This window comes from Micromonospora sp. C31 (assembly GCF_018070575.1).
Taxonomy (GTDB): domain Bacteria; phylum Actinomycetota; class Actinomycetes; order Mycobacteriales; family Micromonosporaceae; genus Micromonospora.
In genome coordinates, this window is sequence record NZ_JAGPXN010000011.1 from 1 (window position 1) to 57,671 (window position 57,671).

General features: G+C 74.7%; 47 protein-coding genes (1 of these 47 running past the window's edge). 23 read left to right on the top strand and 24 right to left on the bottom strand.

Features of this window, described 5'->3' with window-relative positions; all coding sequences use genetic code 11:
• Positions 1 to 132: 132 nt before the first annotated feature.
• The 3 genes from KBX06_RS16270 to KBX06_RS16280 all read right to left on the bottom strand — a co-directional run bounded on the left by KBX06_RS16270 (position 133) and on the right by KBX06_RS16280 (position 2,935).
• The gene (locus tag KBX06_RS16270; protein WP_210835648.1) at positions 133 to 1,308 is read right to left on the bottom strand and encodes a cysteine desulfurase family protein; all 1,176 of its coding nucleotides are present in this window, start codon (positions 1,306 to 1,308) and stop codon (positions 133 to 135) included.
• 143 nt (positions 1,309 to 1,451) lie between these two features.
• Positions 1,452 to 2,108 (bottom strand): class F sortase, encoded by a 657-nt coding sequence (locus KBX06_RS16275; protein ID WP_210835649.1) that lies wholly within the window; start codon positions 2,106 to 2,108, stop codon positions 1,452 to 1,454.
• The gene (locus KBX06_RS16280; RefSeq protein WP_210835650.1) at positions 2,105 to 2,935 is read right to left on the bottom strand and encodes a DUF4397 domain-containing protein; all 831 of its coding nucleotides are present in this window, start codon (positions 2,933 to 2,935) and stop codon (positions 2,105 to 2,107) included. Before KBX06_RS16280 ends, KBX06_RS16275 begins: the two co-directional genes overlap by 4 nt.
• A 230-nt stretch (positions 2,936 to 3,165) precedes the next feature.
• Here KBX06_RS16280 and KBX06_RS16285 point away from each other — a divergent pair, with 230 nt between their 5' ends.
• Positions 3,166 to 3,768, top strand: coding sequence for an RNA polymerase sigma factor (locus KBX06_RS16285; RefSeq protein ID WP_210835652.1), 603 nt, complete (start codon positions 3,166 to 3,168; stop codon positions 3,766 to 3,768).
• Positions 3,722 to 4,525: an anti-sigma factor gene (locus KBX06_RS16290; RefSeq protein ID WP_210835655.1), complete on the top strand. Its 804-nt coding sequence runs from the start codon at positions 3,722 to 3,724 to the stop codon at positions 4,523 to 4,525. The genes KBX06_RS16285 and KBX06_RS16290 overlap by 47 nt, the downstream gene beginning before the upstream one ends.
• A 70-nt stretch (positions 4,526 to 4,595) precedes the next feature.
• Here the strand turns inward: KBX06_RS16290 and KBX06_RS16295 are convergent, their stop codons facing one another.
• From KBX06_RS16295 to KBX06_RS16315, 5 genes are all read right to left on the bottom strand, one after another.
• Complete coding sequence (locus KBX06_RS16295; RefSeq protein ID WP_210835657.1) at positions 4,596 to 7,304, bottom strand: HAD-IC family P-type ATPase; 2,709 nt, start codon at positions 7,302 to 7,304, stop codon at positions 4,596 to 4,598.
• Between the two features lie 196 nt (positions 7,305 to 7,500).
• Positions 7,501 to 8,460: an electron transfer flavoprotein subunit alpha/FixB family protein gene (locus tag KBX06_RS16300; RefSeq protein WP_210835659.1), complete on the bottom strand. Its 960-nt coding sequence runs from the start codon at positions 8,458 to 8,460 to the stop codon at positions 7,501 to 7,503.
• An 11-nt stretch (positions 8,461 to 8,471) separates the two neighbouring features.
• Positions 8,472 to 9,251: an electron transfer flavoprotein subunit beta/FixA family protein gene (locus KBX06_RS16305; RefSeq protein WP_210835661.1), complete on the bottom strand. Its 780-nt coding sequence runs from the start codon at positions 9,249 to 9,251 to the stop codon at positions 8,472 to 8,474.
• Positions 9,252 to 9,492: 241 nt separating this feature from the next.
• The gene (locus KBX06_RS16310) at positions 9,493 to 9,900 is read right to left on the bottom strand and encodes a hypothetical protein (RefSeq protein ID WP_247686068.1); all 408 of its coding nucleotides are present in this window, start codon (positions 9,898 to 9,900) and stop codon (positions 9,493 to 9,495) included.
• Positions 9,901 to 9,902: 2 nt separating this feature from the next.
• Positions 9,903 to 10,700, bottom strand: a complete 798-nt coding sequence (locus KBX06_RS16315) for a GNAT family N-acetyltransferase (RefSeq protein WP_210835664.1) — start codon at positions 10,698 to 10,700, stop codon at positions 9,903 to 9,905.
• Positions 10,701 to 10,741: 41 nt separating this feature from the next.
• On the opposite strand from KBX06_RS16315, the gene KBX06_RS16320 reads away from it, so the two are divergent.
• From KBX06_RS16320 to KBX06_RS16330, 3 genes are read left to right on the top strand one after another with little or no spacing between them, the layout of a single operon-like run.
• Entirely contained in the window at positions 10,742 to 11,134 is a 393-nt protein-coding gene (locus KBX06_RS16320; RefSeq protein ID WP_210835665.1) for a YidH family protein, read from the top strand.
• Positions 11,135 to 11,169: 35 nt separating this feature from the next.
• Positions 11,170 to 11,490: a DUF202 domain-containing protein gene (locus tag KBX06_RS16325; RefSeq protein ID WP_210835666.1), complete on the top strand. Its 321-nt coding sequence runs from the start codon at positions 11,170 to 11,172 to the stop codon at positions 11,488 to 11,490.
• A gap of 27 nt (positions 11,491 to 11,517) precedes the next feature.
• Complete coding sequence (locus KBX06_RS16330) at positions 11,518 to 11,952, top strand: PLD nuclease N-terminal domain-containing protein (protein ID WP_210835667.1); 435 nt, start codon at positions 11,518 to 11,520, stop codon at positions 11,950 to 11,952.
• A gap of 46 nt (positions 11,953 to 11,998) precedes the next feature.
• Here the strand turns inward: KBX06_RS16330 and KBX06_RS16335 are convergent, their stop codons facing one another.
• Both KBX06_RS16335 and KBX06_RS16340 read right to left on the bottom strand, forming a co-directional pair.
• Positions 11,999 to 13,621, bottom strand: coding sequence for an acetolactate synthase (locus KBX06_RS16335; RefSeq protein ID WP_210835668.1), 1,623 nt, complete (start codon positions 13,619 to 13,621; stop codon positions 11,999 to 12,001).
• 117 nt (positions 13,622 to 13,738) lie between these two features.
• A complete protein-coding gene (locus tag KBX06_RS16340) occupies positions 13,739 to 14,512 on the bottom strand; it encodes an enoyl-CoA hydratase-related protein (protein WP_210835669.1) in 774 nt (257 codons plus the stop codon).
• Between the two features lie 99 nt (positions 14,513 to 14,611).
• Here KBX06_RS16340 and KBX06_RS16345 point away from each other — a divergent pair, with 99 nt between their 5' ends.
• On the top strand, positions 14,612 to 15,088 hold the full coding sequence (locus tag KBX06_RS16345) for a DUF6232 family protein (protein WP_210835671.1): 477 nt from the start codon (positions 14,612 to 14,614) through the stop codon (positions 15,086 to 15,088).
• Here KBX06_RS16345 and KBX06_RS16350 read toward each other — a convergent pair.
• The gene (locus tag KBX06_RS16350) at positions 15,085 to 15,486 is read right to left on the bottom strand and encodes a nuclear transport factor 2 family protein (RefSeq protein ID WP_210835673.1); all 402 of its coding nucleotides are present in this window, start codon (positions 15,484 to 15,486) and stop codon (positions 15,085 to 15,087) included. The genes KBX06_RS16345 and KBX06_RS16350 overlap by 4 nt on opposite strands.
• Before the next feature lie 415 nt (positions 15,487 to 15,901).
• Between KBX06_RS16350 and KBX06_RS16355 the strand changes: the two genes are divergently transcribed.
• On the top strand, positions 15,902 to 16,381 hold the full coding sequence (locus KBX06_RS16355; protein ID WP_132240829.1) for a DUF6232 family protein: 480 nt from the start codon (positions 15,902 to 15,904) through the stop codon (positions 16,379 to 16,381).
• Positions 16,382 to 16,462: 81 nt separating this feature from the next.
• Positions 16,463 to 17,209 carry a hypothetical protein gene (locus tag KBX06_RS16360; RefSeq protein ID WP_210835680.1) on the top strand — a complete coding sequence of 249 codons (747 nt, stop codon included), beginning with the start codon at positions 16,463 to 16,465 and terminating at the stop codon, positions 17,207 to 17,209.
• Positions 17,210 to 17,280: 71 nt separating this feature from the next.
• Here KBX06_RS16360 and KBX06_RS16365 read toward each other — a convergent pair whose 3' ends face one another.
• The 3 genes from KBX06_RS16365 to KBX06_RS16375 all read right to left on the bottom strand — a co-directional run bounded on the left by KBX06_RS16365 (position 17,281) and on the right by KBX06_RS16375 (position 20,414).
• On the bottom strand, positions 17,281 to 18,177 hold the full coding sequence (locus KBX06_RS16365) for a ribokinase (RefSeq protein WP_210835682.1): 897 nt from the start codon (positions 18,175 to 18,177) through the stop codon (positions 17,281 to 17,283).
• 80 nt (positions 18,178 to 18,257) lie between these two features.
• On the bottom strand, positions 18,258 to 19,097 hold the full coding sequence (locus KBX06_RS16370) for an ABC transporter ATP-binding protein (RefSeq protein WP_210835683.1): 840 nt from the start codon (positions 19,095 to 19,097) through the stop codon (positions 18,258 to 18,260).
• 141 nt (positions 19,098 to 19,238) lie between these two features.
• Complete coding sequence (locus tag KBX06_RS16375; RefSeq protein WP_210835687.1) at positions 19,239 to 20,414, bottom strand: ROK family transcriptional regulator; 1,176 nt, start codon at positions 20,412 to 20,414, stop codon at positions 19,239 to 19,241.
• Positions 20,415 to 20,582: 168 nt separating this feature from the next.
• On the opposite strand from KBX06_RS16375, the gene KBX06_RS16380 reads away from it, so the two are divergent.
• Both KBX06_RS16380 and KBX06_RS16385 read left to right on the top strand, forming a co-directional pair.
• Positions 20,583 to 22,034, top strand: a complete 1,452-nt coding sequence (locus tag KBX06_RS16380; protein WP_210835689.1) for a glycoside hydrolase family 3 protein — start codon at positions 20,583 to 20,585, stop codon at positions 22,032 to 22,034.
• Positions 22,035 to 22,229: 195 nt separating this feature from the next.
• Complete coding sequence (locus KBX06_RS16385) at positions 22,230 to 23,432, top strand: PP2C family protein-serine/threonine phosphatase (RefSeq protein ID WP_210835703.1); 1,203 nt, start codon at positions 22,230 to 22,232, stop codon at positions 23,430 to 23,432.
• 5 nt (positions 23,433 to 23,437) lie between these two features.
• Here the strand turns inward: KBX06_RS16385 and KBX06_RS16390 are convergent, their stop codons facing one another.
• Positions 23,438 to 23,794, bottom strand: a complete 357-nt coding sequence (locus KBX06_RS16390; RefSeq protein WP_210835705.1) for an STAS domain-containing protein — start codon at positions 23,792 to 23,794, stop codon at positions 23,438 to 23,440.
• 167 nt (positions 23,795 to 23,961) lie between these two features.
• On the opposite strand from KBX06_RS16390, the gene KBX06_RS16395 reads away from it, so the two are divergent.
• The 3 genes from KBX06_RS16395 to KBX06_RS16405 are packed head-to-tail and all read left to right on the top strand — an operon-like array spanning position 23,962 to position 25,611.
• Positions 23,962 to 24,459, top strand: a complete 498-nt coding sequence (locus KBX06_RS16395; protein ID WP_210835707.1) for a hypothetical protein — start codon at positions 23,962 to 23,964, stop codon at positions 24,457 to 24,459.
• Entirely contained in the window at positions 24,456 to 24,950 is a 495-nt protein-coding gene (locus tag KBX06_RS16400) for a thiol-disulfide oxidoreductase DCC family protein (protein ID WP_210835708.1), read from the top strand. The genes KBX06_RS16395 and KBX06_RS16400 overlap by 4 nt, the downstream gene beginning before the upstream one ends.
• Positions 24,913 to 25,611 (top strand): TetR family transcriptional regulator, encoded by a 699-nt coding sequence (locus tag KBX06_RS16405; protein ID WP_210835710.1) that lies wholly within the window; start codon positions 24,913 to 24,915, stop codon positions 25,609 to 25,611. Before KBX06_RS16400 ends, KBX06_RS16405 begins: the two co-directional genes overlap by 38 nt.
• Positions 25,612 to 25,813: 202 nt before the next feature.
• Here the strand turns inward: KBX06_RS16405 and KBX06_RS16410 are convergent, their stop codons facing one another.
• Positions 25,814 to 26,476: a GNAT family N-acetyltransferase gene (locus KBX06_RS16410; RefSeq protein ID WP_210835711.1), complete on the bottom strand. Its 663-nt coding sequence runs from the start codon at positions 26,474 to 26,476 to the stop codon at positions 25,814 to 25,816.
• Between the two features lie 333 nt (positions 26,477 to 26,809).
• Here KBX06_RS16410 and KBX06_RS16415 point away from each other — a divergent pair, with 333 nt between their 5' ends.
• Positions 26,810 to 27,001, top strand: a complete 192-nt coding sequence (locus tag KBX06_RS16415; protein ID WP_210835712.1) for a DNA repair protein — start codon at positions 26,810 to 26,812, stop codon at positions 26,999 to 27,001.
• A gap of 124 nt (positions 27,002 to 27,125) precedes the next feature.
• Positions 27,126 to 27,644 carry a hypothetical protein gene (locus KBX06_RS16420; protein ID WP_210835713.1) on the top strand — a complete coding sequence of 173 codons (519 nt, stop codon included), beginning with the start codon at positions 27,126 to 27,128 and terminating at the stop codon, positions 27,642 to 27,644.
• A 6-nt stretch (positions 27,645 to 27,650) separates the two neighbouring features.
• On the opposite strand, the gene KBX06_RS16425 is transcribed toward KBX06_RS16420, so the two are convergent.
• From KBX06_RS16425 to KBX06_RS16455, 7 genes are all read right to left on the bottom strand, one after another.
• A complete protein-coding gene (locus KBX06_RS16425; protein WP_210835714.1) occupies positions 27,651 to 28,376 on the bottom strand; it encodes a Clp protease N-terminal domain-containing protein in 726 nt (241 codons plus the stop codon).
• Positions 28,377 to 28,545: 169 nt separating this feature from the next.
• Complete coding sequence (locus KBX06_RS16430) at positions 28,546 to 29,151, bottom strand: response regulator transcription factor (protein WP_101414466.1); 606 nt, start codon at positions 29,149 to 29,151, stop codon at positions 28,546 to 28,548.
• Complete coding sequence (locus KBX06_RS16435) at positions 29,148 to 30,341, bottom strand: sensor histidine kinase (protein WP_247686069.1); 1,194 nt, start codon at positions 30,339 to 30,341, stop codon at positions 29,148 to 29,150. Before KBX06_RS16435 ends, KBX06_RS16430 begins: the two co-directional genes overlap by 4 nt.
• Positions 30,338 to 31,174, bottom strand: a complete 837-nt coding sequence (locus tag KBX06_RS16440; RefSeq protein WP_210835715.1) for an ABC transporter permease — start codon at positions 31,172 to 31,174, stop codon at positions 30,338 to 30,340. Before KBX06_RS16440 ends, KBX06_RS16435 begins: the two co-directional genes overlap by 4 nt.
• Positions 31,171 to 32,154 (bottom strand): ABC transporter ATP-binding protein, encoded by a 984-nt coding sequence (locus tag KBX06_RS16445; protein ID WP_247686070.1) that lies wholly within the window; start codon positions 32,152 to 32,154, stop codon positions 31,171 to 31,173. Before KBX06_RS16445 ends, KBX06_RS16440 begins: the two co-directional genes overlap by 4 nt.
• Positions 32,155 to 32,290: 136 nt before the next feature.
• Positions 32,291 to 33,766 (bottom strand): amidase, encoded by a 1,476-nt coding sequence (locus tag KBX06_RS16450; RefSeq protein WP_210835717.1) that lies wholly within the window; start codon positions 33,764 to 33,766, stop codon positions 32,291 to 32,293.
• Between the two features lies 1 nt (position 33,767).
• Positions 33,768 to 33,986, bottom strand: a complete 219-nt coding sequence (locus tag KBX06_RS16455) for a hypothetical protein (protein WP_210835719.1) — start codon at positions 33,984 to 33,986, stop codon at positions 33,768 to 33,770.
• Positions 33,987 to 34,216: 230 nt separating this feature from the next.
• On the opposite strand from KBX06_RS16455, the gene KBX06_RS16460 reads away from it, so the two are divergent.
• The 8 genes from KBX06_RS16460 to KBX06_RS16495 all read left to right on the top strand — a co-directional run bounded on the left by KBX06_RS16460 (position 34,217) and on the right by KBX06_RS16495 (position 57,129).
• Positions 34,217 to 35,161 (top strand): ABC transporter ATP-binding protein, encoded by a 945-nt coding sequence (locus KBX06_RS16460; protein WP_210835721.1) that lies wholly within the window; start codon positions 34,217 to 34,219, stop codon positions 35,159 to 35,161.
• A complete protein-coding gene (locus tag KBX06_RS16465) occupies positions 35,161 to 35,898 on the top strand; it encodes an ABC transporter permease (protein WP_210835723.1) in 738 nt (245 codons plus the stop codon). Before KBX06_RS16460 ends, KBX06_RS16465 begins: the two co-directional genes overlap by 1 nt.
• 70 nt (positions 35,899 to 35,968) lie before the next feature.
• Positions 35,969 to 36,790, top strand: a complete 822-nt coding sequence (locus KBX06_RS16470) for a hypothetical protein (RefSeq protein ID WP_210835725.1) — start codon at positions 35,969 to 35,971, stop codon at positions 36,788 to 36,790.
• A 4-nt stretch (positions 36,791 to 36,794) separates the two neighbouring features.
• Positions 36,795 to 38,585 (top strand): non-ribosomal peptide synthetase, encoded by a 1,791-nt coding sequence (locus KBX06_RS16475; RefSeq protein WP_210835729.1) that lies wholly within the window; start codon positions 36,795 to 36,797, stop codon positions 38,583 to 38,585.
• Positions 38,586 to 38,620: 35 nt separating this feature from the next.
• Positions 38,621 to 41,590, top strand: coding sequence for a condensation domain-containing protein (locus tag KBX06_RS16480; protein WP_210835731.1), 2,970 nt, complete (start codon positions 38,621 to 38,623; stop codon positions 41,588 to 41,590).
• 51 nt (positions 41,591 to 41,641) lie between these two features.
• The gene (locus KBX06_RS16485) at positions 41,642 to 42,637 is read left to right on the top strand and encodes a TauD/TfdA family dioxygenase (RefSeq protein ID WP_307854653.1); all 996 of its coding nucleotides are present in this window, start codon (positions 41,642 to 41,644) and stop codon (positions 42,635 to 42,637) included.
• Between the two features lie 244 nt (positions 42,638 to 42,881).
• On the top strand, positions 42,882 to 44,093 hold the full coding sequence (locus KBX06_RS16490) for a cytochrome P450 (protein WP_210835733.1): 1,212 nt from the start codon (positions 42,882 to 42,884) through the stop codon (positions 44,091 to 44,093).
• Positions 44,094 to 44,151: 58 nt separating this feature from the next.
• Entirely contained in the window at positions 44,152 to 57,129 is a 12,978-nt protein-coding gene (locus KBX06_RS16495) for a type I polyketide synthase (RefSeq protein WP_210835735.1), read from the top strand.
• Between the two features lie 342 nt (positions 57,130 to 57,471).
• Here KBX06_RS16495 and KBX06_RS16500 read toward each other — a convergent pair whose 3' ends face one another.
• Positions 57,472 to 57,671: the 3' portion of a ferredoxin gene (locus KBX06_RS16500; RefSeq protein ID WP_210835738.1), read on the bottom strand. The gene runs 43 nt beyond the window's last position; only the last 200 of its 243 coding nucleotides appear in the window; its start codon lies off the right edge, out of view — the gene reads right to left on this strand; its stop codon occupies positions 57,472 to 57,474.

Here is a 57,671-nt window from a genome sequence, read left to right on the forward strand (position 1 = left end):
CCCCGCCCCCGCCCCACGCCCGCCCCCTCTTCCGGCGATCATGCAGTCGCGGTGGGGCGCGAATGCCGCAGACCGTCATGCTCCGGGCACCACAACTGCCTGATCCACACCCCCGCGGGCGGGGGCGGTGGGTCAGCGGGGAGTGCGGAGGGCGGCGGCGCGGCGGGCGCGGTCGACGGCGGCCGGCAGGGCGTCGATGAGGGCGTCGATGTCGGCCGGGGTGCTGGTGTGGCCGAGGGTGAAGCGCAGCGAGGAGCGGGCGCGGTCGTCGTCGGCGCCCATGGCGATCAGCACGTGCGACGGCTGGGCCACCCCGGCGGAGCAGGCGGAACCCGTCGAACAGGCGATGCCCCGGGCGTCCAGCAGGAGCAGCAGGGCGTCGCCCTCGCAGCCGGGGAAGGAGAAGTGCGCGTTGCCCGGCAGCCGGTCGGTCGGGTCGCCGTTGAAGACCACCTCGGGCACGGCGTGCCGGACCCGCTCGACCAGGTCGTCGCGGAGCGCGGCGACGCGGGCCGCGTACTCCTGCTGGCCCTTGACCGCCGCCTCGACGGCGACCGCGAAGGCCACGATGCCGGCGGTGTCGAGGGTGCCGGAGCGTACGTCGCGTTCCTGGCCGCCGCCGTGCAGCAGCGGGGTGGCCGACACGTCGCGGGCGAGCAGCAGGGCGCCCACCCCGGTGGGCCCGCCGAGCTTGTGCCCGGTGACGGTCAGCGCGGCGACCCCGCCGACGGAGAAGTCGACCGGTACCTGCCCGACCGCCTGGATCGCGTCGGTGTGGAACGGCACCCCGTGCTCGGCGGCGACGGCGGCCAGCTCGGCGACCGGCTGCACGGTGCCGACCTCGTTGTTGGCCCACATCGCGGTCACCACCGCGACCCGGTCGCCGTGCGCGGCCAGCTCGGCGCGCAGCTCGTCGGGGCTGAGCCGGCCGGTGGCGTCGACGGAGAGCCAGCCCACGCCGGCGCCCTCGTGGTCGACCAGCCAGTCCACCGCGTCGAGCACCGCGTGGTGCTCCACGGCGCTGGAGACCACCCGGTTCCGCCGGGCGTCGGCGGACCGGCGGGACCAGAAGATGCCCTTCACCGCGAGGTTGTCGCTCTCGGTCCCGCCGCCCGTGAAGACGACCTCGGACGGGCGGGCGCCCAGCGCGGCGGCCACCCGTTCCCGCGACTCCTCCACCCGCCGCCGGGCACGACGACCCGCCGCGTGCAGTGCGGACGCGTTGCCGACCTCGCGGGCGGTGGCGACGTACGCCTCCAGTGCCTCGTCGAGCATCGGAGTGGTCGCCGCGTGATCCAGGTAAGCCATCACGGCTCAGCCTACGACCGGCACCGGACCCGCCGGAGGCCGGAGTACGCCGCGGGCGGCCGGACGGGAGGCGGTGCGCGCCCGTCCGGCCGCGCGCCCGCGCCCGCCCCGGGCCACGCGCCCGCGCGGAACAGGGGATCCGGTCAGGCCGGCACGGCCGTGACCACGATGTTGTCGCGGTACCGGCGTGCCTCGGCGTCGAACGGCCCGCCGCAGGTGATCAGGGTCAGCCGGGGTTTGCCGTCCCGGGCGAAGTAGCGGTCCAGGGGGATCTTCGTCTTGCGGTACTCCTCGCGGGCGATCACCCGGTACTGCTTCGCGACGCCGTCGCCGCCGGTGGCGGTGAGCGTGTCGCCCCGGTCCAGCTCGCGGAGCCGGAAGAAGGCCCCCTCGCCCTGGGTGGCGCTGTCCACGTGGCCGGCGACGACCACCGACCCGGCCTGCGCCTCCAGCCCCGGGCCGTGCCGGTACCAGCCGATCCGGTCCACGCTGGGCGGCACCTCGAACTCCCCGGTGGCGTCGTTGATGCCCACCGCGTCGACCGTGGCCCGCACGCCGATCGCCGGGATGACCAGCCGTACGGGCGGGACGGCCCGCGTACCGGCGGGCAGGTCGCCCCGGGCCACCGGCACCGACGGGCCGGCGGCCGGCGCGCTCGGGGCGGCGCCGGCCAGGTCGGCGGCCTCGGTCCCGCCGACGTTGCCGGCCGGCCGGGAGCCGCAGGCGACCACGGTGGCGACGGTGAGCGCGGCGACGCCGGCGGCCACGGCCGCCAGCGCCCCGCGATGACGCACCGTCACCTGCGACCGGTCCGGGCGGTGGCCACCCGCGCCCCGCCGCCGACGAGGAGCAGCACGCCTGCGCCCGTCAGCACGTACCACCAGGTGTCCACGCCGGTGCCGGCCCGGCCGCCGTCGCCGCTGGGCACCCCGGCCGGGGCCGAGTGCAGGCCGGTGACGGTCTGCGCCACGACACCGAGGTTCTTCGCCTCGGCGGAGCCGATGGCGTACACGATCGTCGCGGTGCCCTCCTTGAGGTCGAGGTCCGCCGGGCCGATCGCCACGGTGTCGGTGCCGGCGAGCACCACGTCGGCCTCGACGGCGCCGGCGTCGACGTCGCCCTTGGCCTCGTTCGGGTTGGTGAGGTCCTCGAAGACCGGGGTGCCGCCGGCGCGCACGTCCACCGCCGGGGCGGCCGCGGTGTGCCGGACGATCAGCCGCGCCTTGCCGGCGGCGACCTTGCCGGTGTCGTTGACGAACGGGGTGATCTTCGGCGTGCCGGCCGCGTCGAGGTGGGCGGCGAGGCTGATGTTCGCCCCGCCCGGCACCGCGGCGTCGTCGACGCTGAGGATGGCCTGGGCGATCGGCTCGCCGGGCTTGGTGAGGGCGATGTCGTACGCGCCCTCCTCCAGGTCCAGCGGGCCGGCCACGTCGCCGGGCTTGAAGTTGTCCAGCGTCTTCTCGCCGTTGACGTACACGTCGACCGGGGTGTCCGGGATGCCGTGCACGACGGAGACCTTCGACGAGGCGGCGTACGCGGGGGTGGCGGTGAGGGCGCCGGCCCCGGCGAACGTCAGCGCGGCGACCGCGCCGCCCGCGGCGACCCGACGGAAGTACGAGAGCTGCATGTCTGCCTCCTGGTAGTTGGTGCTGATTCGTCAGGCCTGGTGTGCAAAACGGGTTACGCCCGGTCCACCGCCGCCGGATGCGGCCGGGAGCAACTTCTTTTCGTCCGTCGGATCCGCATCCACCGGGCGTCCCCGCAGCGAAGAGCTACCGAGACCGGACCGACCGGAAAGGTGGGGCGATGGCTGTGGGAGCTACAGTCGGGCATGCCCCCTGGAAGGCGAGCTGCCCTGTGACAGCGGCACGGCGCGAGCCGGACCCACCCGAGGACGACCTGGTCGCCCGCTTCCGCGCGGGCGAAGAGCTGGCGCTGCGGCAGGCGTACGACCGGTACGGCCGGGCGGTCCTGCACCTGGCCACCAGCACGCTGGCCAACCGCAGCGACGCGGAGGACGTGACCCAGACCACCTTCGTCGCCGCCTGGCTGGGGCGGGACACCTTCGACCCCGACAAGGGTTCGCTGGTCGGCTGGCTGCTCGGCATCGCCCGGCGCAAGGTGATCGACCGGCTGCGGGCCTCCGCCCGGGAGACCCGGGTGGTCGAGACGGTCCGGCAGCTGCCGGAGCCGGCACGGACGGGCCCGGATCCGGACACCGTGGTCGACCGGCTGGTGGTCGCCGACGAGCTGGCCCGGCTGCCCGACGACCAGCGGCGCATGCTGGAGTTGGCATTCTTCGACGACCTGACCCACCAGCAGATAGCGGCGACGACGGGGGTGCCGCTCGGCACGGTCAAGAGCCACATCCGCCGCGGCATGGCGAGCTTGAAACGCAGATGGGAGGTGGACGGTGCCGCACCTGGACCACGACCGGCTGGTCTTCCTGGCGCTCGGTGAGACCGAGGCGGACGCCGCGGACAGCACCCACCTCGGCACCTGCGCGCATTGCCGCGCCGAGGTGGAGAGCCTCCAGCACGTGGCCGGCCTCGGCGCCGACGCCCAGGGCCTGCACGACCTGCCCGATCCGCCGGAGCACGTCTGGCAGGGCATCGTCGCGGAGATCCGCGCGGCGGAGGCCCTCCCGACGCTGCCCGGTCCCCGCCCCGAACGCTCCCCCGGCGGGCACGCCTCCGACGAACGGCGGGTCGACCGGTCGGGTGACGCCGACGGCGCGGGCGGGGTGGTCCTCGCACCGCGGCGCGGGCGCTGGTCGCGCTGGGCCGTGACCGCCGCGACCGCGGTGGCCGCCGCCGTGGTCGGCGTCGTCGGCACCCTCGTCGTACTCGACGGGACCGGGTCGGCACCGGAGCCCGCCCCGCGCCAGGTGGTGCTGGCCAGCGCGGCACTGAAGGCGTACGGCGAGACGCCGCCGGACGCCAACGGTGAGGCGCGGGTGTTCGACAACGGGCGGTTGCACCTGCACCTGGCGAATCTCCCGGACGTCCCGGGGTACTACGAGGTGTGGCTCATCAACCCGCGGAACATGGAGATGTTCTCGGTCGGCGTGCTCGGCGACGCGACGGACGAGCTGCTGCCGTTGCCACCGAACGCGGACCTGGAGGCATACTCGGTTGTCGACGTCTCCGCCGAGGCGTACGACAACAACACCGCCCACTCCGGCAGGAGCCTGCTGAGGGGCACCCTGACGGGCTGATCGGCGGGCCGGCTCAGCTCCCCGGCCCGCCGATCAGCTCCCAGCGCGGCGATCGCCGCCGGCCCGGTCGTCAACCGAGCCGGCGGCCGAACCAGCCGAACCGTTTGTCGAGCGCCACGACCGCGCTGACGAGCAGGGCGATGCCGAGGATGCGCAGCCACGTCTCGGCGCCGATCGGCGCGGTGCGGAACAGCGTGTTCATCACCGGCAGATAGGTGAGCGCCGCCTGGCCGAGGGCCTGGAGCAGCACCCCTGCGATCAGCCACCTGTTGCTGAACAGCCCGAGCCGCCACGCCGACCGGGTCAGCGACCGGCAGCTGAACAGGTAGAACGCCTGCACCGTGACGAAGACGTTCACCGCCGCCGTGCGGGCCTCGGCCAGCTCCGCGCCCGCGTCCAGCTCCCACTGGAACAGCCACCCGGCGCCCGCCACCAGCAGTGCGGAGACCAGCAGGATCCGTACCACCAGCGCCCCGGTGAGCAACGGCTGCGCGGGGTCGCGGGGCGGCCGGTCCATGATCCCTTCCTCCTTCGGCTCGAAGGCGAGCGTCAGGCCGAGCAGCACGGCGGTCGTCATGTTGATCCAGAGGATCTGGCTGGGCAGGATCGGCAGTGCGGCGCCGAGCAGGATGGCGACGAGGATGACCGCGCCTTCCCCGGCGTTCGTGGGCAGGGTCCAGGTGATGAACTTGGTCAGGTTGGCGAAGACACCGCGGCCCTCCTCAACGGCCGACTCGATGGTGGCGAAGTCGTCGTCGGTGAGCACCATGTCGGCGGCCTCCTTCGCCACCTCCGTGCCGCTGCGCCCCATGGCCACCCCGATGTTGGCCTGGCGCAGCGCCGGGGCGTCGTTGACCCCGTCGCCGGTCATCGCCACCACCTGCCCCTCGGCCTGCAACGCCTCCACCAGCCGGAGCTTCTGTTCGGGCGACACCCGGGCGAACACCGACGCCCGGAGCACCGCCGCCGGCCGGTCCGCGTCCGAGAGTTCCGCGAGATCGGCGCCGTCGAGCACCTCGCCCGGCCCGGGCTCACCCGCCAGCAACCCCAGGCGTACGGCGATGGCGCTCGCGGTGACCCGGTGGTCGCCGGTGATCATCTTCACGGCGATCCCGGCCCGTCGGCAGGACGCGACCGCCGCGGCCGCGGCGTCCCGCGGCGGATCGAGCATCGCGTGGAGGCCGGTGAAGACGAGGCCCCCGGGCAGCTCCTCCTCCACCAGTTCGTCGTCGGCGTCGACCCGGCGCATCGCGGTGGCGAGCACCCGCAGGCCCTCGCCGGCCAGCTCGCCGGCGGCGGCCAGCACGGCGGAGCGGTCGAGGGCGGTGGTCCCTCCGTCGGGGCCCAGCGCCGCCGTGGACCACTCGACCACCCGCTCCACCGCGCCCTTGACCAGCACCACCCGCCCACCGGGCTGCTGGTGCAGGGTCGCCATGAACTGGCGCTCGGAGGTGAACGGGATCGCCGCCACGCGGGGCAGCTCCCCGGCCACCTCCTCCGCGCGGAGCCCGACCTTGGCGCCGACGACGAGCATCGCGCCCTCGGTGGGGTCGCCGAGCACCGTGCACCGCCCGTCGCGCTCGTCGAGCCGGGCGTCGTTGCAGGCGACACCGCTGAGCAGCGACCAACGCAGCGGGCCGGGCTCCCCGGTCGGCGCCGGTGCCCCGTCCGCGTCCCGGATCTCGCCGGTCGGCGAGTAGCCGAGGCCCGTCACCTCGTAACGCCCGACGGTGGTCCACAACGCCTGCACCGTCATCTGGTTCTCGGTCAGCGTGCCGGTCTTGTCGGTGCAGACCACCGTGGTGCTGCCGAGCGTCTCCACCGCCGGCAACCGCCGGATCACCGCCTGCCGGCGGGCCATCCGGGCCACCCCGATCGCCAGGGTGATGGTCACCGCCGCCGGCAGGCCCTCGGGGATGGCCCCCACGGCCAGCGCCACGGCGGCCGTGAACGTCTCGCCGGCCCGTTCCCCCCGTACGATGCCGACGGCGAAGGTCACCGCCGCGAGCACCACGATCGCCACGGTGAGGACCTGGCTGAAGCGGGCCAGCTTCGCGGTCAGCGGCGTGTCGAGGACCTGCGCGCCGCCGACCAGGCGGTGGATGCGGCCCAGCTCCGTCTCCGCCCCGGTCGCCACCGCGATCCCGGCCGCCGATCCACCCGTGACCAAGGTGCCGGAGTAGAGCACGTTCCGGCGGTCGGCGACGGGCGCCTCGTCGGGCACGGCGACCTCGTCCTTGCGGACGGGCAGGGACTCGCCGGTCAGCGCCGACTCGTCCGCGCGCAGCTCGTCGGCGCGCGCCAGCCGCAGGTCGGCGGGGACCTTGTCGCCCGCCTCGACGAGCACCAGGTCACCGGGGACGATCCGTTCCGAGGGGATCGTCCCGGGTCGGCCGCCGCGCACCACCCGGGCCTCGGTACTCACCATCGCGCGCAGCGCGTCCAGCGCCGCCTCGGCCTTGGACTCCTGCAGGAAGCCGATGGCGGCGTTGACCAGCACCACGCCGAAGATCACCACGGAGTCGACGTACTCGGCGAGCAGCAGGGTGACCGCGCTGGCGACGATCAGGATGTACACCAGCGGGTTCTGGAACTGCCGCAGCAGCCGGCGGAACACGCCGACGCGAGCGGTGGTCGGCAACACGTTGGCGCCGAACCGGTCGAGGCGCAGGGCGGCCTCGTCGTCGCTCAGCCCGCGCGCGGGGTCGGTCTCCAGCAGCAGTACGACCTCGTGCACCGCCAACGAGTGGTGACCGCTCCCGGGCTTCCTGACCGTCATGCTGCGCTCCTCGGTGCCGAGCTCGGGGGTGCGCGGGGGGACTCCGCCATCGTCGCAGTTCTCGGCGCGCGGCGGGCCGTTCCTCGCCGTGGTCGCCCGGGCGACGGGCCGTTGCTCGCCGTGGTCGCCCGGCACGTACGACGAGGGCCGGGAACCGACTCGACGGTTCCCGGCCCTCGTGGTGCGTGAGGTCAGCTCACTTGCGCTTGCGGACCTCGTCCGCGGCCTGCGGGACGATCTTGAACAGGTCGCCCACCACGCCGAAGTCGGCCAGCTCGAAGATCGGCGCCTCGCCGTCCTTGTTGACCGCGACGATGGTCTTCGAGGTCTGCATGCCGGCCCGGTGCTGGATGGCGCCGGAGATGCCGAGGGCGACGTAGAGCTGCGGGGAGACCGTCTTGCCGGTCTGCCCCACCTGGAACTGGTGCGGGTAGTAGCCGGAGTCGACGGCCGCGCGGGACGCGCCGACGGCGCCGCCGAGCAGGTCGGCCAGCTCCTCGACCAGCTTGAAGTTGTCGGCGTTGCCGACGCCGCGACCGCCGGAGACGACCACGCCGGCCTCGGTGAGCTCGGGGCGGGAGCCCTTCTGCTCGGCGACCCGCTCGACGACCCTGGCCAGCTTGTCGGTGTCGGTGACCGCGACGGTGAGCTGCTCCACCGAAGGGGTGGCCGCCGCCGGGGTCGGGTTGACCGAGTTCGGCCGGACGGTGACCAGCGGCAGGCCGCGGGTGACCTTGGACTTGACGATCGCGGAGCCGGCGAAGGCCACCTGGGTGGCGGTGCCGTCGGCGGCCAGGCCGACCACGTCGGTCAGGATGCCGTTGTCGAGCTTGACGGCCAGCCGGGCGGCGATCTCCTTGCCCTCCTGGGACGAGGCCAGCAGCACGGCGGCCGGCTGCACCCGCGAGACCAGCTCGGCCACGACGGTCGCCTTGGGGGCGACCAGGTAGCCGTCGATCTCCTCGCTCTCGGCCGCGTAGATCTTCTCCGCGCCGTACTCGCCCAGCTTGGCGCTCAGCGCCTCGGCGGCGCCGGGGCCACCGAGCACGACCGCGCTCGGGGTGCCCAGCTCGCGGGCGAGGGTGAGCATCTCCAGGGTGACCTTCTTGACGCCGAATTCCCGGGTGGCTTCGACGACGACCAGAACCTCAGACATGTCCAGACCTCTCACACGAACTTCTCGGTGGCGAGGAACTCGACCAGCTTGACGCCGCCGTCGCCCTCGTCGGTGATCTTCGCGCCGCCGGAGCGCGGCGGACGCTTGGTGTGCTCCAGCACGGCGCTGGTCGCGCCCTCGAAGCCCACCTCGGCCGGGGCGACGCCGAGGTCGCCCAGGGAGAGCGTCTGCACCGGCTTCTTCTTGGCGGCCATGATGCCCTTGAAGGACGGGTAGCGCGGCTCGTTGATGGTGTCCCAGACGGAGACGACGGCGGGGGTCGTGGCGGTGACCACCTCGTAGCCCTCCTCGGTCTGCCGCTCCACGGTCAGGGTCGAGCCGTCGACGGTGAGCTTGCGGGCGCCGGTCAACGCCGCCATGCCCAGCCGCTCGGCGATCATGTGCGGCATGACCTGCACCCGGCCGTCGGTCGACTCGCTGCCGCAGAGCACCAGGTCGGCGTTCAGTTGGCCGAGCGCGGCGGCCAGCACCTTCGAGGTGGCCACGGCGCAGGAACCGTGCAGGGCGTCGTCGACGACGTGCACGGCCTTGTCGGGGCCCATGGAGAGCGCCTTGCGGATCGACTCGGTCGCCCGGTCCGGACCCATGGTCAGGACGGTCACCTCGCCCCCGTGCGCCTCCTTGATCTTCAACGCCTCCTCGATGGCGTACTCGTCCATCTCGTTGATGACGTTGTTCGCCGAGCCGCGGTCGACGGTGTTGTCGTCAGTGCGCAGGTTGCGGTCCGCGCCCGAATCGGGCACCTGCTTGACGAGTACGACGATGTTCATCGCGCTTCGACGACCCTCCTGTTGGTGTTGCGATCGCTCGCCCGGTCTGGGGCGCAGCCTCGCGCGTCCGTTGACGCCGGTCAACCGCGCGGTGCTGTGCGGTTGCCCACGACGCAATGTTACCTGCCAGTAGCATCCGCCTCCGGCGACCTCAGGGTGACACAGGTCACCGACGGCCCGGCAGGCAGGTAATCTGGCGAATCGGGCACCTCGGCCATCGGTGCCGGGCCGCTGGCGCGGCTCACGCCGGGTGATCCAACGCGCCCCTGATCCGCTCGATGACCGCCGCCTCGGCCGGGACCACCCCCCGGTGCGCGTCGGCCACCCGCTCGGCCGCGGACAGCACCACCTCGCGGTAGCCGGCCACGTCCCCGGGCGACTTCTCGCGCAGGATCCGCACCGACCGGCCGAGCGCCGGCAGCACCACGGACTCGATCTCCACGGCCGAGTCCCGGGGCAGCTTCGGCAGCGGACCGCTGGTCAGCGCCTCCTTGACCAGCCCGCTGCTGTCGGCCATCGCACCGGAGGCGGCGAAGCTCTCCCGGAACAGGGCGAGCATCCCCGGGTCGGCGTTGGCCACCAGGAACACCGCCCCGAACGCGCCCGTCTTGAGGGTCAGCCGCTCCTCGGCCGTCAACCGCTGCTCCATGATCACGGAGTGTAGACGTACGGAGTGGTGGTCGTGACCGGGACGAGACCGAGCCGCCGAAGGATCGGCCGGCTCTCCGGCGAGCAGTCCACCTGCAGCAGCGTCCTGCCGCGCTGCTCGGCCAGGCGTGCCCGGTACGCGACCAGCGCCCGGTAGATGCCCCGCCGCCGCCACCGGGGCAGGGTCGAGCCGCCCCAGAGGGTGGCGAAGCCGGTGTTCGCCTGGTAGCGGACCCACCCGGCGCTGACCACCGTGTCGCCCGCCTCGGCCACGACGACCGTGATCGACTGCGGGTCGGCCTCGATCTCCTTCGCCAGGCCGGTCACCAGGTGGCTGCGGTCGTCGTGCCAGACCGCCTCCTCCATCGCGGCGATCCGCTCCAGGTCCTCGCGGGCACCGACCTCGCGCAGGCGTACCCCCTCGGGCAGGACGGGGACGGCGCCGGCCAGCGCCGCGACCGGACCGACCACGACGGTCTCCTCCTCCTCCGCGACGAACCCGGCGGCGCGCAGCCGGTCGGGCAGGTCGGCCGGCTGGTCGTGACCGTTGAGCTTCCACTCCACCGCCTCGCGGCGCCGGCGGAAGAACTCCACCTGCCGGGCGATCAACGCATCCAGTTCGGCGCCGGCGAGCCCGTCCAACGTGCGGTACGTGAGGAAACCGCGCTGGTCGAGGCCGAGGACGCGGACCAGCGGGCCGTCCCGTTCCACGGTGACCCCGGCCGGCAACGGGTCCGGGATCTCCGGGCGGATCTGGGCGTCGTAGGCGTCCCGCAGGGTGCGGGCGTCAAGATCGGTCATCACTTGAGGCTACGGTCGGGCGGAAGCGGATAATCGCCGGCATGTGGCAGGTGATCAGGCGGTGGTTCGACCCGCGCGAGCTGCGTTCGGTGGGCACCACCCCCGACTACCGCTTCTCGCTGGCCAACGAGCGGACCTTCCTGGCCTGGCTGCGTACCGGGCTCGCGCTGGTCGCGGGTGGGCTGGCCACCGCGCAGTTCCTGCCGCCGCTGCCGCTGGCGCACCTACGCGAGGTGATCGCCGTCGCGCTGCTGCTGCTCGGTGGCGCGGTCGCGGTGCGGGCGGTCGACCACTGGGCGCGTACGGAGCGCGCCATCCGCCTCGGCGAAGAACTGCCCGCCTCCCGCTTCCCGGCGGTGCTCGCCCTCGCCGTCGGCCTCGGCGCGCTGCTGCTGGTGGCGGCGGTGCTGGTCCGGGCGGTCGGCGGCCCGTGAGCCACGGGGCGGAGCCGTCAGGGCGGGACCGACCGGTGCGCGACCCCGGGCTGCAACCCGAGCGGACCCGGCTGGCCTGGCGGCGTACGGCGTTGGCGCTCACCGTGATCATGGTGCTGACCGTGCGGCTCGCGCTCACCGGCCCGCCCGCCGGGGCGGGGGCCGGCGAGACGCTCGGCGCGCTGGTCGCCGGGGCCGCCGTGCTGGGCTGGGGCGCGGCGCTGACGGTCTGCTGGCGGCGGGCCACCGGCGCCGGCCCGGCACCCGGCTACGGCCGGTCGCTGCCCCTGGTCGCCCTGGCCACGGTCGGCTTCGCGCTGCTCGGCACCCTGCTGGCGGCGCGCGGACTGGGTTGACGGGAGCCGGTGCGCCATGATTGACCCATGGCCCGGCTCTACGTCCTCCTCTTCGTCGTGCAGATCGTCCTCGCCGTCTGCGCGCTGATCAGCTGCCTCTCCGCCGAGGAGGGCGAGATCAAAGCCCTGCCCCGGATCGCCTGGGTGCTGATCATCCTGTTCTTCCCGCTGCTCGGCTCCCTCGCCTGGTTCGCCGCGGGGCGCGAGCGCGTCGCCGGGCGACCCGCCGGCGGAGCGCCGAAGGGTCGGCTCCTGCCGCCCCGGGAGCGGCCCCGCCCGGTCGCCCCCGACGACGACCCCGAGTTCCTCCGCTCCCTCGGCGAGCGCTCCCGGCAGGAGGACGGGGAGCTGTTCCGCCGCTGGGAGGAGGACCTGCGCCGCCGCGAGGACGAGATGCGCCGGCGCGACGGCGAGCCGCCGCGCGAGGAGGACCGCCCCGAGGGTTCCACCCCGAGCACCTGAGACCGGCCGCCGTCGCCGGCCTCCCGGCGACGGCGGCGGGCCCGACTCAGGCCAGGTTCGACGAGCGGGGGTACGCGTCCGCCGGATCGGTGAGCACGTTGACGAGGTACGGCACGCCAGCGTCGAACGCCCGCCGCAGCGCCGGCCCGAGGTCGCCGGCCTTCGCCACCGTCTCGCCCGCCCCGCCCAGGGCGCTGACGACGTGGTCGTAGCGCAGCTCCGGCTGGAGGTCGGCGGCGACGTCGTAGCCGTACATGGCGCGCATCGGGTGCTTCTCCAGGCCCCAGATGCCGTTGTTGCCGACCACGATCACCACGGGCAGCTTCTGCCGGGCCAGGGACTCCACGTCCATCAGCGAGAAGCCGGCCGCGCCGTCGCCCATGAGGACGCAGATCTGCCGGTCGGGGTGGCTGACCCGGGCGCCCATCGCGTAGCCCATGCCCGTGCCGAGGCAGCCGTACGGGCCGGGGTCGAGCCAGGTGCCGGGCTGCGCGGGCTCCAGGTAGCGGCCGGCGTACGAGACGAAGTCACCGCCGTCGCCGATGGTGATGGCGTCGCGGGCGAGGACCTTGCGCAGCTCGCCGTAGACCCGGGCGGGCCGGATCGGGTCGGACTCGGCGGCCATCTCCTCGGCGTCGCGGGCCTTCGCGGCGTCCTCGGCCGTACGCAGCTCGGCGATCCAGTCGGCGTGGTCCGCCCGGTCGCCCGGGTGGTCGGCCAGCGCGGTGAGGATCAGCCGGAGGTCGCCGGCGGGGGCGGCAGCCGGCTGCACGTGCCCGGCGCGCTGGCTGGGCGCGTCGACGACGTGCACCACCTTCGCGTCGCCGAAGTCGCCGAAGCTGAGCCGGAAGTCGAGCGGGGTGCCGATCACGACGACCACGTCGGCGCCCTTGAGCGCCACGCGACGGGCCTTGGCGAAGGCGAGCGGGTGCTCCGGCGGCAGCGCGCCCCGGCCCATCCCGTTGGTGAACACCGGCACCCGCAGCGCCTCGGCCGCCGCGCGCAGGGCGTCGACAGCGTCCCCGGCGTAGACGTCGGAGCCGGCGATGATCACCGGGCGGTGGGCGGCGGCGATCAGGCCGGCCGCCTTCGTCACCTCGTCGGGGTCGGGCTCGACCGGCGTGATGCCCGGCAGCGCGGGCAGTTCGGCGTCGGAGACCGAGAAGACCGCCTCCAGCGGGAAGTCGAGGAAGACCGGGCCCCGGTGCGGGGTGAGCGCGGTGGTCAGGGCCGCCGTGATCGCGCGCGGGATGTCGTCGGGGCTGAACACCGTCTCGGCGTGCTTGGTGACCGGGGCGACCAGCGGCAGGTGGTCCATCTCCTGGAGGCTGCCCGAGCCCCAGCGGAACTGCGGGGCCCGGCCGCCCAGCACCAGCACCGGGGAGGCGTTGAAGAATGCGCTGGTCAGTCCGGAGACGCCGTTGGTGACGCCGGGGCCGGCGGTGAGCACGGCGAGGCCGGGGCGGCGCTGGAGCTTCGCCACCGCCTCGGCGGCGAAGACCGCCGACTGCTCGTGCCGTACGTCGTAGATGGGGAAGCCGGTCTTGTGCGCGGCGTCGTAGAGCGGAAAGACGTGCCCGCCGGAGAGGGTGAACATCTCCCGCACCCCGTACGCGCGCAGCGCCGCGAGCGCGAGCTCCCCACCGTGACCTTCGATCCGTTCCGTCATCCCGCTCTTCCCTTCGTCCGCATGGCCGGAGTCACACGCTACTCACCGGTAGGCAGAATGTGAACTGTTCTCGCTCGACGCCGGGGCCGGCGGGTCGCCCCGCCGGCCCCGGGCCGGTCAACGGCCGGTGAAGTCCGGCTTGCGCTTCGCCACGAACGCCGCCATGCCCTCGCGCCGGTCGTCGGTGGCGAACAGCGCCGCGAAGAGCTGGCTCTCCCAGGCCAGACCGGAGTTGAGGTCCATGTCCAGGCCGCCGTCGACGGCGAGCTTGGCGGCGCGCAGGGCCTGCACCGGACCGGTGAGGTACGGGCGGACCAGCTCGACGGCGGTGTCGTAGACCTCGCCCGCCGGGGCGACCCGGTCGGCCAGGCCGATCCGCAGGGCCTCCTGGGCGTCGACCATCCGGCCGGACATGATCAGATCCTTGGCCCGGGCCGGGCCGACCAGGCGGGCCAGCCGCTGGGTGCCGCCCGCGCCGGGGATGATGCCGAGCTTGATCTCCGGCTGCCCGAGCTTGGCGTCCTCGGCCACCACCCGCCAGTCGCACGCCAGCGCCAGCTCGCAGCCGCCGCCGAGGGCGTAGCCGGTGATCGCGGCGACGACCGGCTTGGGGATCCGGGCGATCGCGCCGAGCGCGCTGGACAGGTCGGCCGCGCGGTCCGCCATGTCCACGTAGGACATGTCGGCCATCTCCTTGATGTCCGCGCCGGCCGCGAAGACCTTCTCCCCGCCGTACACGATGACGGCGCGGACGCCCGGGTCGGCGGTGGCCGCCGCCGCGGCGGCGCGCAACTCCTCCTGCACCTGGGTGTTCAGGGCGTTCATCGGCGGCCGCTCCAGCCGGATGGTGCCGATGCCGTCCCTGGTCTCCAACCGCACGAACTCGCCCACGCTGGCCCTCACTTCCTCGTCGAAGTCGCGTGCCAACCTTACGGCCCGGATCGTTGGGGTAAGTACTGTGGTCTCAGGCCCGGCACCGGGAGTACCGCCATGATCACGTACTACGACGACAGGTCCGTGCAGGTCACCTCGACCGCCGTCCGGGTGGACGGGCGGACGTTCCGGCTGGCCGACATCAGCATGGTCTGGCACCGGCGCGGCAGCCGGTCCTGGCGGGTGCTCGCCGGGCGCGGCGCGATCGGCGCGGCGCTCGCCGGCCCCCTGGTCGCCGCCGCCCTCGGCATCGCGCTCGCGCTCTGGCTGGACCGCTCCCTCACCGTCACCGTCGCCATCGTCGGCGTCTCGGTGCTGATCGGGCTCGCGGTCGGCCCGGTCGCCGACTTCCTCTTCGAACACCTCGACCGCTCGTACGCCCGGGGCAGCCGGCAGTTGGAGATCTGGGTCCGCTGGCGCGGCCAGCCGGTGCGGCTGCTGTGCACCCGCGACGCGCTGCGCTTCGGCCAGATCTACCGGGCGGTGCAGCGGGCCGTCGAGGCGGGGCAGCCGGTGTCGCCCCGCCGCCGCTAGAACACGATCGGCCCGTCCGGCAGCATGCCCAGGCCGCGCAGCAGTCCGAACAGGTCCTGCTCGCCCCAGAACTGCACGATCCGGCCACCGGCCAACCGGTACATCTTGCACGCGCTCTGCACGGCCGTCGCGCCGGTGGCGTCCCGCCGGTAGGTCTGCGCCAGCGACACCACCACGCGGTCGCCGGCGGCGAAGATCTCGACGATCTCCTGGTCGAGCACGGTCAGTCCCGGCGAGGCGACGGCTCCCTCGACATGGTGCCGCCCCCGGACCTCCGCACCGGAGCCGTAGATCAGCACGTCCTCGTCGACCACCGCGCGCAACTGCGCCAGATCCTTGGTGACGAAGGTCCGCAGATAGCGGCGGACCACCTCGACGTTGCGCTCCTGCTCCGTCATGACCGGTCACGGTACTGCCACGGGCCGGCCCGGCCGCTGCTGGCCGGCCGAGCGACGCGCTGGGGACGCGGGCCTCGATGCCCCCGTCAGGCAGGGTGGCTTGCCGCCCGCGCTGTCGAGCTGCCCCGTCCGACGGGGCAGGCGTGCCGGTCGCCCCCGGCTCGCACGTCGCGAGCGAGCGGTCCTACGCACGGGGCAGCTCGACAGCCGCCGCGCGGGCTCCCGGAGGCCGCTCCGGGATTGCTCGGAAAGCGTCGCGACGCCGTTGCGGCACCACCGAGCCCGGCACCACACCGCCCGGCACCACACCGCCCGGCACCACACCGCCCGGCACCACACCGCCGAGCCGGCACCGCCCCCGCCGGAGCGGGCGGCGCGAGCGGCGCGATCCGCCCGGCAGTGGTTAGGCTTAGTGATGACCATCTATTACCGGGACGACGCGGTGCAGGTGACGTCGGAGTCGATCCGGGCCGGGGGCCACGCCGTGGCGATCGCCGACGTGACGTACGTCTGGCACGCGCAGGGGCCGAAGACGCTGGCGGTACGGGGACGGGTGCTGGGTCGCGGCGTCCTGGTCCTGCTCCTCTCGCTGCCTCCGCTGGTCGCGGTGGTCTGCGTGCTCTCGCTGGCCTGGTCGGCGCAGGACCGGGGCGAGTGGCAGCTGGCGCTGATCATCCTCGCCGCGTGCGTCGTCGGCGCGCTGGCCCTGGCCCCCTTCCTGGAGATCCCGCTCGGCTGGCTCGACCGCTCCTACGAGCGGGGCAGCAAGGTGCACGAGCTCTGGGTCCAGCACCACGGCCGGGAGGTGCTGCTGCTACGCACCCCGGACGCGCTGCGGTTCGGGCAGATCTACCGGGCGGTGCAGCGCGCGGTGGAGCAGTACACCGACTCCTGACCCCGGGGCAGGCCGCCTGCTGACCCCGGGGGCCGGCCGCCTGTCCGGCGGTCCTGGCGCGGACGACGCACACTTGGTGCCATGGTGATTCCCCTCCCCCGGCCCGCCGCCGTCGTCGGCCTGACCCGCGCCGCCCTCGACCAGGCCCTCGGCTCGGCGGCCTCGTTCACCGCCGTGCCGGCCCGCGCGTTCGCCGTGCTGGACTCGGTGGAGGCCCTGCTCAGCCGGGTCGGCGGCGTGGTGGACCGGATCGACGGCGTGGTGGACCGGATCGAGCAGACCCTCGACCGCACCGACCGGGTGCTCACCGACGCCGAGGGCGCGGTGCGGGAGGTGGCGGTCATCAGCACCGCCGCGACCGCCGCGATCGACACGGCAACCGAGGTGGCCGCCGCCGCGGCCGTCGTGATCGGCGAGGCGGAGAAGGTGTCCCGCGCGGCCGGCACGGTGGTCGCCCAGGCCGACGCCGTGGCCGGCCGGGCCGCCGGCACCGTGGGCACCGCGGCCGAGGCGGCGGCCACCGCCGCCGAACTGCTGACGGCGTACGAGCCGGCGCTGCGCCGGGGCGCCCCGATGGCGAACCGCTTCGTCGAGCAGCTCAGCCACGAGGAGGTGACCGCCGCGATCCGGCTCGTCGACGAACTGCCGAAGCTCAAGCAGCACCTGACGGCGGACATCCTGCCGATCCTGGCCACCCTGGACCGGGTCGGTCCCGACCTGCACGACCTGCTCGACGTCACCCGCGACCTGAAGCTCGCCGTCGCCGGCATCCCCGGGCTCGGCATGCTGCGCCGGCGCGGCGAGAAGCTCACCGACGACGAGACCTGACCGCGGGGGGACTCCCACCACGTCGGCACCCGTCGTGGGTGGTGCCGCGCACCAGCCACGGATCGACCGGCTCAGGCGGGGACGTACAGCTCGTCGATCTCGGCCCGGGTGGGCAGCGCCACGGAGGCGCCGAGCCGGCGGGCGCAGGCCGCCCCGGCCGCCGCCGCCCAGCGCACCGCGTCGACCACGTCCCGGCCCTCGCCCCAGGCCACCGCGAGCGCGGCGGTGAAGGCGTCCCCGGCGGCCGTGGAGTCCACCGTGTCGACCTTGACCGCCGGCACGTGCACGGCGGTGCCGTCACGGTCGCCGTACCAGGCGCCCTCCGCGCCGAGGGTGAGCACCGCCCGGGGCACCAGGTCGAGCAGGGCCGACGGCTCGTCCCGGCCGCGTCCGGTGAGCGCCTGCGCCTCGGTCTCGTTGACCACCAGCAGATCCGTGGCCGCCAGCAGCTCCGGCGGCACCGGCACGGCCGGGGCGGCGTTGAGCACGACCCGGGTGCCGGCCGCCCGGGCCTCGACGGCCGCCCCGGTCACCGTCGCGACCGGGACCTCCAGCTGCGCGAGCAGCACGTCCGCCCCGCGTACGGCGGTCAGCTCGGGCTCGGTCAGGCCGGTCATCGAGGCGTTGGCGCCCGGGCTGACCAGGATCGCGTTCTCGCCCTCGGCGTTGACCATCACCAGCGCCACCCCCGACGTGCCGTACGTCGTGCGGAGCTGGTCGGTGTCGACCCCGGCGGCGGTGATCCGCGCCCGCAGGGTGACGCCGAACGAGTCGGAACCGATCGCCCCGAGGAAGACGCAGGAGGCGCCGGCCCGGGCCGCGGCGACGGCCTGGTTGGCGCCCTTGCCGCCGGGCACCATGACGAAGTCGGTGCCGAGCAGGGTCTCCCCCGGTCGGGGCAGGGCGGGGGCGGTGCCCACCAGATCCATGTTGGCGCTGCCCACCACGACGACCCGGGTCTGCCGCATCGCCACCTCCTCGCCGTCGCATGCGCTGCGGCGGAGTCTAGGGCCCCGGTGGCGGCTCCCGCCCGGGCCGGGGACGTCGGTCAGGCGGCGCGGGCGGTGAAGCGGTCGCCGGAGCGCTGGACGACCAGCGGCAGCCCGAACGCCTTGGAGAGGTTGTCCCCGGTCAGGGTGTCGTCGAGGAGCCCCTGCGCGACCACCCCGCCCTCGCGCAGCAGCAGCGCGTGGGTGAAGCCGGGCGGGATCTCCTCCACGTGGTGGGTCACCAGCACCAGCGCCGGGGCGTCCGGGTCGTACGCCAGCTCGGCCAGCCGGGCGACCAGGTCCTCCCGCCCGCCCAGGTCGAGCCCGGCGGCGGGCTCGTCGAGCAGCAGCAGCTCCGGATCCGTCATCAGCGCGCGGGCGATCTGCACCCGCTTGCGTTCGCCCTCGGAGAGGGTGCCGTAGGTGCGCTCGGCGAGGCCGCCGATGCCGAGCTGACCCAGCAGGGCGCGGGCGCGGGCCTCGTCGCTGCTGTCGTAGCTCTCCCGCCAGCGCCCGAGCACCGACCAGGCGGCCGTGACGACGACGTCGCTGACCCGCTCGTCGGCGGGCACCCGCTCGGCGAGGGCGGCGGTGGAGAGACCGATGCGGGTGCGCAGCTCGTTGACGTCGGTGCGGCCGATCCGCTCGCCGAGCACGTGGGCGGTGCCGGTGGTGGGGTGCAGCCGCCCGGCGGCGAGGTTGAGCAGGGTCGTCTTACCGGCGCCGTTCGGCCCGAGCACCACCCAGCGCTCGTCCAGCTCGACCCGCCAGTCGACGTCGTGCAGCAGTGCGGTGCCAGCCCGGCGTACGCCGACGCCGTCGAGGCTGACCACCAGATCCTCGTCCCCAGTCACCCGACCATCCAACCACGCACCGCCGGGGCACCCCCCACGGGTCACTACCGGGCGGCGGCAAGACCTTGCAGCGCCCTGGGCAGCGATGAAATATTCCTTCGCATGACGCCCGCCCGCCGCCAACCCCGCCGAACCCGGTCGGCGGCGGGCGGCGCCCGGTGCGCACCGGCGGGCGGCCGGCCCCGGTCAGCCGACGGTCGAGCCGAAGACCTCGTCACGGACGGCGTCCAGGGCGGTGCGCAGCGCGCCCCGCAGGATCGGCTCCTCGGTCAGTCCGGTGGGCACCACCCGGGGGCGGACCAGCGTGATCGCCGCGACCTCGTGCTGCACCCGCTCGGCCAGCGCCGCCCCGCCGGCCTGGCCGACCTCGCCGGCGAGCACCACCAGCGGCGGGTCCAGCACCACGCAGGTGCTCGCCACACCCAGCGCCAACCGGCGGGCCACCTCGTCGAGCATCGGACCACCGGCGGTGCCGTCGGCCACCGCCGCCCGCACCGCCGCGGCGCCGCTGTCGTCCGGGTAGCCGTGCGCGCGGGCCAGGTCGCGGACCGCGTCCGCGCCGATCAGCTGCTGGAACGCCGGCTTCGCCCGGCGGGAGACGTCACGCGGGATGGGCGCGCCGGGCACCGGCAGGTAGCCGATCTCGCCGGCCGCGCCGCTGCTGCCGTGGTGCAGCCGGTTGCCCAGCACGATCGCCAGGCCGACGCCGGCGCCGACCCAGACCAGCACGAAGTCCGTCAGCCCCTGGGCAGCGCCCGACTGCGCCTCGGCGACGGCGGCCAGGTTCACGTCGTTCTCGAAGACCACCGGGGTGTGCAGGTCGTCGCGGAGCGCGGCCAGCAGACCGGTGTGCCAGCGGGGCAGGTTGAAGGCGAACGTGATGTCGCCGGTGCCGGGGTCGACGAGGCCCGGGGTGCCCAGCACGATGCGCCGTACGCTCGACAGTTGCGCCCCGGCGCTGCTCGCGGCCCGGACGACCGCGTTGTGCACGACCCCCACGGGGTCGTCGGTGTCCTGGGTCGACTGCTCGACGCGGCCGATCACCGCGCCGGTGATGTCGGCGCAGGCGGCGACCACCCGGTCGGCGCCCACGTCAACCCCGACCACGTGCGCGCTGCCCGGCCGTACGGCGTAGAGCTGGGCGTTGGGCCCCCGCCCGCCGGCCTGCTCGCCGACGCGGGCGACCAGCCCCCGCTCCTCGAGCCGCTCGACGAGCTGGGAGGCGGTGACCTTGGACAACCCGGTCAGCTCGCCGAGCCGGGCCCGGGTGAGTGGCCCCCGCTCCAGCAGCAGCTCCAACGCCGCGCGGTCGTTGAGCGCCCGCAACAGGCGGGGGGTGCCGGGCAGCCGGGTCGCACTCATGCCACGTCCTCTAGTTTTGATAAACCTTGCTAACTGTAAACCGACCTGCGAGCGGGTAGCCGACAGCGTATCGGCCGCCCGGGAGCCGGGTGCTCGGCCGACCCGGTACGTCACCGACCCCCGCCGGTACGACTTCGCGTGCCGCCGGGGACGAAAGGGGAAGATCACGTGGGGCTGGATCCAGGACTGCGCCGGCTCGCGCTCGGCACGCTGCTCGCCGCGTATCCGGGGCCGGTTCCCCCGGGCTGGGCTGTCGACCTGGTCGCCGAGGGGCTCGCCGGGCACACCCTGTTCGGCACCAACGTCCACGACCCGGGGCAGGTGGCGGCGAGCACCGCCGCTCTGCGGGCCGGCCGCCCCGACGTGCTGATCGCGATCGACGAGGAGGGCGGCGACGTCACCCGGCTGGCGCACGCCACCGGCAGCCCGTACCCGGGCAACGCCGCGCTCGGCGCGATCGACGAGCTGACGCTGACCCGCCGGGTCTACGAGGCCATCGGCGCGGAGCTGGCCGGCCTCGGCGTGACCGTCAACCTCGCGCCGACCGTGGACGTGAACACCGCCGACGAGAACCCGGTGATCGGCACCCGCTCGTTCGGCGCCGACCCGGCCCGGGTCGCCGCGCACTCCGCCGCCGCCGTCGGCGGACTCCAGGCCGCCGGGGTCGCCGCCTGCGCCAAGCACTTCCCCGGGCACGGCGCGACGGTCGCCGACTCCCACCACGAGCTGCCCACCGTGGACGTGCCGCTCGACGTGCTGCGCCGCCGCGACCTGCCGCCGTTCGCCGCGGTCGTCGCCGCCGGCGCGCAGGCCGTCATGACCGCGCACATCCGGGTGCCGGCGCTGACCGGCGACGGCCCCGCCACGTTCAGTCGGGCGGTCCTGGTCGACCTGCTCCGCGGCGAGTACGGCTTCACCGGCACGGTCATCACCGACGCGCTGGAGATGAAGGGCGCCGCCGTGGCGGCCGGTGGGATCGGCCCGGCCGCCGTCCGCGCCCTCGCCGCCGGCGCCGACCTGCTGTGCATCGGCGCCCAGGTCGACGCCGAACTGGTCGAGCGGGTGGTCGCGGAGATCGTCGGGGCGCTCGCCGACGGGCGCCTCGACCGGGCGCGGGTGGAGGAGGCGGCCGGCCGCGCCGCCGCGCTCGCCGCCTGGACCCGGGCCGCCGGCACGGCGTCCGCCGCCCCCGAGGGTCTCGGGTACGCCGCGGCGCGTCGCGCCGTGCGGGTGGAGGGGGAACTGGCCGGCCTGGACCGTCCGCTGGTCGTCCAGCTGCACGCCGCGTCGACGATCGCCGAGGGGCGGGTGCCGTGGGGCCTCGGCCCGCACCTGGACGGCGCGCAGGAGCTGCGGGTGGTCGCCACCGAGACCGGGCCGGCCGCCCTGCGCCAGCTCGCCGGGGACCGGCCGATCGTGCTGGTCGGCCGCCACCTGCACCGGCTGCCAGGCGGAGCGGAGCTGGTGACCGCGTTGGCCGCCGAGCACCCGGTGACCGTGGTCGAGATGGGCTGGCCCTCCCGGTGGCGTCCGGCCGGCGTGCGGGCGTTCGTCACCACGTACGGCGCGAGCCGCGCCTGCGGTCGGGCGGCCGCCGAGGTGCTCGGCCTGACCGGCTGACGCCCGCGCCACCGGGTGCCCGCCGGGCGGCGGCCCCGGCGGCCCCGTCGGCCAGCAGGTGCACCGTGAACCAGGTCACGCCACCTGGCGCACCCGGCCAGGCCGAGGACCCGCCTCCCGTCACCGAGCAACGGATCGGTTGGTTGCCCCCGGCCCGGCCCGCTTCGACCGGTCCCGGCCTGGGTATGCGACGGCATGACCGCCACCGACCCCTGGCACCGGGCCCTGGCCGACCTCGTGTCCCGGTCCCACCGGCTACCCCCGGACGAGCTCGCGGCCCTGGTCGACGCCGTGCTCCGGCCGCTGGGCGTGTCGGCGACCGTGTACCTGGTCGACGCCGAGCAGCGCGGCCTGCGCCCGCTGCCCGGGGCGGACCGACCGACGTCGGAGGTGCTGCCGATCGACACCAGTCTGGCCGGGCACGCCTTCACCCAGCTCGAGGTGCACGCGGGCCTGGGGCCGCCGCCCCGGCTGTGGGTGCCGATCGTCAACGGCACCGACCGGCTGGGCCTGCTGGAGGTGTTCCCGCCGGCCGACGCCGACCTCGCCGACGAGTCGCTGCGCGACGGCTGCCGGCTCATCTCCGGCCTGGTCGGCCACCTGGTGACCAGCAAGAGGGACTACGGGGACGTCCTGCACCGCGCGCGCCGCAGCCGGCCGATGGGGGTCTCCGCCGAGCTGCTCTGGAACCTGCTCCCACCGCTGACCTTCGCCACCTCGGAGGCCGTGGTCAGCGCCCTGCTCGAGCCCTGCTACGAGGTGGGCGGCGACGCCTTCGACTACGCCGTGCACGGCGGGGTCCTGACGGTGGCGATCCTCGACGGCGTCGGTCACGGCCTGCCGGCGGTGCTCACCACCTCGGTGGCGCTGGCCGCGCTGCGGGCCGCCCGGCGGGCCGGCTCGGACCTGCCGGGTCTGGCGCGCGCCGTGGACGCCGCGATCATGGCCCAGTGGCAGGACGCGCGGTTCGTCACCGCGGTGCTCGCCGAGTTCGACACCGGTTCCGGGCTGCTGCGCTACGTCAACGCGGGGCACCCGCCGCCGGTGCTGCTGCGCCGAGGTCGGGCGGTACGGGAACTGGCCGAGGGCCGCCGGCTCCCGCTGGGTCTGCCGGACGAGCGCGTCGAGGTCGCCGCGACCCGGCTGGAGCCCGGCGACCGGCTGCTGCTGCACACCGACGGCGTGACCGAGGCGCGCGACCCGGCGGGCGAGATGTTCGGGCTGTCCCGCCTGGCGGACCTCGCCGAACGGCACATCGGTTCCGGGCTGCCGGCCGCGGAGACGCTGCGCCGCCTCAGTCACGCGGTGACGGAGCACCAGGGCGGTACGCACCGGGACGACGCGACGCTGATGCTCGTCGAGTGGTCCGCGGCGGCGTCGGCGAACGCGGGGCTCTGAGCCGCTCAGTCCAGCCCACGCCACCCGCGCGCGACGGTCCGTCCGGTCTCGGAGTCGGCGAGCCCGAGCAGGGCGCCGACCCCGGTGATCCGCAGGACCCGCGCCACCCCCGGTTGCGGCCCGGTCACCCGCAGCGGTACGTCGCGCTCGCGGCCCACGGCGGCGCCGTGCACCAGGACGCGTACGCCGCTGGAGTCCATGAACCGCACGTCGGTGAGATCGACGACGACCTCCCGGACGTCGGGCCGGCGCAGCGCCTCGGTGAGCGTCGCCTCGAGCCCGGCGGCGTTGGCCATGTCGATCTCGCCGGTCGGGCGCAGGACCACCTGCCCCGGCTCCGTCTTGCGCGTACGCCGGTCCATGCCCCGCCTCACCGTCGAAGGACGCGCCGGCACCGGCGCGACTCGACCATACCGACCCCCGCCCGGCCGGGCCACGCCGACGACCACACCGAGCCACTTGAACACGTTCAAGATGTCGCCTACGCTCGGGCGGCGATAGTTGAACACGTTCAAGGGAGGCGTCCGCGATGGACACGAAGGTCTGGATGTACCTGGTCTACCTCGGCATCAGCATCGGGCTGACGGTCTGGGTGGCCCGGGCGCTGTCACGCAACGGACTGGTCTTCCTCGAGGAGGTGTTCGCCGACGAGCGGCTGGCCAGAGCCGTGAACAGCCTGCTCGTCGTCGGCTTCTACCTGCTCAACCTCGGCTACGTCACGGTGGCGATGAAGCACCCCGACCCGGTCGGGTCCACCGCCCAGGCGATGGAGGAGCTCTCCCTCAAGATCGGCCTCGTGCTGCTGGTGCTCGGCGCGCTGCACTTCTTCAACGTCTTCGCGCTCGGCCGGTACCGCCGCGGTCGGCTACGGCAGCTCGCCACCCATCCGCCGCTCGCGCCGGTCGGCCGGCTGCCGATGCCACCCGCGCCACGCGGCGGCCACCCCGCCGGACCGCATCCCGCCGGACCGCACCCCGCCGGACCGGGGGCGGAGACCGGGCCGGTCGGCGGCCCGCCGGCCCGATGACCGCCGGGCCCGCCGGCGGGTCGGGAGGGCTCCCGGACGCCACCGCACACGGGGGCGGTGGCGTCCGCGGGTTCGCCGTCCTGTACGACGCGCACTGCCCGCTCTGCCGGGCCGCGCGGCGCTGGCTGGCGTCCCGCGCCCAACTCGTACCCCTGGAGTTCGTGGCAGCCGGCTCGGCGGAGGCCCGGCGGCGCTTCCCCGGCCTGGACCACGACGCCACGCTGCGGGATCTCACCGTGGTCGCGGACACCGGCGAGGTGTACGCGGGCGACGGCGCCTGGCTGGCCTGCCTCTGGGCCCTGGCCGACCACCGGGGCGCCGCCGAGCGGCTGGCCCGCCCGCACCTGCTGCCGCTGGCCCGGCGGGTGGTCGCCGCCGCTTCCGCGGTCCGGGAACACGTGCGCGACCCGTGGGCGGAGCCGGGCGACGACCCGGCGGGATACGGTGGCCCCGATGACCGAGCAGACTGCGCCGACGACCGCTGCGGGTGAGCCGGCGACCGCGCGCGGCGAGCAGACCCGGCAGCTCATCCTGGACACCGCCATGCGGCTGTTCCGCGAGCGCGGTTACGCCCGGACCACCATGCGCGCCATCGCGCAGGAGGCCGGGGTGGCGGTGGGCAACGCCTACTACTACTTCGGCTCGAAGGAACACCTGATCCAGGAGTTCTACGCCCACGCCCAGGCGGAGCACCGGGCGACGGCCGGGCCGGTGCTCGCCCGGGAGACCGACCTCGCCGCCCGGCTGGCCGGGGTGATGCACGCCGGGATCGACGTGCTCACGCCGTCGCACTCCTTCGCCGCCAGCTTCTTCAAGACGGCGGCGGAGCCGACCTCCCCGCTGAGCCCTTTCTCGGCGGAGTCCTCCGGCCCGCGCGAGGCGGCGATCGGGCTCTTCGCCGAGGCGCTGGACGGCTCCACCGCCCGGTTCGACCCGGAGTTGCGCCCGCACCTGCCGGAGCTGCTCTGGCTGGCGTACATGGGGGTGGTGCTCCACTGGGTCTACGACCGTTCGCCCGGTCAGGCCCGCACCCGAGAGCTCATCGACGGCGCGGTGCCGTTGGTCGACCGGCTGGTGGGGCTGTCGCGGTTGCGCGTGCTGCGCCCGGTGACCCGGCAGGTTCTCGACCTCATTCGCACGCTGCGTCACTGACCCGTACGACGCCATCCTCCGAATAGCCGCAGGTCAGGATCCGTTAGTCGACACCAGGATCGCACCGTGGCATCTTGCCGTCACCCCGATGGATACGTAGCGTGATGGGCACGCACACCACCCACGGGGGCCTGGGGGGAGACTGCGGACCGTGGATCCGGCCCGGGAACCACGGTCCGCGCCCCACCGCCCGGGCGCGCGCTCAGGGCGGGAGGACGCCGAACGACCGCCAGCCCCGGTCGGGGAAGCCGGCGGCGGTCGCCACCCGGGCGGAGGCGGCGTTGGCGGGGTCGTGCAGGTACGTCGGGACGGCTCCCCCGGCGAGCACCCGGCGTGCCGCCTGGGCGACCAGCCGTCGGGCCAGCCCCCGCCCACGCGCCGTCGGCACGGTGCCGACCGCCAGTTCGCGGCCGTACGCGTCGTGCCGCTTGATCCCGGCACCGGCCAGGTAGCCGCCCCGGGCGTCGCGCACCACCAGGACCGGCCCGTCGAACAGGCGCAGCCAGGACGGCAGTCCGGCGGCGGTCGGGGACGTCCACTCCCCCACGTCGGGCAGCGGGGCCGGCGCCACGCTCCACCGGAACACGCCGTCGTGCACCGCCCAGCCGGGCCGCCCGACCGCGGCGGGCAGCGCCGGAAGCGGCGGGCCGCCCGGCCGCCGGGCCAGCTCGCGGACCGCCGCGACCCGGTCCGGGGCTACGGAGAGCACGGTGCTGGCGCCGGTGGCCACCGCGACTGCCGGCCGCAGCCGGCCGTCCCAGGCCGGTCGGGCCCGCCGGTGCGAGCCGACCACGTGCAGCCCGGGCCCGGCCGGCCACTGGCCGAGCCAGCTCGCCAGGTGCAGGTGCAGCCGCCGGTCGAGCATCGCCGGTCACCTCCCCGCCGCCGTCGGTGGTCACCCGCTGGGCGGGCCGCCGACGCCCGGCCCGCCTCGCCGACGATCACCGTACGCGGGCGCGGCGCGCCGCGCGACGGAACCCGTCCGGGGTGGGCGGCGTGCGGCCCCGACCCGGCCGATCCGGCGCCGCGCGGCGGTGAGCCGGGCGATGATTGGGTGGCGCGGCGGGCGGGTAGACATACCGAACGCACCGATGGTCGCCGATTCGTGGGGCGGGGGCCGGTCACGGGAACCAGACGCATCGATCGGTCGTCATATTCATTTTCATACATGGACAACTTTGTTTGGGACGGTATGGTCATGCCGAATCAGCCGAACGACCGGTACCACCAGGATCCCGAGCGACTCTGGCGGCGCAGCGAAGCCACCGGGCGGTTCCCGGCCCAGTCGGCGTACCGGGGTCACCGCGCCGGGGCCGAGGCGCCGCCGTGGAGCAAGGTGGACAAGCAGCCCGCCGGCGCCGCCTCCCGCGGCGGCCCCAACACCCGCTGACCACTTCGCGCGCGGCCGGGTGGCTCCGCGACACACCCGGACGGTCCACCGGCGGCTTTCGCACACCTGTCGGGTAATTTCTTCTGGTCCGGCATCCCGGCCTACGACAGGAGAAGCTCCGCGCATGGGCAAGAAGACGATCCACGTCTCCGACTTCAGCGGCACGGTCATCCAGCCCGACGACGAGGTGGTCCGGGTCGTCGTCCTGGAGCACCCTGACCTGGTCGCGGGGCCCGTGCGGCTGGACGCCACCCCGGTCGAGGTGGAGGGCATCGACGACGCCGCGCTGGACGTCGCGGTGGTCGAGATCCACGCCCGGCACGGCGACTGCGAGCCGCGCCGGGTGGTGCTCACCGCGAGCGAGTTCGACGCGATGGCGACCGACGTGCCGATGGCGCAGCTGCTGAAGACCGCCGAGCGGGTGCGCCCGCCGAAGGCCCGCAAGGGCGCGGAGCGGGTCGACTACGGCACGATCGAGCACGCCGGCCGGCCGCACCGGGGCCGGGTCACCGAGGAGGAGGCCCGGCTGGTGCGCGAGCGGCTCGACGAGGTCAACAAGCGGCTCGCCGACGCCGGGATCCGCCAGGTCGATCCGACGGACCCCGAACACGCCGCCCGCTACGGCTTCCCCACCGCTTCCTGAACCGGGTCAATCCCGCAGCTGGACAGCCCGCAGGGCCGCCGCCACCCACTCCTCGACGGCGGCCTTGGTCACGCCGAGCCCGCTGAGGGCCCCGGCGCCGTTCTCGTGCTCCAGCAACGCGAGCAGGACGTGCTCGGTGCCGACGTAGTTGTGCCCGAGGCGCAGGGCCTCCCGGAAGGTCAGCTCCAGCGCCTTCTTGCCCTGGGCGTCGTACGGGATCAGGTCGGGCACCTCGGCGGTCGACGACGGCAGCGCGGCCGTCGCGGCCTCGCGCACCCGCTCCAGCGGCACCCCCTGGGCGACGATCGCCTTCGCGGCCAGCGCCTCCGGCTCGCTGAGCAGCCCCAGCACCAGGTGCTCGGGGCGGATCTCGGCGTGCCCGGTGGCCCGGGCCTCGTTCTGCGAGGCCATCACCACGTTGCGGGCGCGGGGGGTGAAGCGGTTGAAGCCCTGCTGCGGGTCGAGCGGCGGATCGTCGGCCTTCGGCACGAAGCGCTTCTGCGCAGCCTGCTTGCTGACGCCCATGCTGCGGCCGATCTCGGTCCAGGACGCACCGGAGCGGCGGGCCTGGTCGACGAAGTGACCGATCAGGTGGTCGGCGATCTCGCCGAGATGGTCGGCCGCGATGACCGCGTCGGTGAGCTGGTCGAGCGCGTCCGGCCGCGCCCTCTTGATCGCCCGGATCAGGTCGTCGAGGCGTACGGGGTTGTTGATCTGTGTTGGCTCCGTCATGCGTCAACCATAGGTTGACGATCGCCAACCGTCAACCACAAGTTGACGATGAGATCGGAGCCTCGCGGCCCCGGCGGATCACGAAGCGTGCCGGCCCGGCGCAACGGCCCCGTCGTCGACGGTCCCGTCGGACCGGTGACCTGGAGCGTGCTCGTCTGAGCGACACCCGTCACAGCCAGCCGTTGTCCCGGGCGGTGCGGAACGCCTCGGCCCGGTTGGCCACCCGGAGCTTGCTGACCGCCGCGGAAAGATGGTTGCGGACCGTGCCCGCCGACAGGTGGGTACGCCGGGCCACCTCCGCCACCGGCGTGTCGTACTCGGCGAGCCGCAGCACGTCCAGCTCGCGGGGCGTGAGCGGGCACTCCGGCGCGGTGAGCGCGTCGGCGGCCAGCGCCGGGTCGACGTACCGGCCGCCGGCGTGCACCCGGCGGATGACGTCGGCCAGCGTTCCACCGGGCGCGCCCTTGGGCAGGAAGCCCTTGGCCCCGGCGGCGAGGGCGCGTTGCAGGTGGGGCGGTCGGCCGTGCCCGGTCAGGATCACCACCTTGCAGGCGGGCAGGACACGAGCCAGCTCCGCGGTCACCTCCAGCCCGTCCAGGGCCGGCATCTGGAGATCCACCACGGCCACGTCCGGCCGGTGGGCGAGCGCGGCGGTCACCGCGGCCCGCCCGTCCGACGCCTCGGTCACGACCTCCAGGTCGGACTCCAGACCGAGCAGGGCGGCCAGCGCCGCCCGGATCAGGTCCTCGTCGTCGGCGAGCAGCACCCTGATCACGGGCGGGTCCGTACCGTCACGTCGAGGCGGAACACCCCGTCCTCGGTCCGGTGCCGCAGCGAGCCCCGGGCCTCGGCCATCCGCTCGGCCAGCCCGCGCAACCCGAAGCTGTGCCGGTCCGGCGACGCACCCTCGGCGCCGTCGTTCGTCATGGTCATCCGTACCTCGTCCTCGTCCTGGCTGATCTCGATGGTGCACCAGGTGGCCCGGCTGTGCCGCAGCACGTTGGTGCTGGCCTCCCGCAGCACCGCGACGAACTGCCGGGCGATCTCCGACGGTACGTCGTCCGGCGGCAGCGCGACCGCGCAGCGGATGCCGGAGGAACGCAGCACCTGCTCCACCGCGGCGATCTGGTCCCCGAGGTCCACCGCACGGTACCCGTGCACCACCTCGCGCAGCTCGACCAGCGCCGACGCGGCCAGTCGCTGCACCTCGGCCGCCTCCGAGCTGGCCCGCCCGGCGTCCGTCGCCGCCAGCCGGGACGCCAGCTCCGCCTTGAGCGCGATGACCGAGAGGCTGTGCCCGAGCAGGTCGTGCACGTCACGCGCGAAACGCAGCCGCTCCTCGGTCGCGGCGAGCCGCCCCTGGGCGGCCCGCCCCCGCTGCGCCTCGACGAGCAGCCCCCACAGCCAGAGCTGGAGGGCGTTCCAGGCGGCCATGGAGACGCCGGCGACCAGCACGATGGTGACCTGGTCACGCACCGGGGCGCCGTTGCGCAGCGCCACCCCGGCGGCCACCGCCACCGTCAGCAGCGCCGCCGGGGCGGCGGCCCACCAGCGCGACAGCATCGGTACCGAGCCGATCACCGACGCGCCGAGGAAGCCCCAGGTCGCCCACTCCGGCGCCCCCACCGGCCCTACCAGGGGTACGGAGACCACGGCAGCCGCGACGAACGCGACGAGCAGGCGGCGCCGCACGGCCGCCGCCAGCCACGGGGTGATCGCACCGTAGAGCGCGCCGGCCTGCGCGACGACGAACAGGGCGATGCCCACCGCCCCGGCCGCCGTCCACCCCCGATCGTCCTCCCGCGACAGCCCGGCGGCGGCCAGCAGCAGCGTCCCCAGGACGCCGCTGCCGACGGTGGTCAGGGTGACGACGCGGGCGCGGCGCAGGCCGAGATCCCGCTCGACCTGCGCCCGGTCCATGTTCACGTCCCCGTGGCCGGGTGACGCGACGGCTGTCCCGATCATCCGTGCCGGGGCTCCCACCGGAAGTACCGGCCCGCCATGAACAGCGACACCACCAGCCAGACCAGCAGCACCCCGAAGGACGGCAACGTCTCGACGAAGGTGCCGGCGAAGCTCAGGGCCTGGCCCTCGTCGGTACGGCCGAGCCAGCCGACGCGCATGGCCTCGGTGAACGGCCCGTTGGGCAGGAACCAGAGCACCCGCTCCAGCGACTCCGGCAACGCGCCGAGCGGCAGCAGCGCACCCGGCGTGGCCAGGAAGATCACCACGGTCGGCAGGGTGGTGAGCATGGCCGCCTCGGAGCTGCGCGTGATCGCGGAGAGCGCGGCCGAGAACGCCGCCATGATCGAGGAGCCGAACAGCAGCGCCACCACCATGACCAGCGGGTTCCTGGGCATCGGCAGGTCGAGGACCAGGACCGCGTAGACGGCCAGCGCGAGGAACTGGGCGAGGAAGATCGCGACGGTGCTGCTGGCCGTGCCGAACAGGATGGTGCGGTCCGAGGCGAGCCCGGCGCGCAGCCGCTTGAGCACCAGTTCCTGGCGGCGCGAGGCGTACACGGTGGTCAGGTGGTGGTGCACCAGGAAGACCATGATCAGAGTGGTGACGCTGACGACCCGACGCACGCCGGGCACCGTCTGGCCGCCGTACTCGCTGACCAGCAGCAGGGCGATCATCAGCGGGGTCACCACGGACATCGCGGTCGACGTCCAGCTGCGACGCAGCGCCAGCAGCTCCATCTTGAGCATCGCGGCCATCTGCCAGATGGGCCTGGTCGCGCGGTCGCCCGAGGCGGCGGCGGTGGTGGGGCTCGGCGTCGTCATCGTTCCGCTCATCGGGCGGCCTCCGCTTCCGCGTGCTGGTCGGTCGGGTCGTGGTCGGCGGCGATGTCCAGGAAGACATCCTCCAGGGTGGCCGGTCGGGCCGACAGGGAGGCCAGCCGGACGTTGCCCGCGTTGGCCCACTCCAGCAGCCGGGTCAGGTCGGTCTGGAGCTGGCGGGACTCGTACGTGACCCGGTCGCCCTCGACCAGGCGGGCGGCGTGCGGCAGGTCGGGCAGCGACTCCGTGGCCGGCAGCCGGAAGCTGATCCGGGCGGGCAGGGTGCGTACGACGTCCTCCGGCGCGCCGGTGGCGACGATGCTCCCACCCCGCATGATCGCCACCCGGTCGGCGAGGACCTCCGCCTCCTCCAGGTAGTGCGTGGTGAGCAGGACGGTGGTGCCGCCCTTCTGGAGCTCACGGACGACGTCCCAGGTGCGGCGGCGCGACGCCGGGTCCATGCCGGTGGTGGGCTCGTCGAGGAAGAGCACCTCCGGGCGGCCGAGCACGGCCAGCGCCAGCTCCAGCCGCCGGCCCTCGCCGCCGGAGAGCTGCTCGACGGCGACGTTCATCCGACCGCCGAGGTCGACCAGGTCCAGCACCTCCGCGGTGGTCTGCGGCCGGACGGTGAGCGACCGCCAGATCTCCACCGTCTCACGGACGGTGAGCGCGCCCGTGAACCCGCCGTGCTGGAGCATCACCCCCGTCCGGGGGCGCACCGAGTCGCGGTCCCGGACGGGATCCAGCCCGAGCACCCGGACCCGGCCGGCGGTGGCCGGTTGCAGGCCCTCCAGGACCTCGATGGTGGTGGTCTTCCCGGCACCGTTGGTGCCCAGCAGCGCGAACAGCTCGCCCCGGCGGATCCGCAGCGAGATGCCGCGCACCGCCTCGAACTCACCGTAGCTGCGGCGCAGCCCGTCCACTTCGATCACGACGTCATCCATGCTCATCAGGCTGCCGTCGGTGGCCGACAGTTCCAACCCCCGTCGCGTCATGTTCCCACCGTGTCGTACGCATGCCCGGCCCGTGTGTCCCCCATGTCCGGGGCAGGCGCACCGCCCGGCGTAGCCGGGCGCGCGAACGGGGAAGCGACGCCGGGCAGCCGGTGGGCCCGGTGCTCCCGGGGGGCGCTCAACCGGCCGGGTGAGCGACGAACGGCGCCACGTCCACCGGGAGTTGCGGCAGCACCCCGGCGAGCGCCTCGACCTTCGTCCACGTCATGGTCACCTGGTCGAGGTCCCCGTCCCCCAGCGGGACGCCCAGCTCGCCGAACGCCCGCGCCAGCCGCTCCCGCCGTACGGGGTCGACGCCGTCGGCGGGCGCCCCGGGCACGCAGACGGAAGCCAGGTCCGTCACGACGTCCAGCTTCGGCTCCCGCTCGTGCCAGCCCGTCCGCCGCTGGTAGACGTCGGCGACGGCGGCCAGCTCGAAGTCGCGGCCGGGCGCGGCGGCGAGTTGCAGCGACAGCGGCATCCCGTCGCCGTCGACGCCCATCGGCAGCGCCAGCGCGGGGAAGCCGACCGCGCTCCAGGCGCTGGGCAGGAAGGAGATCGTCTGGAGGCCGGCCTGGTCGTCGTAGCGGGGGGCGCCGGACGGCCAGGCGGGCGTGGCGACGACGTCGACGTCGCGCAACCGCGCCCGCAGGGCGTCGGCGCCCCACCCGCGCACCCGCTGGGCCCGCAGGTACGTCTCCGCCGGGAGCACGCCGCCGAGCGCGACGTTCCACCGGAAGGGTCGCCCGTAGTCGCCCCAGCGTGCCCGCAGCAGCGCCCCGTGCACCTCGAACGCCTCCACCAGCATCGTCACGAGCTGCGCGGCGAAGAGCGGGAACGCCTCGTCGAACGGCACGTCGACGACCTGTGCCCCGGCGGCCCGCAGTTCGTCGAGCGCGGCGTCGAAGGCGGCGGCGGTGTCCTCGGTCAGCGCGGCGGCGTGGCGCACCAGGTCGCCCGGGACGCCGACGCGTACGCCCGCGAGGTCGCCCAGCGGCGGCCGGGACAGCTCCGCGGGGCGGTCCGCCATCACGGCGAGCAGCCGCGCGCACTCCCGGGCCGTACGCGCCAGCGGGCCCGTGGTCTCGACCGAACGCGCCAGCGGGCGGACGCCGGCGGCCGGCAGGAGGCCCTGCGTCGGCTTCAGCCCGGTCACGCCGCACAGCGCGGCCGGGATCCGGATGCTGCCGTTGCTGTCGGTGCCGACGCCCGCGTCGAAGAACCCGGCGGGGATGCCGTTGGCGCTGCCACAGCTCGAACCGCCGGTGAACCGGTGGGGGTCCCACGGGTTGCGGGGCACCGGGAAGGGCGCCTCCGGGTCCGGCCGGGACAGCGCGTGCTCGCCCATCGTGGTCTTGCCGACGATGAGCGCGCCCGCCGCGCGCAGCCGCGCCACCACCGTCGCGTCGCGGTCGGCCCACCAGTCCGCGTCGTGCACGACGCTCTGGCAGGTGCTCGGCGCGCCGGCCACGGCGACGACGTCCTTGACGCCGATCAGCGTGCCGCGCAGCGGCCCGTCCGTGCCGGCGTCGACGGTCGGGAAGCGGTGCAGGAAGGTGCCGAGCATCGGCCCGAGCCGGTCGGCCCGCTCGGCTGCGGCGGCCACGTGGTCCATGTCAGCTCACCGTCTCGTGGCCCGGCAGGTCGGTCGCGACGACCCGCGGCGCGGGCCGGCCGCCGGTCAATTCCGATTCCGCGTCCGTTCCTGTGTGCCGGAAGAAGTCGCTGTGCGGAAAAAGGAACGACACGGCCGTGACATCGTCCCGGACCATGACGTCCGTCTTCGCGTCAACGTTCGACGAATAGCGGTCAACGTTCCGCTTCTGGGGCGCCACGAACACCTCCCTGCACGGGCCACAAGAAATGCGCGGCCCAGGACCACGACAACTCCGACGATGGCGGGCGCGGCCTTCACGGGGTAACCCCTACGGTCACCCCTCACCACCCCGGAATAAGGCACCTCGGACGCCGATCCTCGCGGCCACGGCCCCGGAGTTCCTGGCTGCCCGCTCCGCGGCACTGATAAATACTGTTGCATACCCGCGCCGATCTAAATGGGGAATCAATGAGCAACGCAATCGCGAACCTCGTGGCGACACCCACGGCCGGTGCGGTGACACCACAGGCGATCGACGTTTCGGCCGTGCACAAGAGATACGGCGACGTGCGGGCCGTCGACGGCATCGACCTGCGGATCGCACCCGGCGAGGTGGTGGCGCTGCTCGGGCCCAACGGCGCGGGCAAGTCCACGCTCGTCGACATGATCCTGGGGCTCACCCGCCCCGACCGCGGCGACATCCGCGTCTTCGGACACACCCCCCGCGAGGCCATCACCCGGGGCGTCATCGGGGCGACGCTCCAGGACGGCGCACTGCTCGACGACGTGTCGATCCGCGAGCTGCTCACGATGGTGGCGTCGCTGCACGCCGCCCCGCTGCCGATCGCCGAGGTGCTGCGCCGCACCGACCTCACCGACATCGCCGACCGCCGCAGCCGGCTCTCCGGCGGTCAGCGCCAGCGGCTGCGGCTGGCGATGACCCTCGTGTCCGACCCGAAGCTGCTGGTGCTGGACGAGCCGACGGTGGCGATGGACGTCGAGTCGCGCCGCGTGTTCTGGGCCGCCATGCGGGAGTTCACCGACTCCGGGCGCACCGTGGTGTTCGCCTCCCACTATCTGGAGGAGGCCGAGGAGTTCGCCGACCGGGTGGTGCTCGTGCGGGCCGGGAAGGTCATCGCCGACGGCACGGTCACCGAGATCCGTTCCGTGGTGGCGGGCCGCTCGCTGTCGGCCACCGTCCCGGACGCGACGGTGGAGCAGCTCCGCCTGCTGCCCGGCGTGCTCAGCGCCGAGGCCCGCGGCCAGCGCTTCGAACTCGTCTGCTCCGACTCCGACGCCGCCGCCCGGGAGCTGTTCGCACGCCATCCCCGGGCGTACGACGTCGAGATCGGCGCCCTCGGCCTGGAACAGGCGTTCCTGGCTCTCACCTCCACGAAGGGCGGAGCCGCCTGATGAGTACGGGCTTCCTCAAGATCGAAGTGAAGCGGGTGATCCGCGCCCGCAAGTTCTGGATCGTCGCGTTCCTGTTCCCGACGTTGCTCTACCTCATGCAGGCCAACCTGTTCCGCGGTGAGGTCGTCGAGCGCACCGGCATCAACTTCAGCGAGCACCTGCTGGGCGGTCTCGCCGCCTTCGGCGCGCTCTTCGTGGCGTTGAACGTCGGCACCCGGGTGGCGATCGAACGGTCGACGGGGTGGCAGCGCCAGTTGCGCATCACCCCGCTGTCGCCGACGTCGTACCTGACCGCGAAGCTGGCCGCGGCGATGGTGGTGGCGCTACCGGCGATCACGGCGGTGGCGCTCACCGGCGCGCTGTTGCAGGGCGTCCGGCTGCCGCTGGGCGGCTGGCTCCAGCTGGTGCTGGGGGTCTGGGTCGGCACGCTGCCGTTCGCGCTGCTGGGCGTCTTCATCGGCCAGGTCGCCACGGCCGAGAGCGTGCAGGTCCTCACCTCCGTCTCGCACATGCTGCTCGGGGTGCTCGGCGGCGCGCTGTTTCCGTCGGTCGCGTTCCCCGATTGGCTCCAGGCGGTGTCCGCCGTCATGCCGAGCCACTGGCTGGCCGAGGTCGGCCACAGCCCGTTCGAGGCCGACTCCCGCCTCGGGCTCGCGGCCCTGGTGCTCACAGGCTGGACCATCGTGCTCGGCGCCGCCGTGACCCTGCGGTACGTGCGTGACAGCGCCCGCGTCTGAGCCGGGAGCCGACGGGCCTCCCACACCCCGCACGACGACCGTACGCACCGCTACGACGAGGGATCGCATCGTGAAGAAGAACTCCTGGCAGATACTGCGCAAGGGCGGTCAGGGCGGCCTGACGCTCACCGTCGACTTCACCAGCACCGGCCGCACCCAGGCGTGTTTCCGCGACCTGGTCCCCCTGTTGAGCGCACCCGGCGAGATCTGGGAGACCGTGGCACCCGCCTCCGGCGCCGAGGACACCATGTCCGGCACCGACTACGTCGAGCGGTGGGCGAAGGGTGTACGCCGGCGGGAGCGCACCGTCGACACCGTGATCGGCTACTGCGTGGGCGCGGTCTTCGCCGCCGCCCTCGCGTCCCGGCTGGCCGAGACGCAGGACGAGGCACCCCGACTGGTCCTGCTGGATCCCGAACTGCCGAACATCGTCGGGCTCTACCGGGACTTCCACGCCGCCGCGGACGCGCTGCGCACCATCCTCTCCCCGGCGGAGATCGCCGCGTTCCACGCCGACGGCCAGGCGGTGCAGGAGAGGTACGGGCTGGACGACCTGACCCTCATCGGTCCCGCGCTCGCCGGGATCTTCCGCGACGCCATCGACGTGGCCGGCCGCAGGCTCGGGCTGGACGACGACGTCCGGGCCGAACTGGGCGGCAGTTTCGCCTCGTTCGTCGGGTACCTGCGGGCGGCGACCGAGATCGACCCCACCCCGTGGTGGGAGACGGCGACCGCGATCACCTCCACCCACTCCACGCAGCGGGGACAGCTCTTCGGGCGCACCATCGCGCTCGACGTCGACCACGACCAGATGCTGCGCCACCCCGACGTGGCCGGGACCGTCTCCGGCCTGATGACCGGCGCCGACGCCGGTCTGCGGATGGCGGGGTAGCGCGGTGGCACCGGGCCCGGCGGGCGGCGAGCCCGCGCTCTTCACCGACCTGTTCGCGCGGCAGGTGCGGCGCACCCCGGACGCCACCGCAGTCGTGTGGGGCGAGCACCGCAGGACGTACGCCCAACTGGACGCCGAGGCGAACCGGCTCGCGCACCGGCTGGTGTCGCTCGGCGCGGGCCCGGACCGGCTCGTCGCGATCGGCATCCGCTCCGCGCACCTGGTGGTGGCCGCGCTGGCCACCCTCAAGGCCGGGGCGGCCTACCTGCCGCTGGACCTGAGCTACCCGCCGCAGCGGCTGGAGCACATGCTCACCGACGCGCGGCCCATGCTGCTGCTGACCACCGGCGACGACCAGCACGCGCTGCCGGCGTCCGACCTGCCACGGGTCCTCCTCGACGACCCGGACGCGTACGCCGGCCAGCCGGACACCGACGTCACCGACGCCGACCGGCTCACCCCGCTGCGGCCCGCCAACACCGCGTACGTCATCTACACCTCCGGCTCCACCGGCAGCCCCAAGGGCGTGGTGATCGAGCACCGTCAGCTCGGCACGTACCTGCGCCACGTCGTGGCGGCCTACCCGGGCGTACGCGGGCGGGCGCTGCTGCACTCCTCGTTCGCGTTCGACCTGACGGTCACCGCGTTCTACGCGCCGCTCATGACGGGCGGCTGTGTGCACGTCGGCGCCCTGGAGGAGATGGGCACGCCCGCCGCCGGGCCCTCCGGGCAGCAGCGGCCCACGTTCGTCAAGGTGACGCCCTCGCACCTCCCGCTGCTCACCGCGCTGCCCGCCGAGGCGTCCCCGACCGGGGAGCTGATGGCCGGCGGCGAGCTGCTGCTCGGCGAGACCGTCGACGCCTGGCGCCGCCGGCACCCCGGCGCAAGGGTCGTCAACGAGTACGGTCCGACGGAGACGACCGTCGGGTGCAGCACCGTGGTCATCGAGCCCGACCAGCCGGTCCCGCCGGGGCCGCTGCCCATCGGCCAGCCCATGCCCGACGTGCGCTTCCACGTGCTGGACGAGGAGCTGCGCCCGGTCGCGCCCGGCGAGATCGGCGAGCTGCACATCGCGGGGGCCCAGCTGGCCCGGGGCTACCTGGGCAGGCCGGCGCTGACCGCCGAGCGTTTCCTGCCGGACCCGTTCGGCCCGCCCGGCTCCCGCATGTACCGCTCCGGCGACCGGATCCGGCCCACCGAGGACGGCGAGTACGAGTTCTGCGGGCGGGTCGACAACCAGGCGAAGATCCGCGGCTACCGCATCGAGCTCGGGGAGATCGAGGCGGCGCTGCTGCGCCGTCCGGAGCTTCGGCACGCGGCGGCGGTGATCCGTACGGAGACCCCGGAGGTCAAGCAGCTCGTCGCGTACGTCGTGCCCGAGGGGGACGCGAGGGTCGACCCCCAGCAGCTGCGCAAGGACCTCGCCGAGATTCTGCCGGACTACATGGTGCCGAGCGCCGTGGTGAGCCTCCCGGCGCTGCCGCTGACCGTGAACCGCAAGCTCGACACGGCGGCCCTGCCGGCGCCGGAGGCCACCGCCGCCCCGGGCGGGCGGGCGCCGGCCGACGAGTTGCAGGCGCTGCTGTGCGAACTCTTCGCCACCTACACGGCCGTCTCCTCGATCGGCGTCGACGACGACTTCTTCGTCCGGGGCGGCACCAGCCTCGGCGCCGCCCAACTGGTCAACGAGGCACGCCGACGCGGACTCACCCTGTCGCTGCGCGACGTGCTGGAAAACCGGACCGTGGCGCGACTCGCCGAGGTCTGCGCCGACACCGACCGAGGGGACGACTGAGCATGAGCAACGCGGCCAGCAGGAAGGAAGCAGCCATGTGGCTGCTCGAGCGGCTGGTGCCGGACACCGGGGTCAACAACGTGGCGGTCGCCTTCGAGGTGGCCGGCCGGATCGACCGCGAGCTGTTCACCGCGGCGCTGCGGGCGGTCCTGGCCCGCCACGAGGTGTTGCGCACCGTGTTCCGCTCCGACGACGCGACGCTGACCCGGGAGGTGCTCGGCCCCGACCAGGTCGACGTGCCCGTGCGGGACGTCCCGGCCGGCGACGCCGGACGGGACGCCGACCTGACCGCGTTCGCCGCCGAGCCCTTCCCGATCGACGGCCGTCCCCTCGTGCGGGCGGGCATCCGCGCGGGGGCGGACGGCGACGTGTGCTGCGTCGTCGTGCACCACCTCAACTTCGACGCCATGTCGACCACGATCCTGCTCCGGGAGCTGCTCGCCGCCTACGAGACCCTCGCGGCGGGACGCCGGCCCGACGACGCCCCGGTGGCCGCGCTCGCGGAGCGCGCGCCGAACGAGCGCAGCGTCGCGTACTGGCGGAAGAACCTCGACGGGCTGCGGGCCGCCGAGGCGGGTCTGTGGTGTTCCCGCCCGCCCGTCGGGGCGCCGTCCCTGCGCGCCCGGACCGTCCACCACGAACTCTCCGCGCCGGCCCGCGCCGTGGTACGCCGCTTCCAGCGCGAACTGCGCGCCTCGGAGGCGGTGGTGCTGCTCGCGGCGTACTCGGTGCTGCTCGCCCAGCACGGCGCGGGTGCCGACGTGGTCATCGGCACCCCGGTCAACGTGCGGGACCAGCGCAGCATGAACGCCATCGGCTACCACGCGAACCTGGTGCCGCTGCGGGTCCGGCTCGACGCCGGCGCCGACTTCCGCGCCGTCGTGAAGCAGACGCGCAGCACCTTCCTGGAGGCGATCAGCCACGCCGACGTACCGCTGGAACACGTGTCCCCCGCCGTGCTCGGCGACGCGCCGTCGTCGTGGCGCAGCTCGTTCTTCCGGCACCTGTTCAACTACGTGCCCGGCACCGCGGACACCTCGGCCGCGCTGACCGGGACCCCGGTGCGCCACGTCATGGTGGAGAACGGCTACAGCCGCTTCGACCTGGAATTCTTCATCATGCCGGGCGAGGACTCGACCACCATTCGCGCGGCGTTCTGCGTCGACGCCTTCGACGCGGCGGACGTCGTGCTGCTGCTGCAACGCTACGACGCGCTGCTCGTGCAGCTGGGCGAGGAGGTGGACCGGCCGGTGGCCGAGCTGTCCCGCCGGGGCCCGAACGACCTCGCCCTGCCGGCGTCGCCGTCGGCGCCGGCCGCCACCGCGTCCGTGCTCGATGCGGTGCACGCGACGGTGGCCGCGAGCCCGGATCTCGTCGCCGTGCAGGACGGCGCGCACGCCGTGTCGTACGGCCGGCTGTGGTCGGCGGCGCTCGCCACCCGGGACCTGGTCGCGGCCTCCGGCGGCGGCACGGTCGCCGTGCTGGCGCCGCGCGGCGCGCAGTTGGCCGCCGCGTGGCTCGGCGTGTGGCTGGCGGGCGCGCGCTGCGTCCTGCTCGACCCGACCCAGCCGGTCCCCGACCTGGCCGCCCGGCTGGCCGACTCGGGTGCCGCCCCGGTGCTGGCGGGCGACGGCCTCCCCGTGCCCGGCGCGGTGCCCATCCCCGCCGTCGTGGACGGCACCGACGCGATCCGTACCGACGCGCCCGCCGGCGGTGACCTCGACGCGGTGGCCTACCTGGAGTACCACCTCGACACGCCCGCGCCGCTCGCGGTGACGATCACCCACCGGGCCCTGGCCGGTGCGGTCGCGCGGCTCGTCGACCGGCTCGCCGCCTCGCCGGCCGTCACGGTGTGGCTGAGCAGCGCCGCCACGGACGCGGCACTGACGGAGCTGCTGGTCGCGCTGACCACCGGCGGCCGGGTCGTCGTCGCGCCCGACGGGGCGCGTACCGACGGCCACGCGCTCGGCGAGCTGGTGCAGCGGCACGCCGTGGACGCGGTGCAGGCGCCGCCGACGGTGTGGCGCCAGGTGGTCGAGCACGCGGGCGACCGGCTCGCGGGCCGCGCCCTCCTGGTGGCGCACGAACCGCTCCCCCGCCCGCTGGCCGCGCAGCTGCGCGCCACCGGCGGCACGCCGCACCACGGCTACACCACGCCCGGCGTCGCCGGCTACGCCGCGCTCGACGGCGGCCGGGACGAGCCCGGCGTCCGCCCGGCGACCGCGGTGTTCGTCACCGAGCCCGGCACCGGGCACGAGCTGGGCATCGGCGTACGCGGTGAGCTGTGCGTCGCGGGCGACAGCCTGGCCTCCGGCTACCACGGCCGGCCGGAGCTGACCGCCGCGCGCTTCGGCGAGCACCCGACGTACGGGCGGTTCCACCGCACCGGAGACCTCGCGCGCCTGCTGCCCGACGGCCGGATCGACGTGGTCGGCCCGCTGTCGGCCCAGGTACGGGTCGGCGGTCAGCTGATCCACCTCGCCGACATCGAGTCCGTCCTCGCCGCCCACCCGGACGTGGAGGCGGTCGCCGCCGTCGGCTCCGCCGGCGACACGCAGGACGTCACGGTCGTCGCCTTCGTCGAGTCCCGCAAGCCCGACGCCGCGGAGCGGCTGCGCGAGCACGCCCGCGCCGCGCTGCCGCTCACGCCCGAGCTGGTCGTGCTGAACCAGCTTCCGGTCACCGTGGCCGGCACCGTGGACCGCGTGGCCCTGGTGGCGCTCGCCGCCGCGAGGGCGTCCGCCGACGCCGACCCGCCGGACGAGACGACCGTCGCCCTCGTCGGGATCTTCACCGAGATGCTCGACCGGCCGGGCCTGCACGCGGACTCGAACTTCTTCGCCAGCGGTGGCCACTCGCTGCTGGGCGCCCAGCTCGTGCAGCGGGTGCGGACCGACCTGTCGATGCCGGTCCAGCTCGCCGACCTGTTCTCCAACCCGACGCCCCGGCAGCTCGCGGAGCACCTGCAGAACGCGTTCTGGGACGACGACGAGGACGACGACTGACCGATCGCTCAACCCCCACACCGTCTCGAACCTCAGCAGAGGAGGCTCGGCGTGACCGTCGACGTCCAGCCCACCCGCGGCACCGACCGCATGATCACACTGACCAGAGAGGAGAACATCGAGGTCGACACGATCGCCCGCTACCTGGCGGGCCGGCCGCCGCGCCTGGTCGACGCGACCGCCTGGCTCGCGTCGGCCCGCGAACTCTCCAGCAACCTGCCCGTACGACTGCGCCAGATGGTGCGGCGCTTCGCCTGGAATCCCGGGCTCGACGCCGTGCTGCTCGTACGGAACCTGCCCGTGGACATCGACGAGTTGCCCGCGACGCCCACCGTGCCCGGCTCGGTGCAGCGGGAGTCCACGGTGCCCGCCGCCGCCCAGGTGCTGCTCGGGCTGCAACTCGGCGAACTCATCGCCTTCAAGGAGGAGAAGAGCGGCGCGCTCGTACAGGACGTCGTGCCGGTGCCGGGCATGGAGAAGTTCCAGGGCAACGCGGGCTCGGTGACGCTGTCCATGCACGTGGAGAACGCCTTCCACCTGCACCGCCCGGACTACGTCGGCCTGCACTGCCTGCGCAACGACCACGACAACGTCGCCGGGTTGCAGGTGACGTCCATCCGCAACGCGCTGCCCCTGCTCTCCGCGCAGGTCCGGCAGGTGCTGCACGAGCCGCGGTTCGTCACCGAGCCGCCGGCGTCGTTCGGCGAACTGCGCAGCGCGCCGGAGCCGCACGGCATCCTCGTCGGCAGCCTCGACGACCCGGACGTGCGGGTCGACTTCGAGAGCTCGTTCCCCCTCGACCCCGAGGCCACGCAGGCCCTGTCGATGCTCGGCGAGGCGCTGCGCACCGTCCGTCGCACCTTCATCCTGGAGCCCGGCGACCTGGCATTCGTCGACAACCGCCTGGCCCTGCACGGCCGCACCGAGTTCACCCCCCGCTACGACGGCCGGGACCGCTGGCTCCAGCGGATCTTCGTGCACCGCGACTTCCGGCGCTCGCGCGCCATGCGGCCGGCCGACGGGAACGTGCTCAGCAGCACCAACTGATCGGCCGGGCCCTGGGACGAGGGGCGGACAGCCGTCGGGGCGGGTCGTCTCCGCCATTCCGCCGCACCCGAAATCGAGATCCCCGTACTCGTGAACTGAGGCGTCACCGCACCAACGGCCGCCGATTCCGCAATTACCCGAGGGTGGATGGACTGCGGGCACCATGGGCGCGCGGGCGGTCCGTGTCGCCCGGTGCACCGGATGCCGACAGCGATTCCTTACCAGCGATCACAGCGAGGACGACATGGCGAACAAGTGCCCGGTGCACGGGCATCGGAAGCTGATGGACGACGACTACTTCGCGAACCCGTACGCGGCGTACGAGCGCTACGCGACACTGCACGAGCAGGGCACCGTCCACCGCACGTGCCTCGACGACCACGGTCAGGTGTGGCTGGTCACCGGCCACGCGGAGGTCTACTCGGCGCTGCGCGACAAGCGCCTGGCGCGTCCCCGCGAGTACTCCAACGGCGACTTCACCAGCCACCGCTTCCCGGAGGGCTCGGCGACCGGCACCATCGTCACCCTCGACCCGCCGGAGCACACGCGACTCAAGAAGATGATCAACTTCACCTTCCTGCCCCGCAACCTGGAGACCTTCCGCCCCCGGGTGCACGAGCTGGTCGCGGCCCGGCTGGACGCCATCGAGGCGGCGGGCGGGGGCGACCTGGTCGGCGACTACGCGGCCATCCTGCCGATCACGATCGTCTGCGACGTGCTCGGCATCCCCGACGAGTACCGCAAGAACCTCAAGGAGATGGCGGACCTCGCCTTCGGCAGCGACGACGAGACCAACGCCCAGGTCCGCTCGACCATGTCGAAGATCATGAACGAGATCCGGCAACAGAAGACGGCGGAGCCCGGCGACGACCTCTTCTCGTACTGGATCCACGCCAGGAACGCCGACGGGGAGCCGGAGCTCGACCCCTACCAGGTGATGGCCCTGGCCCTGCTGACGATGCTGGGCGGCTACGACACCACCTCGGGGATGATCAGCCGGGGCGCGCTGGCGCTGCTCGACGACCCGGACACGCTGGAGCGCCTGCGCAAGGACCCGGACCTGTTCGACGAGGCCGTCGAGGAGTTGCTGCGCCGCAACGGCTCCGTGCACCACGGCTTCCGCCGCTTCGCCACCGAGGACATGGAGATCGACGGTACGAAGATCGGCAAGGGCGACACGGTGCTGCTGCACCTGACCGCCGCCGGCAACGACCCGAAGCGGTTCCCCGATCCCCGGGTGCTCGACATCGACCGCGTCGACAAGGCGCACGTGGCGTTCGGCGGCGGCCCGCACTTCTGTTCCGGCTCCGAGCTGGCCCGGATGGAGGTCATCATCGCCCTCCGGGAACTGTTCACCCGCTTTCCGAACATCAAGCTGGCCGTGCCCCCGGAGTCGCTGAAGGTGCGGCACTCGCCGCTGGTGCCCGCCCTGGTGTCCCTTCCGGTCACAGTCTGAGCGCATCCCCACCCCCGGCCCGCAACCCCACTGCTATCCGACAAGAGGTTGTTGAACGATGCCGCGTACCGATCTGCTCCGCCCCCTACCCGAGTTGCTCCGGACCGCTGCCGTCCGGTCCGGCGACCGGATCGCGTACGCCGACTCACGGCGCGGCGTGACCCACGGGGAGTTGGCGGCGCGGACGGCGCGGCTCGCCGGGCACCTCGCCGACCTCGGCGTGTGGCCGGCGGACCGGGTCGTCGTGCTGCTGGACGGGGTCGCCGCGGTGGAGGGCGTGCTCGCCGTCGTCCGCGCCGGCGGGATCGCCGTGCCGCTGGACCCGGCGCTCGACGACGCCGAACTGGCCCGGCTGGTGGCCGACTCGGGCGCCGAGACCGTGATCACCGACGCCGCGAACGCGGTTCGGGTGCCGGTGCCGAACCTGGTCGTCGACGGCGGGTACGACGGCGAGGCGCACTCGTTCGAGGAACTGGCGACGACCGAGCCGTCGTCGCCGGCCCGCGACGACACCGGCCTCGACGACCTGACGTTCCTCACCTACACGGCGGGGACGACCGGCGCCCGCAAGGGTGTGCTCGCCACCACCCGCAACGCGCTGTGGCCCGCCGCGGCGGCGCAGCTCGCCGGGCTCGGCTGCGCCGAGGACGACCGGGTGCTGTGGGCGCTGCCCGTGCACGCCTGGCTCGGGCAGCTCGTCGCCGCCGCGGCGGCGGGGGCGACGGTACGGCTCGCCGGCGGCCTGTCCCCCGAGCAGACCCGTGCCGCGCTCGCCGCGCTGGGCGGCACCGTGCTGGTGGCCACCGGCGCGACGCACCGCGCCCTGGCGGGCGCGCCGGTCCCGGACGCGGCGGCGGTACGGCTCGGTCTGGCCGTCGGCCCCGTGGACCCGGCGTTGCGCCAGGAGTTCGAGGCCGCGTTCTCGGCGCCGCTGCTCGCCGGCTACGTGGCCACCGAGACGTCCGGCCTGATCGCGGTGAGCTGGCCGGACGGCGACGCGGAGCGGCGCTGCCTGCCCCTGCCGGGCCTGAGCGTACGGGTGGTCGACCCCCGCTCGGGCGCCGATCTCAGCCCCGGTCAGGAGGGTGAGGTCTGGGTCAGCGGCCCGAACGTGATGGCCGGCGGCTACCACGAACTCGCCGCCCGGACGGCCGAGGCGATGAGCGGCGGCTGGTACCGCACGGGCGACCTGGCCCGCCGCGACGACTCCGGGCACCTCACGGTCACCGGCCGGCTGGCCGACGCGGTCGAGGTCGACGGCGAGCGGGTGCGGCTGGACCGGATCGACGCGGTGCTGCGGAGCGTGGCCGGGGTGGCCGACGCGGCGGCCCTCGCCGGGCCGGACGGTCCGGTCGCGTTCGTCGTCGGGTCCGGCGTGGACGCCGCCGGGCTGCTGGCGGCCTGCCGCGCGGAGCTTCCCGCGGCGGCCGTGCCGGTCGAGACGTACCTGGTGCGGGAGATCCCGCGCAGCACCCTCGGCAGCCCCGCCCGCCACCGGCTCCCCGAGCTGCCCGCCCGCCTGATCGGCGTAGCCGCGTCACTGCCCGACCGGCTGCACGCGCTGCGCTGGGAGCCGGCACCGGAGCCCGGCGGCGAGTCGGGTGAGGGTCGGCTCACCTGGTCGGTCCTGGGCCCGCCCGAGCTGACCGCCGACCTCACCGACGACGACCTCACCGTCGACAGCTACCCCGACCACACCGCGCTGCCCGAGCTGCTGGCGCGGCTGCTCGACGAGGACCACCCGGCGGACGCGCGCCTGGTGGTACTGACCCGGGGCGCCCTGCACGGCGACGACGCGGCGGCCCCCCGGCAGGCCGCCGCCTGGGCGCTCGCGCGGGCCCACCAGCTCCGCCGTCCCGGCCGGACCGTGCTCCTCGACGCCGACCGGGTCGGTGCCGAGGAGCTGCGCGCGGCCGTGGCCTGCGGCGAGGACGTGCTGGCCGTACGCGAGGGTGAACTGCTCGTACCCCGGTACGCGGACGTCCCCGCCCTGCCCGGCGGCGCATCGCAGCAGGGCACGGTCGTGCTCGTCGCCCGGTCGTACGACGCGACGCTCGCCCGCCACCTCGTGGCGGCCCACGACGTACGCGAACTGGTCCTGGTGGGGCCGGACGACGTGCCGGCCGGCGCCCCGGCGGAGCTGGCGGCGTTCGGCGCCCGGATGTCCGTGCACCCGGGCGTGCCGTTCGACCCGGAGACGCTGGCGGCCGTGCTCGGCGACCGGCCGGTCACCACCCTCGCGGCGGTGGACCTCACGGTCGAGGAGACGCTGGCGCTGCACACCGCGACGCTCGGGCGCGCCCCGACCGGCCTCGTGCTGCTCACCGACGGCCGCGACGTCGCCGCCACCGTCGCCGCCGACGCGCTGGTGCGGCACCGGCACGCGCTCGGCCTGCCCGGCGTCTCCGTGGCGTGGAGCGCGCCGGGGTTCGCCCGGCCCCCCGTGGCACGGCGCAACGCCCTCCTCGACGCCGCGCTGACCGCGGGCGAGCCCTGCGTGGTTGCCGCGCGCCCCGTGCCGGCCGCCGGGGGCGGCACCGACGGCGCCCGCGGCGCCCTGGTCGAACGGCTGCTGGCGACCCCGGCGGAGGACCGGCTCGGCCTGCTGCGCGATGTCGTACGGACCGCGACCGGCGAGGTCCTCGGGGACCAGGCGCCCGTGACGGTCGAGGGCGAGACGCCGTTCCGCCAGCTCGGCTACGACTCGCTCACCGCCGTGCAGCTGCGCAACCGGCTCTGCGCGGAGACCGGTCTGACGCTGCCGGCGAGCCTGGTCTTCGACTACCCGACGCCGGACATCCTCGCCAGCCACCTGCTCGACGCCCTGGGGCTGGGCACGGTCGAGGCGACGCCGAGCGCCGTCGCGGCGTACGACGAGAGCGAGCCGATCGCGATCGTCGGCATGGCCTGCCGCTACCCGGGCGGCATCGCCTCGCCGGACGACCTGTGGCGGGTGGTCGAGAGCGGCACGGATGTCGTCGGCGACTTCCCCACCAACCGGGGCTGGGACCTCGCCGCGCTGTTCGCCGGCGACGGGCCGGGCACGTGCAGCGCGACCGCCGGCGGCTTCCTGCACGACGCGGACGAGTTCGACGCGGAGTTCTTCGGTATCAGCCCCCGCGAGGCGTTGGCCATGGACCCGCAGCAACGGGTGCTGATGGAGACCGCGTGGGAGGCGCTGGAGCACGCCGGCATCCCGCCGACCTCGCTGCGGGGCAGCGACACCGCCGTCTTCACGGGCCTGCACGTGCAGGACTACGGCCGGACCGGGCACAGCGAGGACGACGGCGTCGACGGCTTCCTGATCACCGGCACCCACGGCAGCGTCGCGTCCGGCCGGATCGCGTACGCCCTGGGCCTGGAGGGCCAGGCGATGACCGTCGACACCGCCTGCTCGGCGTCGCTGGTCGCCCTGCACCTGGCCGTACGCGCGCTGCGCGCGGGCGAGTGCGCGATGGCGCTGGCGGGTGGGGTGACCGTGATGTCCGGCACGGACACCTTCACGGAGTTCTCCCGGCAGAACGGCCTCTCCCCCGACGGGCGGTGCAAGGCGTTCTCCGACGACGCCGACGGCACCGGCTGGGGCGAGGGCGCCGGCGTACTGGTGGTGGAGCGGTTGTCCGACGCGCGGCGCAACGGCCACCCGGTGCTGGCGGTGATCCGTGGGTCGGCCGTGAACCAGGACGGCGCCTCCAACGGCCTCACCGCCCCCAACGGGCCCTCGCAGCAGCGGGTGATCCGTGCCGCGCTCGCCAACGCGGGCCTGACGGCCGACCAGGTGGACGCCGTCGAGGCGCACGGCACCGGCACCGCCCTGGGCGACCCCATCGAGGCCCAGGCCGTCCTCGCCACCTACGGCCAGGACCGCGAACAGCCGCTCCTGCTCGGCTCGCTCAAGTCCAACATCGGCCACACGCAGGCCGCCGCCGGTGTCGGCGGCGTGATCAAGATGGTCCTCGCCCTGCGCAACGGGCTGCTGCCGCGCACCCTGCACGTCTCGGAGCCGAGCCGCAAGGTGGACTGGTCGGCCGGGGCGGTGGCGCTGTTGACCGAGCCCGTCGCGTGGCCCGCCGGCGACCGTCCGCGCCGGGCCGCCGTCTCGTCGTTCGGGATGAGCGGGACGAACGCGCACGTGATCATCGAGGAGCCGCCCGCCGCCGACGCTCCGGCCGCCGACGCCCCGGCCGCACCGCCGCCGGTGGTGCCGTGGCTGCTGTCGGCGCGCTCCGAGCAGGCGGTACGGGAGCAGGCCCGCCGGCTGCACGACCACCTCGCCGACCGGCCCGGGCTGTCGGTCACCGACGTGGGTCGGTCCCTCGTCACCACCCGGGTGCCCTTCGGTCACCGGGCCGCGGTCACCGGCGCCACCCGGCAGGACCTCCTCGACTCCCTCGCCGCCCTCGCGGCCGGTCAGGGCACCGCCGACGTGTTCACCGGCACCGCCCGCCCCGGCGGGCTGGCGTTCCTGTTCACCGGGACGGGCGCCCAGTACCTCGGGATGGGCACCGAACTCGCCGCCGCGTACCCCGTCTTCGCCGCCGCGTTCGACGAGGCCTGCGCCGAGCTGGACCGGCACCTCGACCGGCCGGTACGCGAGATCATCCGCAGCGACGACCTGCACAAGTTCGCGTACACGCAACCCGCCCTGTTCGCCTTCGAGGTCGCCCTGCACCGGCTCGTCGAGTCGTGGGGCATCCGCCCCGACTTCGTGGCGGGGCACTCCCTCGGCGAGCTCTCCGCCGCGTACGTCGCCGGCGTCTGGTCACTCGCCGACGCCGCGAAGCTCGTCGCCGCCCGCGCCACCCTGATGGCGGCCCTGCCGCTGGGCGGCGCGATGGTCGCCGTGCAGGCCACCGAGGAGCAGGTCACCCCGTACCTCGGCGACCAGGTCGGCATCGCCGCCCTGAACACCCCCACCGACCTGGTCATCTCCGGCGACGAGGCCGCGACCCTCGCCGCCGCCGAGCAGCTCGCCGCGCAGGGGCACAAGACCAAGCGGCTGCCGATCCCGCTGGGCGCCCACTCTCACCTGATGGACCCGATGCTCGACGCCTACCGCGCCGTCGCCGCGTCCATCACCCACCACGAGCCCCGCATCGGGCTGATCTCCACGGTCGACGGGCAGCCGCTGCGCTCCACGCCCGAGCACTGGGTCACCCAGGTCCGCCGGGCCGTACGCCTGCACGACGCCGTCACCGCCCTGAGCACCACCGGCCGCGTCGAGACCTTCCTCGAGATCGGCCCCGACACCGTCCTCGCCACCACCACCGGCGACGCCACCGGCATCGCCACCATGCGCCGGGGACAGCCCGAGACGCACAGCCTCGCCCGGGCCGTCGGGCACCTCTTCACCGTCGGCACCGGCCTCGACGCCGACGCCTACTTCCCCGGCGCCCGCGAGGTGCCGCTGCCGACGTACCCGTTCCAGCGGCGGTCGTACTGGCTGCGGCCCACGGCCGGGAGCGACGTGGGCGCGGCCGGCCTCACCGCGGCGCGCCACCCGCTGCTCGGCGCGGTGCTGGGCGTCGTCGACACCGACCGGCTCGTGCTCACCGGGCGGCTCTCCCTGCGCGAGCAGCCCTGGCTGGTCGACCATGCCGTCCTCGACACGGTCCTGCTGCCCGGCACCGCGTTCCTCGAGCTGGCCGCGCACGCCGCCGAGCACACCGGCAGCACCACGATCGAGGAACTCACCCTCCAGGCCCCGCTGACGCTGACCGAACAGCAGCGGGTCAACATCCAGGTGTGGGTCGGCCGACCCGACGAGCAGGGCCGCCGCGAGTTCGGCGTGTACTCCCAGCCGGCCGGGAACACGCCGGGCGCGGAGTGGACGTGCCACGCCTCGGGCACGCTGGCCGACGCACCCGCGCCGGCCCCGGTGGTCCACGAGTGGCCGCCGCCCGGCGCGGAGCCCGTCGACGTCGGGGACTTCTACGGCTGGCTGCTGGCGCGCGGCTTCTGCTACGGGCCCGCCTTCCAGGGCGTCCAGGAGGTGTGGCGGCACGGCGACGAGCTGTTCGCCCGGGCCACCCTGCGCGCCGAGGACGAGCCGGCCGCCGTGCGCTTCGGCGTACACCCGGCGCTGCTCGACGCCGCCATGCACCCGCTCGTGCTGCACGTCGACGGCGGCGGGGGCCCGGCGGGCCGGGCCTGGCTGCCCTTCTCCTGGCGCGGGGTGCGGGTGCACCGCCGGGGGGCCTCGACGCTGCGGGTCCGGCTGACCCCGGCCGGCGAGAACACCCTGCGGGTGAGCACCACCGACGACGAGGGCAACCCGGTGCTGAGCGCCGACGCGGTCGCGGTCCGGCCGGTCGCGACGGACGGCCTGGCCGGCGTGAGCGGCCCCACCGCCGCGCTGTACCGCACGGACTGGGTGCCCGTGGCCGCCCCGAGCGGCGCCGGCACGCCCGACGTCGAGGTGTTCCGGGTCGGGGCGGGCGACACCGCCGACGCCGTACGACAGTCCCTGCGCGACACGCTGGCGACGCTTCAGCGGGCCGCGGCCGGCACCGGGCGGCTGACCGTGGTCACCCACGCCGGCGACCTCGCGGGCGCGGCGGCGTGGGGGCTGGTCCGCTCCGCCCAGACCGAGCACCCGGACCGCTTCGTCCTCGTCGAGACCGACGGCACCGAGAAGTCGGAGCGTGCCCTCGCCGCCGCGATCGCCACCGGGGAGCCGCAGCTCGCCGTCCGCGACGGGGCGCTGACCGTGCCGCGGCTCGCGCGGCACGCCTCCGCCGCCGCCGAGCGCCGGCTGTTCGACCCGGCCGGCACGGTCCTGGTCACCGGTGGCACCGGTACGCTCGGCGCCGCGCTCGCCCGCCACCTGGTCACCCGGCACGGCGCGGCGCACCTGGTCCTCGCCTCCCGCCGGGGCCCGGACGCCCCGGGCGCCGCCGCGCTGGCCGAGGAGCTGGCCGCCCTGGGCGCCACCGCCGACGTCGTCGCCTGCGACACCGCCGACCGCGAGGCGCTGGCGGCGTTGCTCGCCGGGCTCTCCCGGCCGCTGGTGGGGGTGGTACACACCGCGGGCGTACTCGACGACGGCATCCTGGAGTCGCTCACGCCCGAACGCCTGGACGCCGTCCTGCGACCCAAGGTCGACGCCGCGCTCAACCTGCACGAGCTGGCGGGCGACGTGGAGCTGTTCGTGCTCTACTCCTCCGTCGCGAGCGTCATCGGCACCGCCGGGCAGGCCAACTACGCGGCGGCGAACGCGTTCCTCGACGCCCTGGCCGCCCGCCGGCGGGCCGGGGGCCTGGCCGCGACCTCGCTCTCCTGGGGTCTGTGGGCCGAGGAGAGCGCGATGACCAGCCAGCTCGGCGGGACCGACCTGGCCCGCATCGCGCGCGGCGGTCTCCTGCCGCACAGCGTCGAGGAAGGGCTCGCGCTGTTCGACGCCGCGTGCCGCTCCGACGAGGCGCACCTGGTGCCCGTCACCATCGACGTCGCCGCGGTACGCGCCGCGCCGGACGCCGCGCCGACGCTGCACGGCCTGGCCAGGGTGCCGCGCCGGCGGCAGGCCGCGACCCGGCCGGGCGCCTCCGCGCTGGCCCGCGAGCTGGCCGGACGCGGCGAACAGGAGCAGCGCGAGCTGCTGCTCGACATCGTGCGTACGCAGGTCGCGACCGTGCTCGCCCAGCCGGACGTGGACGCCGTCTCCGTGGCCGAGCCGTTCCGCCAGCTCGGGTTCGACTCGCTGATGGCCGTCGAGTTGCGCAACCGGCTCAACACCGCGACGGGGCTGCGCCTGCCCGCGACGCTGACCTTCGACTACCCCACCCCGGAGGCCCTCGTCGAGTACCTGCGGGGCGAGCTGGGCGACCGGGAGGAGGAGCGGACGCCCGTCGTGGCGGCGGTCGCCGCCCGGCCGAGCGACGAGCCCATCGCGATCGTCGGCATGGCCTGCCGCTACCCCGGCGGCGTCGGCTCGCCGGACGAGCTGTGGCGGCTGCTCGTCGACGGCGGGGAGGGCGTCAGCGGCTTCCCGACCGACCGTGGCTGGCAGCTGGACACCCTGTTCGACCCCGACCCGGACACCCCCGGCACCAGCTACGTCGACCAGGGCGGATTCCTGCTCGACGCGGCCGGGTTCGACGCGGAGTTCTTCGGCATCAGCCCCCGCGAGGCGCTGGCCATGGACCCGCAGCAGCGGGTGTTCCTGGAGACCTGCTCGGCGGCGCTGGAGAACGCCGGTCTGCGGCCGGACGCGCTGCGCGGCTCACCCACCGGCGTGTTCACCGGCCTCATGACGCACGACTACGCCGCCGGGGCGAGCGCCGTGCCCGACGGTGTCGAGGGGTTCCTGGGCACCGGAACCGCGGGCAGTGTCGCCTCGGGCCGGGTGGCGTACACGTTCGGGCTGGAAGGGCCGGCGGTCACCGTCGACACCGCCTGCTCGTCGTCGCTGGTCGCGCTGCACCTCGCCGTGCAGGCGCTGCGCTCCGGCGAGTGCTCCCTCGCGCTGACCGGCGGCGTGACCGTCATGTCCACGCCCAGCCTGTACGTCGAGTTCTCCAAGCAGCGGGGCCTCGCCCGCGACGGCCGGTGCAAGTCGTTCGCCGCCGCCGCCGACGGTACCGGCTGGGCGGAGGGTGTCGGCGTACTGGTGGTCGAGCGGCTGTCCGACGCCCGCCGCAACGGCCACCGGGTCCTCGCCCTCGTCCGCGGCTCGGCCGTCAACCAGGACGGCGCCTCCAACGGCCTCACCGCCCCCAACGGGCCCTCGCAGCAGCGGGTCATCCGGTCGGCGCTGGCCAACGCCGGGCTGTCGGCGAACCAGGTGGACGCCGTCGAGGCGCACGGCACCGGCACCGCCCTGGGCGACCCCATCGAGGCCCAGGCGATCCTCGCCACCTACGGCCAGGACCGCGAACAGCCGCTCCTGCTCGGCTCGCTCAAGTCCAACATCGGCCACGCCCAGGCCGCCGCCGGTGTCGGCGGGGTCATCAAGATGGTCCTCGCCCTGCGGCACGGGCTGTTGCCGCGCACCCTGCACGTCGACGAGCCGTCGCCGAAGGTGGACTGGGCGGCGGGCTCGGTCGCGCTGCTGACCGAGCCCGCCGAGTGGCAGCGCAACGGCCACCCACGCCGCGCGGGGGTGTCCTCGTTCGGCGTCAGCGGCACGAACGCGCACGTCATCATCGAGGAGCCCCCCGCCGGAGCCGAACCGGACGGCGCCGACGCCGGCCCGCCGCCGGCCCTGCCGTGGCTGCTGTCCGCCCGCTCGGAGCAGGCCCTGCGGGAGCAGGCCCGCCGCCTGCACGACCACCTCGCGACCCGCCCCGAACTGCCGGAGGCCGACGTCGCCCGTTCCCTGGCCGCCCGGGTCCGGTTCGCGCAGCGGGCCGCCGTCGTCGGGACCGACCGGCGGGAACTCCTCGACGGCCTCGCCGCGCTGGCCGCCGGCCGGGAGGCCGACAACCTGGTCACCGGCACCCCCGGGGCCGGCAGGTTGGCGTTCCTGTTCACCGGGCAGGGCGCACAACGACTCGGCATGGGCGCCGAACTCGCCGCCGCCCACCCCGTCTTCGCCACCGCCTTCGACGAGGTGTGCACCGCCCTCGACAAACACCTCGACAAACCACTACGCGAGGTCATCGACACCGACGAGCTGCACCAGACCGGCTACACCCAACCCGCCCTGTTCGCCTTCGAAGTCGCCCTGTACCGGCTCGTCGAGTCCTGGGGCATCCGCCCCGACCTCGTCGCCGGACACTCCATCGGCGAACTCGCCGCCGCCCACATCGCCGGCGTCTGGGACCTCGCCGACGCCGCGAGACTCGTCACCGCCCGCGGCCGACTCATGCAGGCCCTCCCCACCGGCGGTGCCATGGTGGCCGTCGAAGCCACCGAGGACCAGGTCACCCCCCACCTCACCGACCAGGTCGGCATCGCCGCCGTCAACACCGCCACCAACCTCGTCATCTCCGGCGACGAAACCGCCACCCTGACCGCCGCCGAAGCACTCGCCGCACAGGGCCACCGGACGAAACGGCTCACCGTCTCCCACGCCTTCCACTCCCACCTGATGGACCCCATGCTCGACGACTACCGAGCCGTCGCCGCGTCCATCACCCACCACGAGCCCCGCATCCCCCTCATCTCCACCGTCACCGGCCAACCGCTGCGGCCCACCGCCGACCACTGGGTCGACCAGGTCCGCCAGGCTGTCCGCTTCCACAGCGCCATCCAGACCCTCGCCGGTACGCACCACGTCGACACCTACCTCGAGATCGGCCCCGACACCGTCCTCGCCACGGCCGCCAACGCCGCCGCCAGCGCCGCCGCCGCGATCGCCACCATGCGCCGGGGACAACCCGAGACCGCGACCCTCACCAGAGCCGTCGGGCGGCTCTTCACCGCCGGGACCGGCCCCGACGCCGGCGCGTACCGGGCGGGCGCCCGGGAGGTGGAGCTGCCGACGTACCCGTTCCAGCACCAGCGGTACTGGCTGGTCCCCGACGGCTCCCCCGCCGACGCCGGCGGACTCGGGCTCGGGGCGGCGGACCATCCGCTGCTCGGCGCGGTGCTGGCGCTCGCCGACTCCGAGCGGAGCGTGCTCACCGGCCGGCTCTCCCTGCGCGAACAGCCCTGGCTCGCCGACCACGCCGTCCTGGGCACGGTCCTGCTGCCGGGTGCCGCCTTCGTCGAACTCGCGCGGCGGGCCGCCGAGCACGTCGACCTCGACCGCATCGAGGAGCTGACCCTGCACGCGCCGCTGGTGCTGCCACCGGACGGCGCGGTGCGGATCCAGGTGGAGGTCGGGGAACCCGACGAGGTCGGGCGCCGGCCGCTGCGGGTGCACTCCCGGCGCGAGGACGCACCCGACGGCGAGCCGTGGACGCAGCACGCGAGCGGCCTGCTCGACGCCGCCGCGGAGCCCGACACCGACTGGGCCGGTGAGTGGCCGCCCGCCGACGCCGTCCCCGTCCCGGTCGAGGAGCTGTACGACCGCATCGCCGACCTCGGCGTCGACTACGGGCCCGCGTTCCGGGGACTGGTGGCGGCCTGGCGGCGCGGCGACGAACTGCTCGCGGAGGTCGCGCTCCCCGTCGACGCGCCCACGGCCCGCTTCGGACTGCACCCGGCACTGCTGGACGCGGCCCTGCACCCGATCTCCCTGGCCACCGGGGCCGACGGTCCGCTGCGCCTGCCGTTCAGCTGGCACGGCGTACGGGTGTCGACCGCCGGGGCCACGGCCCTGCGGGTGCGGATCACGCCCACCGCTCAGGACGCGTACGCCCTGGCGCTCGCCGACGGCACCGGGATGCCGGTGGCCACCGTCGAGTCGCTGGTCGCGCGCCCGGTGACGACCGAGCAGCTGCGCTCCACCGCCGGCCCGGACGGGCTGCACCGGTTGGAGTGGCTGCCGGTCCCCACGCCCGTGGCCCCCGCCGGTGCCTTCGACGTGTTCCAGGTCGGGACCGGTACGGACGCCGAGGAGGTACGGGCCGCCGTGCACGACGCGCTCGCGGCGGTCCACGAGTGGCTGCCCGGCGACCGCTCCCCGCTGGTGTTCGTGTCCCGGGGTGCGACCGACGGTACGAACCCGGCGGGGGCGGCGGTCTGGGGTCTGGTCCGCTCGGCGCAGACCGAGCACCCCGACCGTTTCGTCCTCGTCGACGCCGACGATCCGGCTCTCGTCGGCGCGGCCGTCGCGACCGACGAGCCACAGGTCGCCGTCCGCGACGGAATACCGACCGTGCCGCGCCTCGCGGCCTTCGCGGCCACGTCGGACCGCCCTCTGTTCGACCCGGCGGGCACGGTGCTCGTCACCGGCGGCACGGGAGCGCTGGGTGCCGCCCTGGCCCGCCACCTGGTCACCGCGCACGGTGCGCGGCATCTCGTGCTGACCTCCCGCCGGGGGCCGGCGGCGCCGGGTGCCGCGGAGCTGGCGGCCGAGTTGGAGTCGCTGGGTGCCACGGTCACGGTGGCCGCCTGCGACGCCGCCGACCGGGCCGCACTGTCGGCGCTCCTGACGTCCCTGCCCCACCTGGTCGGTGTCGTGCACGCGGCGGGTGTGCTGGACGACGGTACGGTCGAGTCGCTCACGCCGGAGCGGGTGGACGCGGTGCTGCGCGCCAAGGTCGACGCGGCGTTGAACCTGCACGAGCTGGCCGGCGACGTCGGGATGTTCGTGCTGTTCTCCTCGGCGTCCGGGGTGCTGGGCACGGCCGGCCAGGCGAACTACGCGGCCGCGAACGCCTTCCTGGACGCGCTCGCCGCGCGACGTCGGGCGTCCGGCCTCGCGGCGACGTCGCTGGCCTGGGGCCTGTGGCGCAGCGATGGCGCGATGGCCGGTGGGCTGACCGGGGCCGACCTCGCCCGGATCGGGCGCAACGGTGTGCTGGCGCACACCGTGGAGGAGGGGCTCGCGCTGTTCGACGCCGCCTGCCGGACGGACGAGCCGTGTCTGGTCCCGATCAGGTTGGACGTGGCCGCCCTGCGGACGAGCACGTCGGCGCCGCCACCGCTGCGCTCCTTCACCCGGCCCCGGCGTGCCTCCCCGGCCGGCAGCGCGGTGTCGCTGTCCAGCCGGCTGGCCGGCCTCGCCGAGCCGGAGCAGCGCGAGGCGCTGCTGACCCTGGTACGCGCGAACGTGGCCGCCGTGCTGGCACACGGCTCGGTGGCGACCGTCCGGGCGGAGCAGGCGTTCAAGCAGATGGGCTTCGACTCGCTGACGGCGGTGGAGCTGCGTAACCGGCTCAACCAGGCCACCGGCCTGCGCCTGCCGGCGACCCTGACGTTCGACCACCCCACGCCCGCGGCACTCGTGGAGCACCTGGTCGGGGAACTGGGCGGCAACCAGGCGCAGCTCAACCTGCGGGCCCTCGTCGACGGCATCGCCAGGGTGGAGGCGACGCTGGAGCTGGTGGACGCGGCGCAGACGGCGGAGACGGACATCGCCGCGGCCCTGCAACGACTGCTGACCAGGTGGCGCGACAAGTCCAGCCCCACCGGGGCCACGGACCTCGCCTCGGTCACGGCGGACGACCTGTTCGACATCCTGGACAGCGAGCTGGACAACGTCTGACCCCGGGCGCGCACGACGGCCCCCCGACCCGGCACGACCGGGGCGGGGGGCCGGTCCGTCCGCGTGGCGCCGGCGGCGGCCCATCCTTCCGGTGCGCAGGCGGCCCACGGGCCCGGGCCGGAAACGCCCGACCCGCTCGAAACCGGAAACGGCCCACCGGCCCGGGGCGTACCCGGGACCGGTGGGCCGTGCGAGATGTCCTGCGGGCACCGGGGCCTTCAGCCGGCCGTCACTGCCGGTCGAGCTGTACGAGGCCGCCGAGGTGGACGGGGCCGCGCCTGCGGGATGTCGTCCGCGCACCGGTGGTGTCGCCGGGTGGCCGGGAGCCGGGATCGGCCACCGTCACCTCTTCGGGGCGATCTGTGCCCCCGTCCGCGCGTCGAACACCGAGATGGCCTCCACCGGGCAGAAGTCGGCGGCCTCCAGCACCGCGTCGGCCGGCGCCACCACGTCGGCCGACGGCCGGGCGACCTGCTCCATCGTGAAGTGCTCCGGCGCGCTGCCGACGCAGAAGCCCGAGCTGACGCATCGGGCGGAGTCCA

Bases quoted from the DNA above. Each gene is read 5' to 3' on its own strand.
- KBX06_RS16270 (WP_210835648.1), bottom strand. From the start codon at position 1,308: ATGGCTTACCTGGATCACGCGGCGACCACTCCGATGCTCGACGAGGCA.
- KBX06_RS16280 (WP_210835650.1), bottom strand. From the start codon at position 2,935: ATGCAGCTCTCGTACTTCCGTCGGGTCGCCGCGGGCGGCGCGGTCGCC.
- KBX06_RS16295 (WP_210835657.1), bottom strand. From the start codon at position 7,304: ATGACGGTCAGGAAGCCCGGGAGCGGTCACCACTCGTTGGCGGTGCAC.
- KBX06_RS16300 (WP_210835659.1), bottom strand. From the start codon at position 8,460: ATGTCTGAGGTTCTGGTCGTCGTCGAAGCCACCCGGGAATTCGGCGTC.
- KBX06_RS16305 (WP_210835661.1), bottom strand. From the start codon at position 9,251: ATGAACATCGTCGTACTCGTCAAGCAGGTGCCCGATTCGGGCGCGGAC.
- KBX06_RS16310 (WP_247686068.1), bottom strand. From the start codon at position 9,900: ATGGAGCAGCGGTTGACGGCCGAGGAGCGGCTGACCCTCAAGACGGGC.
- KBX06_RS16315 (WP_210835664.1), bottom strand. From the start codon at position 10,700: ATGACCGATCTTGACGCCCGCACCCTGCGGGACGCCTACGACGCCCAG.
- KBX06_RS16320 (WP_210835665.1), top strand. From the start codon at position 10,742: ATGTGGCAGGTGATCAGGCGGTGGTTCGACCCGCGCGAGCTGCGTTCG.
- KBX06_RS16330 (WP_210835667.1), top strand. From the start codon at position 11,518: ATGGCCCGGCTCTACGTCCTCCTCTTCGTCGTGCAGATCGTCCTCGCC.
- KBX06_RS16335 (WP_210835668.1), bottom strand. From the start codon at position 13,621: ATGACGGAACGGATCGAAGGTCACGGTGGGGAGCTCGCGCTCGCGGCG.
- KBX06_RS16345 (WP_210835671.1), top strand. From the start codon at position 14,612: ATGATCACGTACTACGACGACAGGTCCGTGCAGGTCACCTCGACCGCC.
- KBX06_RS16350 (WP_210835673.1), bottom strand. From the start codon at position 15,486: ATGACGGAGCAGGAGCGCAACGTCGAGGTGGTCCGCCGCTATCTGCGG.
- KBX06_RS16355 (WP_132240829.1), top strand. From the start codon at position 15,902: ATGACCATCTATTACCGGGACGACGCGGTGCAGGTGACGTCGGAGTCG.
- KBX06_RS16360 (WP_210835680.1), top strand. From the start codon at position 16,463: ATGGTGATTCCCCTCCCCCGGCCCGCCGCCGTCGTCGGCCTGACCCGC.
- KBX06_RS16365 (WP_210835682.1), bottom strand. From the start codon at position 18,177: ATGCGGCAGACCCGGGTCGTCGTGGTGGGCAGCGCCAACATGGATCTG.
- KBX06_RS16375 (WP_210835687.1), bottom strand. From the start codon at position 20,414: ATGAGTGCGACCCGGCTGCCCGGCACCCCCCGCCTGTTGCGGGCGCTC.
- KBX06_RS16385 (WP_210835703.1), top strand. From the start codon at position 22,230: ATGACCGCCACCGACCCCTGGCACCGGGCCCTGGCCGACCTCGTGTCC.
- KBX06_RS16390 (WP_210835705.1), bottom strand. From the start codon at position 23,794: ATGGACCGGCGTACGCGCAAGACGGAGCCGGGGCAGGTGGTCCTGCGC.
- KBX06_RS16395 (WP_210835707.1), top strand. From the start codon at position 23,962: ATGGACACGAAGGTCTGGATGTACCTGGTCTACCTCGGCATCAGCATC.
- KBX06_RS16400 (WP_210835708.1), top strand. From the start codon at position 24,456: ATGACCGCCGGGCCCGCCGGCGGGTCGGGAGGGCTCCCGGACGCCACC.
- KBX06_RS16405 (WP_210835710.1), top strand. From the start codon at position 24,913: ATGACCGAGCAGACTGCGCCGACGACCGCTGCGGGTGAGCCGGCGACC.
- KBX06_RS16410 (WP_210835711.1), bottom strand. From the start codon at position 26,476: ATGCTCGACCGGCGGCTGCACCTGCACCTGGCGAGCTGGCTCGGCCAG.
- KBX06_RS16415 (WP_210835712.1), top strand. From the start codon at position 26,810: ATGCCGAATCAGCCGAACGACCGGTACCACCAGGATCCCGAGCGACTC.
- KBX06_RS16420 (WP_210835713.1), top strand. From the start codon at position 27,126: ATGGGCAAGAAGACGATCCACGTCTCCGACTTCAGCGGCACGGTCATC.
- KBX06_RS16425 (WP_210835714.1), bottom strand. From the start codon at position 28,376: ATGACGGAGCCAACACAGATCAACAACCCCGTACGCCTCGACGACCTG.
- KBX06_RS16435 (WP_247686069.1), bottom strand. From the start codon at position 30,341: ATGATCGGGACAGCCGTCGCGTCACCCGGCCACGGGGACGTGAACATG.
- KBX06_RS16440 (WP_210835715.1), bottom strand. From the start codon at position 31,174: ATGAGCGGAACGATGACGACGCCGAGCCCCACCACCGCCGCCGCCTCG.
- KBX06_RS16445 (WP_247686070.1), bottom strand. From the start codon at position 32,154: ATGACGCGACGGGGGTTGGAACTGTCGGCCACCGACGGCAGCCTGATG.
- KBX06_RS16450 (WP_210835717.1), bottom strand. From the start codon at position 33,766: ATGGACCACGTGGCCGCCGCAGCCGAGCGGGCCGACCGGCTCGGGCCG.
- KBX06_RS16460 (WP_210835721.1), top strand. From the start codon at position 34,217: ATGAGCAACGCAATCGCGAACCTCGTGGCGACACCCACGGCCGGTGCG.
- KBX06_RS16465 (WP_210835723.1), top strand. From the start codon at position 35,161: ATGAGTACGGGCTTCCTCAAGATCGAAGTGAAGCGGGTGATCCGCGCC.
- KBX06_RS16480 (WP_210835731.1), top strand. From the start codon at position 38,621: ATGTGGCTGCTCGAGCGGCTGGTGCCGGACACCGGGGTCAACAACGTG.
- KBX06_RS16490 (WP_210835733.1), top strand. From the start codon at position 42,882: ATGGCGAACAAGTGCCCGGTGCACGGGCATCGGAAGCTGATGGACGAC.
- KBX06_RS16495 (WP_210835735.1), top strand. From the start codon at position 44,152: ATGCCGCGTACCGATCTGCTCCGCCCCCTACCCGAGTTGCTCCGGACC.